The organism is Caulobacter sp. 05L422 (genome assembly GCF_056397765.1).
The window spans coordinates 111,138-152,588 of record NZ_JBFTOB010000015.1 but is presented as its reverse complement, the minus strand read 5'-3'; the positions used below and the strand labels follow the sequence as shown (position 1 = coordinate 152,588).

At 68.5% G+C, this 41,451-nt stretch carries 47 protein-coding genes (1 of these 47 cut by a window edge); 27 read left to right on the top strand and 20 right to left on the bottom strand.

Features of this window, described 5'->3' with window-relative positions; genetic code table 11:
• Window positions 1-523: 523 nt before the first annotated feature.
• From AC1DMQ_RS15815 to AC1DMQ_RS15790, 6 genes are all read left to right on the top strand, one after another.
• Window positions 524-1,996, top strand: coding sequence for a sensor histidine kinase (locus AC1DMQ_RS15815; protein WP_477034508.1), 1,473 nt, complete (start codon window positions 524-526; stop codon window positions 1,994-1,996).
• Window positions 1,997-2,170: 174 nt separating this feature from the next.
• The gene (locus AC1DMQ_RS15810; protein WP_477034507.1) at window positions 2,171-2,815 is read left to right on the top strand and encodes a phosphoribosylanthranilate isomerase; all 645 of its coding nucleotides are present in this window, start codon (window positions 2,171-2,173) and stop codon (window positions 2,813-2,815) included.
• 28 nt (window positions 2,816-2,843) lie between these two features.
• Window positions 2,844-4,064, top strand: coding sequence for a tryptophan synthase subunit beta (gene trpB / locus AC1DMQ_RS15805; protein WP_477034506.1), 1,221 nt, complete (start codon window positions 2,844-2,846; stop codon window positions 4,062-4,064).
• Window positions 4,065-4,904 carry a tryptophan synthase subunit alpha gene (gene trpA / locus AC1DMQ_RS15800; protein WP_477034505.1) on the top strand — a complete coding sequence of 280 codons (840 nt, stop codon included), beginning with the start codon at window positions 4,065-4,067 and terminating at the stop codon, window positions 4,902-4,904. It abuts the gene before it with no gap.
• An 11-nt stretch (window positions 4,905-4,915) separates the two neighbouring features.
• On the top strand, window positions 4,916-5,842 hold the full coding sequence (accD, locus tag AC1DMQ_RS15795) for an acetyl-CoA carboxylase, carboxyltransferase subunit beta (protein WP_477034504.1): 927 nt from the start codon (window positions 4,916-4,918) through the stop codon (window positions 5,840-5,842).
• Window positions 5,843-5,851: 9 nt separating this feature from the next.
• Window positions 5,852-7,165, top strand: a complete 1,314-nt coding sequence (locus AC1DMQ_RS15790) for a bifunctional folylpolyglutamate synthase/dihydrofolate synthase (RefSeq protein ID WP_477034503.1) — start codon at window positions 5,852-5,854, stop codon at window positions 7,163-7,165.
• Window positions 7,166-7,171: 6 nt separating this feature from the next.
• Here the strand turns inward: AC1DMQ_RS15790 and AC1DMQ_RS15785 are convergent, their stop codons facing one another.
• Complete coding sequence (locus tag AC1DMQ_RS15785) at window positions 7,172-7,447, bottom strand: hypothetical protein (RefSeq protein WP_477034502.1); 276 nt, start codon at window positions 7,445-7,447, stop codon at window positions 7,172-7,174.
• Window positions 7,448-7,673: 226 nt separating this feature from the next.
• Here AC1DMQ_RS15785 and AC1DMQ_RS15780 point away from each other — a divergent pair, with 226 nt between their 5' ends.
• On the top strand, window positions 7,674-8,048 hold the full coding sequence (locus AC1DMQ_RS15780) for a glycine zipper 2TM domain-containing protein (RefSeq protein ID WP_477034501.1): 375 nt from the start codon (window positions 7,674-7,676) through the stop codon (window positions 8,046-8,048).
• Between the two features lie 65 nt (window positions 8,049-8,113).
• On the opposite strand, the gene AC1DMQ_RS15775 is transcribed toward AC1DMQ_RS15780, so the two are convergent.
• From AC1DMQ_RS15775 to AC1DMQ_RS15760, 4 genes are read right to left on the bottom strand one after another with little or no spacing between them, the layout of a single operon-like run.
• Window positions 8,114-8,626 carry a DsbE family thiol:disulfide interchange protein gene (locus tag AC1DMQ_RS15775; protein ID WP_477034500.1) on the bottom strand — a complete coding sequence of 171 codons (513 nt, stop codon included), beginning with the start codon at window positions 8,624-8,626 and terminating at the stop codon, window positions 8,114-8,116.
• Window positions 8,623-8,790 (bottom strand): heme exporter protein CcmD, encoded by a 168-nt coding sequence (gene ccmD, locus AC1DMQ_RS15770; RefSeq protein ID WP_477034499.1) that lies wholly within the window; start codon window positions 8,788-8,790, stop codon window positions 8,623-8,625. Before ccmD ends, AC1DMQ_RS15775 begins: the two co-directional genes overlap by 4 nt.
• 3 nt (window positions 8,791-8,793) lie before the next feature.
• Entirely contained in the window at window positions 8,794-9,540 is a 747-nt protein-coding gene (ccmC, locus tag AC1DMQ_RS15765; RefSeq protein WP_477034498.1) for a heme ABC transporter permease CcmC, read from the bottom strand.
• A gap of 48 nt (window positions 9,541-9,588) precedes the next feature.
• Complete coding sequence (locus AC1DMQ_RS15760; RefSeq protein ID WP_477034497.1) at window positions 9,589-10,134, bottom strand: Spy/CpxP family protein refolding chaperone; 546 nt, start codon at window positions 10,132-10,134, stop codon at window positions 9,589-9,591.
• 160 nt (window positions 10,135-10,294) lie between these two features.
• Here AC1DMQ_RS15760 and AC1DMQ_RS15755 point away from each other — a divergent pair, with 160 nt between their 5' ends.
• Together AC1DMQ_RS15755 and AC1DMQ_RS15750 are read left to right on the top strand one after the other, a co-directional pair.
• On the top strand, window positions 10,295-10,645 hold the full coding sequence (locus AC1DMQ_RS15755; protein WP_477034496.1) for a DUF3147 family protein: 351 nt from the start codon (window positions 10,295-10,297) through the stop codon (window positions 10,643-10,645).
• A 39-nt stretch (window positions 10,646-10,684) separates the two neighbouring features.
• Complete coding sequence (locus AC1DMQ_RS15750) at window positions 10,685-11,572, top strand: DMT family transporter (RefSeq protein WP_477034495.1); 888 nt, start codon at window positions 10,685-10,687, stop codon at window positions 11,570-11,572.
• Here AC1DMQ_RS15750 and ccmB read toward each other — a convergent pair.
• Window positions 11,569-12,234, bottom strand: a complete 666-nt coding sequence (gene ccmB, locus AC1DMQ_RS15745) for a heme exporter protein CcmB (RefSeq protein WP_056443292.1) — start codon at window positions 12,232-12,234, stop codon at window positions 11,569-11,571. The genes AC1DMQ_RS15750 and ccmB overlap by 4 nt on opposite strands.
• The gene (ccmA, locus tag AC1DMQ_RS15740; protein ID WP_477034494.1) at window positions 12,231-12,845 is read right to left on the bottom strand and encodes a heme ABC exporter ATP-binding protein CcmA; all 615 of its coding nucleotides are present in this window, start codon (window positions 12,843-12,845) and stop codon (window positions 12,231-12,233) included. Before ccmA ends, ccmB begins: the two co-directional genes overlap by 4 nt.
• Before the next feature lie 193 nt (window positions 12,846-13,038).
• On the opposite strand from ccmA, the gene acnA reads away from it, so the two are divergent.
• The 4 genes from acnA (at window position 13,039) to AC1DMQ_RS15720 (ending at window position 18,308) form a co-directional block, all read left to right on the top strand.
• Entirely contained in the window at window positions 13,039-15,726 is a 2,688-nt protein-coding gene (gene acnA, locus AC1DMQ_RS15735) for an aconitate hydratase AcnA (protein WP_477034493.1), read from the top strand.
• A 182-nt stretch (window positions 15,727-15,908) separates the two neighbouring features.
• Entirely contained in the window at window positions 15,909-16,625 is a 717-nt protein-coding gene (locus tag AC1DMQ_RS15730) for a DUF1223 domain-containing protein (protein WP_477034492.1), read from the top strand.
• A gap of 697 nt (window positions 16,626-17,322) precedes the next feature.
• The gene (locus AC1DMQ_RS15725; protein WP_477034491.1) at window positions 17,323-17,661 is read left to right on the top strand and encodes a DUF2794 domain-containing protein; all 339 of its coding nucleotides are present in this window, start codon (window positions 17,323-17,325) and stop codon (window positions 17,659-17,661) included.
• A gap of 86 nt (window positions 17,662-17,747) precedes the next feature.
• Window positions 17,748-18,308, top strand: a complete 561-nt coding sequence (locus AC1DMQ_RS15720; protein ID WP_477034490.1) for an HdeD family acid-resistance protein — start codon at window positions 17,748-17,750, stop codon at window positions 18,306-18,308.
• Between the two features lie 64 nt (window positions 18,309-18,372).
• Here the strand turns inward: AC1DMQ_RS15720 and AC1DMQ_RS15715 are convergent, their stop codons facing one another.
• The gene (locus tag AC1DMQ_RS15715) at window positions 18,373-19,125 is read right to left on the bottom strand and encodes a Bax inhibitor-1/YccA family protein (RefSeq protein WP_477034489.1); all 753 of its coding nucleotides are present in this window, start codon (window positions 19,123-19,125) and stop codon (window positions 18,373-18,375) included.
• Between the two features lie 146 nt (window positions 19,126-19,271).
• On the opposite strand from AC1DMQ_RS15715, the gene AC1DMQ_RS15710 reads away from it, so the two are divergent.
• On the top strand, window positions 19,272-20,324 hold the full coding sequence (locus tag AC1DMQ_RS15710; protein ID WP_477034488.1) for an aldo/keto reductase: 1,053 nt from the start codon (window positions 19,272-19,274) through the stop codon (window positions 20,322-20,324).
• 7 nt (window positions 20,325-20,331) lie between these two features.
• Here the strand turns inward: AC1DMQ_RS15710 and AC1DMQ_RS15705 are convergent, their stop codons facing one another.
• Window positions 20,332-21,084: a TonB family protein gene (locus tag AC1DMQ_RS15705; protein WP_477034487.1), complete on the bottom strand. Its 753-nt coding sequence runs from the start codon at window positions 21,082-21,084 to the stop codon at window positions 20,332-20,334.
• A 139-nt stretch (window positions 21,085-21,223) separates the two neighbouring features.
• Here AC1DMQ_RS15705 and thpR point away from each other — a divergent pair, with 139 nt between their 5' ends.
• The 3 genes from thpR (at window position 21,224) to AC1DMQ_RS15690 (ending at window position 23,710) form a co-directional block, all read left to right on the top strand.
• Window positions 21,224-21,760, top strand: a complete 537-nt coding sequence (gene thpR / locus AC1DMQ_RS15700; protein ID WP_477034486.1) for an RNA 2',3'-cyclic phosphodiesterase — start codon at window positions 21,224-21,226, stop codon at window positions 21,758-21,760.
• 102 nt (window positions 21,761-21,862) lie between these two features.
• Entirely contained in the window at window positions 21,863-22,324 is a 462-nt protein-coding gene (locus AC1DMQ_RS15695; RefSeq protein ID WP_477034485.1) for a DUF4126 domain-containing protein, read from the top strand.
• Window positions 22,325-22,327: 3 nt separating this feature from the next.
• Complete coding sequence (locus AC1DMQ_RS15690) at window positions 22,328-23,710, top strand: FAD-containing oxidoreductase (RefSeq protein ID WP_477034484.1); 1,383 nt, start codon at window positions 22,328-22,330, stop codon at window positions 23,708-23,710.
• 44 nt (window positions 23,711-23,754) lie between these two features.
• On the opposite strand, the gene AC1DMQ_RS15685 is transcribed toward AC1DMQ_RS15690, so the two are convergent.
• Complete coding sequence (locus AC1DMQ_RS15685) at window positions 23,755-24,135, bottom strand: DUF2237 family protein (protein ID WP_477034483.1); 381 nt, start codon at window positions 24,133-24,135, stop codon at window positions 23,755-23,757.
• Between the two features lie 128 nt (window positions 24,136-24,263).
• Between AC1DMQ_RS15685 and AC1DMQ_RS15680 the strand changes: the two genes are divergently transcribed.
• Both AC1DMQ_RS15680 and AC1DMQ_RS15675 read left to right on the top strand, forming a co-directional pair.
• Entirely contained in the window at window positions 24,264-25,142 is an 879-nt protein-coding gene (locus tag AC1DMQ_RS15680; RefSeq protein WP_477034482.1) for an HpcH/HpaI aldolase/citrate lyase family protein, read from the top strand.
• Window positions 25,143-25,154: 12 nt separating this feature from the next.
• A complete protein-coding gene (locus AC1DMQ_RS15675; RefSeq protein ID WP_477034481.1) occupies window positions 25,155-26,204 on the top strand; it encodes a hypothetical protein in 1,050 nt (349 codons plus the stop codon).
• A gap of 3 nt (window positions 26,205-26,207) precedes the next feature.
• On the opposite strand, the gene AC1DMQ_RS15670 is transcribed toward AC1DMQ_RS15675, so the two are convergent.
• From AC1DMQ_RS15670 to AC1DMQ_RS15660, 3 genes are read right to left on the bottom strand one after another with little or no spacing between them, the layout of a single operon-like run.
• Window positions 26,208-26,744 (bottom strand): hypothetical protein, encoded by a 537-nt coding sequence (locus tag AC1DMQ_RS15670; protein WP_477034480.1) that lies wholly within the window; start codon window positions 26,742-26,744, stop codon window positions 26,208-26,210.
• Window positions 26,745-26,785: 41 nt separating this feature from the next.
• Window positions 26,786-27,220 carry an HIT domain-containing protein gene (locus tag AC1DMQ_RS15665; protein ID WP_477034479.1) on the bottom strand — a complete coding sequence of 145 codons (435 nt, stop codon included), beginning with the start codon at window positions 27,218-27,220 and terminating at the stop codon, window positions 26,786-26,788.
• Window positions 27,213-28,262, bottom strand: coding sequence for a MaoC family dehydratase (locus AC1DMQ_RS15660; protein ID WP_477034478.1), 1,050 nt, complete (start codon window positions 28,260-28,262; stop codon window positions 27,213-27,215). Before AC1DMQ_RS15660 ends, AC1DMQ_RS15665 begins: the two co-directional genes overlap by 8 nt.
• A 134-nt stretch (window positions 28,263-28,396) precedes the next feature.
• Between AC1DMQ_RS15660 and mdh the strand changes: the two genes are divergently transcribed.
• A complete protein-coding gene (mdh, locus tag AC1DMQ_RS15655) occupies window positions 28,397-29,359 on the top strand; it encodes a malate dehydrogenase (protein ID WP_422181023.1) in 963 nt (320 codons plus the stop codon).
• Between the two features lie 199 nt (window positions 29,360-29,558).
• On the opposite strand, the gene AC1DMQ_RS15650 is transcribed toward mdh, so the two are convergent.
• Both AC1DMQ_RS15650 and AC1DMQ_RS15645 read right to left on the bottom strand, forming a co-directional pair.
• Window positions 29,559-29,999 carry a CBS domain-containing protein gene (locus AC1DMQ_RS15650; RefSeq protein ID WP_477034477.1) on the bottom strand — a complete coding sequence of 147 codons (441 nt, stop codon included), beginning with the start codon at window positions 29,997-29,999 and terminating at the stop codon, window positions 29,559-29,561.
• A gap of 91 nt (window positions 30,000-30,090) precedes the next feature.
• Entirely contained in the window at window positions 30,091-30,942 is an 852-nt protein-coding gene (locus tag AC1DMQ_RS15645; protein WP_477034476.1) for a hypothetical protein, read from the bottom strand.
• A gap of 133 nt (window positions 30,943-31,075) precedes the next feature.
• Here AC1DMQ_RS15645 and AC1DMQ_RS15640 point away from each other — a divergent pair, with 133 nt between their 5' ends.
• From AC1DMQ_RS15640 to AC1DMQ_RS15615, 6 genes are all read left to right on the top strand, one after another.
• Window positions 31,076-31,582 carry a DUF1993 domain-containing protein gene (locus AC1DMQ_RS15640; RefSeq protein WP_477034475.1) on the top strand — a complete coding sequence of 169 codons (507 nt, stop codon included), beginning with the start codon at window positions 31,076-31,078 and terminating at the stop codon, window positions 31,580-31,582.
• Between the two features lie 336 nt (window positions 31,583-31,918).
• The gene (locus tag AC1DMQ_RS15635; RefSeq protein ID WP_477034474.1) at window positions 31,919-34,339 is read left to right on the top strand and encodes an FtsK/SpoIIIE family DNA translocase; all 2,421 of its coding nucleotides are present in this window, start codon (window positions 31,919-31,921) and stop codon (window positions 34,337-34,339) included.
• Between the two features lie 188 nt (window positions 34,340-34,527).
• The gene (locus AC1DMQ_RS15630) at window positions 34,528-35,181 is read left to right on the top strand and encodes an outer-membrane lipoprotein carrier protein LolA (protein WP_477034473.1); all 654 of its coding nucleotides are present in this window, start codon (window positions 34,528-34,530) and stop codon (window positions 35,179-35,181) included.
• Between the two features lie 257 nt (window positions 35,182-35,438).
• Window positions 35,439-36,245 carry an exodeoxyribonuclease III gene (locus AC1DMQ_RS15625; RefSeq protein WP_477034472.1) on the top strand — a complete coding sequence of 269 codons (807 nt, stop codon included), beginning with the start codon at window positions 35,439-35,441 and terminating at the stop codon, window positions 36,243-36,245.
• A 114-nt stretch (window positions 36,246-36,359) separates the two neighbouring features.
• Window positions 36,360-36,710: an ArsR/SmtB family transcription factor gene (locus tag AC1DMQ_RS15620; protein WP_477034510.1), complete on the top strand. Its 351-nt coding sequence runs from the start codon at window positions 36,360-36,362 to the stop codon at window positions 36,708-36,710.
• The gene (locus AC1DMQ_RS15615; RefSeq protein WP_477034471.1) at window positions 36,703-37,176 is read left to right on the top strand and encodes an SRPBCC family protein; all 474 of its coding nucleotides are present in this window, start codon (window positions 36,703-36,705) and stop codon (window positions 37,174-37,176) included. Before AC1DMQ_RS15620 ends, AC1DMQ_RS15615 begins: the two co-directional genes overlap by 8 nt.
• Window positions 37,177-37,186: 10 nt before the next feature.
• Here AC1DMQ_RS15615 and dnaQ read toward each other — a convergent pair whose 3' ends face one another.
• The 5 genes from dnaQ to AC1DMQ_RS15590 are packed head-to-tail and all read right to left on the bottom strand — an operon-like array spanning window position 37,187 to window position 40,882.
• Entirely contained in the window at window positions 37,187-37,903 is a 717-nt protein-coding gene (gene dnaQ / locus AC1DMQ_RS15610; RefSeq protein ID WP_477034470.1) for a DNA polymerase III subunit epsilon, read from the bottom strand.
• A gap of 6 nt (window positions 37,904-37,909) precedes the next feature.
• On the bottom strand, window positions 37,910-38,533 hold the full coding sequence (gene coaE / locus AC1DMQ_RS15605) for a dephospho-CoA kinase (RefSeq protein WP_477034469.1): 624 nt from the start codon (window positions 38,531-38,533) through the stop codon (window positions 37,910-37,912).
• The gene (gene aroE / locus AC1DMQ_RS15600; protein WP_477034468.1) at window positions 38,530-39,387 is read right to left on the bottom strand and encodes a shikimate dehydrogenase; all 858 of its coding nucleotides are present in this window, start codon (window positions 39,385-39,387) and stop codon (window positions 38,530-38,532) included. Before aroE ends, coaE begins: the two co-directional genes overlap by 4 nt.
• Entirely contained in the window at window positions 39,384-39,983 is a 600-nt protein-coding gene (locus tag AC1DMQ_RS15595) for a Maf family protein (protein WP_477034467.1), read from the bottom strand. Before AC1DMQ_RS15595 ends, aroE begins: the two co-directional genes overlap by 4 nt.
• On the bottom strand, window positions 39,980-40,882 hold the full coding sequence (locus AC1DMQ_RS15590) for a pyruvate, water dikinase regulatory protein (RefSeq protein WP_477034466.1): 903 nt from the start codon (window positions 40,880-40,882) through the stop codon (window positions 39,980-39,982). The genes AC1DMQ_RS15595 and AC1DMQ_RS15590 overlap by 4 nt, the downstream gene beginning before the upstream one ends.
• 455 nt (window positions 40,883-41,337) lie before the next feature.
• On the opposite strand from AC1DMQ_RS15590, the gene hemE reads away from it, so the two are divergent.
• Window positions 41,338-41,451, top strand: the 5' portion of a protein-coding gene (gene hemE / locus AC1DMQ_RS15585; protein WP_477034465.1) for a uroporphyrinogen decarboxylase. Its footprint extends 915 nt past the window's final position; the window shows 114 of its 1,029 coding nt (coding positions 1-114); it begins with the start codon at window positions 41,338-41,340; its stop codon lies off the right edge, out of view.

Sequence of the window (41,451 nt, the reverse complement as noted above, 5' to 3'; positions counted from 1 at the left end):
GCGACCGATGCGGCGGCGGGGGGCGATCGAGCGGGACTGGGCTGGAGGGGGTTACTTCAGCGTGTCCGGGGAGCCTGGCGTTGCAGGCCCCGCCCGCCGTCGGCGTCGAACGGGGACAAAGCGCGTGTATTGCCCATTGGCCCGCGCCCTCGGCGGCYGGTCCCCTCGGAAACGACAGGGAYCGGGTCCGGCTAAGCCTCAACAGGGCTGCCCACCGGATGCTGGCGGATAACGATGGCGCGGAGCGATCGGCTTCGTCGAAACGGTAACAACACAAAGAACTCCGGACGTCGTCCGGCGCTCCGCGACCCTTTCCGTATCTCACAGCCAAAGGCGTGAGCTTGCGAAGCCGTGCCCGTGAACACTTCCCCCCACCTGGCCGCTTCGCGGCCTGTCCGCCCCCATGGGGGGCGGAGCGCTCGCCGAAAGCGTCTCGCTGTGCGGGATTGCCCCATCGACAGGCGGCGCGGGGTGGGCATGATGCGGGCGACGCCCGACGAACGAGCCGCAGCAAAGGAGCGCGATGGCCGCGCGACCGCCAACTGAGTCCGAGGCCGAGCCCGAGGCCGCATCGCTCCAGGCGACGCCGTTGACCGCCGTGTCGCCGACCTCGCCTAGCTTGGCCATCGCGCTGAAGCATGCCCCGATGGGCATCGCCATCTTCGACGACCAGATGCGCTACCTGGCCGCCTCGAGCCAGTACCTGACCGACCAGAACATGCCGGCCGACACCCCGCTGCTGGGCCGCCGCCACTACGACGTCTTTCCCGAGATCCCGCAGATGTGGCGCGACAAGCACGCCCAGGTGCTAGCCGAGGGGGTCGAGCTGCGCGACGACGAGGGCCAGCGCTATGTCGACCGCAATGGCGACGTCCATTGGGTGCGCTGGTCGATGGCCCCCTGGCGCACCGACGACGGGCGGATCGGCGGGCTGGTGCTCTATACCGAGATGGTCACGGCGGCGGTCGAGGCCAAGCACCGGCTGCAGGCGGCCGAGGCCCGCTACCGCGCGGTGTTCGACCAGGCGGCGATGGGCGTGGCCCGGGTCGACGGCCGCGGGCGGTTCCTGGAGGTCAACGACCGGTTCTGCGCCATCACCCGCCGCGACCGCGAGGCCCTGCTGGGCCTGACCTTCATGGACATCGTGCGCGGCGAGGACGAGGTCTCCACCGTGGTCGGCCAGGGCCAGGCCCTGCTGGCCGGCGAGACCGACACCTATACGACCGAGCGGCTGGTCGACGGCCGCGACGGTCCGGTCTGGGTCAATGTCACCGCTTCGCGCGTCGATCCCGGCGAGGGGCCGCCCTATCTGGTGGTGATCATCTCCAACATCACCGCCCGCAAGCAGGCCGAGGCCGAGCAGCAGCATTACCAGGGCCAGCTGCGGCTGCTGATCAACGAGCTGAACCACCGGGTGAAGAACACCCTGGCCACCGTGCAGTCGATGGCCAGCCAGACCCTGAAGACCGAGCCCGACCCGCTGGTCGCTTTCGAGAAGTTCGAGTCCCGGCTGATGGGCCTGTCGCAGGTGCACGACGTGCTGACCCGCGAGAGCTGGCACGGGGCGGGGCTGCGCGACGTGGCCGAGCGGGCCCTGGCGCCGTTCACGCCGCCCGAGGGGGCTGACCGCCTGACGATCGACGGCCCGCCGGTCTGGCTGGCGCCGGGCGGGGCCCTGACCATGGCCCTGATCTTCCACGAGCTGGCGACCAACGCGTTGAAGTACGGGGCGCTTTCCAATTCGGGGGGCAAGGTGGTCCTGGCCTGGACCTACGACGCGGCGACCCGCGACCTGGCCCTGACCTGGACCGAAACCGACGGCCCGCCGGTGGACCCGCCGACCCGCCGGGGCTTCGGCTCGCGGCTGATCGAGCGCAGTCTGCGGGGGGAGCTGAAGGGCGCGGCGAGCATGGATTACCGGCCGGAGGGGCTGGTGTGTTCGATGCGGGCGACGTTGTCGGACCCGGTGGAGGGGGCTGGGCCTTTGGGCGCTTAGGCGGCGAACACTTGCCCCCTACGGATCGCTTCGCGATCGTCTTCCCCCACAGGGGGAAGAGGCGCGCCCTCCGCCCCCTATGGGGGCGGACAGGCGGCGAAGCCGCCAGGTGTGGGCAAGTAGGTGGGCCACCGACCCCTTGCGTTGAACCTTCCCCGCACGTACCTCCCCCCCATGACCACCAAGGCCAAGATCTGCGGGCTCTCCACGCCCGAGAGCGTGACCGCCGCCGTCGCCGGCGGCGCGGCCTTCGTCGGCTTCGTGTTCTTCGCCAAGAGCCCCCGCAACCTCGACCCCGAGGCCGCCGCCCGCCTGGCCGCCCCGCTTCGCCAGGGCCCGGTCAAGACCGTGGCCGTCACCGTCGATCCCGACGACGCCCTGATCGACCGGCTGATGGCCACCCTGAAGCCCGACCTGATCCAGGTGCACGGCAAGGAGACCCCCAACCGGGTCCGCGAGATCGCCCAGCGCTCGGGGGCCGGCATGATCAAGGCCTTCTCGGTCTCGTCCTCGTCGGACGTCGACCAGGCCGCCGCCTTCGACGGCGTCGTCGAGCACCTGATGTTCGACGCCCGCCCCATGGAAGGCTCTGCCCTCCCGGGCGGCACCGGCGCAAGGTTCGACTGGAGCCTGCTGGAAGGCCGGCGATTTTCTCGCCCGCATTTCCTGGCCGGAGGGTTGGATCCGTGGAACGTGGCCGAGGCGATCAAGGCTTCGGCTGCGCCCCTGGTGGACGTTTCCTCTGGCGTCGAGCGGGGTCCCGGCCTAAAGGACCCGGCTCTGATCACGGCGTTCCTGGACGCCGTCAAACGCGCGTGATGTCTGCCCGGACGATTTGGAAGAGCTCGTGAACGTTCCGACCAAACCCAACGACTGGTCCGCCTATCCGGACGCCAAGGGCCGTTTCGGCGACTACGGCGGCCTCTACGTGGCCGAGACCCTGATGCCGCTCGTGCTCGAGCTGGACCGGGCCTACACCGAAGCCAAGAACGATCCCAGCTTCCAGAAGGAGCTGAGCGGCTACCTGACCCATTACGTGGGCCGGCCCTCGCCGCTCTATTTCGCCGAACGCCTGAGCAAGCACCTCGGCGGCGCGAAGATCTATTTCAAGCGCGAGGAGCTGAACCACACCGGCGCGCACAAGATCAACAACTGCATGGGCCAGATCCTGCTGGCCCAGCGCATGGGCAAGACCCGGATCATCGCCGAGACGGGCGCGGGCCAGCACGGCGTGGCCTCGGCCACCGTCACCGCCCGCTTCGGCCTGCCCTGCGTCGTCTACATGGGCGCCGTCGACGTGGCCCGTCAGAAGCCCAACGTCTTCCGCATGAACCTGCTGGGCGCGGAAGTGCGCCCCGTGACCTCGGGGGCCGCGACCCTCAAGGACGCCATGAACGAGGCCATGCGCGACTGGGTCACCAACGTGGCCGACACCTATTACATGATCGGCACCGCCGCCGGCCCGCACCCCTATCCGGCCATGGTCCGCGACTTCCAGGCGGTGATCGGCAACGAGACCCGCGAGCAGATCCAGGAACTCGAGGGCCGCCTTCCGGACGCGGTCGTGGCCTGCGTCGGCGGCGGTTCGAACGCCATCGGCATGTTCCACCCGTTCCTGGCCGACGAGAGCGTCAAGATCTACGGCGTCGAGGCCTCGGGCCACGGCCTGGAGACCGACAAGCACGCCGCGTCGCTGACCGGCGGCCGCCCGGGCGTCCTGCACGGCAACAAGACCTACCTGCTGCAGGATGACGACGGCCAGATCCTGGACGCCCACTCGATCTCGGCCGGCCTGGACTATCCGGGCATTGGCCCCGAGCACTCGTTCCTGCACGACGTGGGCCGGGCCCAGTACCTGACCTGCACCGACGACGAGGCCCTGAAGGCCTTCCAGCTGTGCGCCGAGCTCGAGGGCATCATCCCCGCCCTGGAAAGCGCCCACGCCATCGCCAAGCTGCCGCAGCTGGCCAAGGAGATCGGCGAGGGCGGCGTGATCGTGCTGTGCCTGTCGGGCCGGGGCGACAAGGACATCTTCACCGTGGCCGACGCCCTGGGACGGACGATCTAGATGAGCGTGACCAGCTATCGCGACGCAGGCCGCCTGGAGCGCGCCTTCAAGCGCGAAAACGACCACCGGGCGCTGTTCATCGCCTACATCATGGCCGGCGATCCGGACCTGGAGACCTCGTTCGAGCTCCTGAAGGGCCTGGCCGAGCACGCCGACGTCATCGAGCTGGGCATGCCGTTCTCGGACCCGATGGCCGAGGGCCCGACCATCCAGCTGGCCTCGCAGCGCTCGCTGGCCGCCGGCACCAAGATGCGCGACGTGCTCTCCATGGTCCGCCGGTTCCGCGAGACCAACACCACGACGCCGATCGTGCTGATGGGCTATCTGAATCCGGTGCTGTTCTACGGCTACGAGGCCTTCGCCAACGACGCGTCGGACGCCGGCGCGGACGGCGTGATCATCGTCGACTGCCCGCCGGAAGAGGCCGATCCCCTGACCGACGCGCTGGAAGCGGCCCGGATGAACCTGATCCGCCTGGCCACCCCGACGACGGACGACGCGCGCCTGGCCGTCTTGGTCAAGCGCACCTCGGGCTTCATTTATTATGTCTCGGTCGCCGGCGTGACCGGCGTCCTGGAAGCCGACGCCGACGCCGTGGCCGGTCCGGTGGGACGCATCCGCGCCGCCTCGGGCCTGCCGGTGGCGGTCGGTTTCGGCATCAAGACCCCCGAGCGCGCCGCCCAGGTGGCCCGGGTCGCCGACGGCGTCGTGGTCGGCTCGGCCCTGGTGGACGAAATCGCCGCCGCGGCCAAGGTGAACGAAAACGTGACCGAGAAGGTTCTTCTCAAGGCGTCGGAGCTGGCTAAGGCTGTGCGGTCGGCGCGACTCGAATTGGCGTGAGGCTGAAGGCTATGGCGATGGCTGAACCCCAGGGGCCCAAGAAGGGCGACAAGACCAAGGCTCCGGCCGAGCGCCGTGGCGGCTGGCTGTCGCGGATCGCGCCCGGCGTGCGCGGCGCTTTTGCAAAGCGCGAGACGCCCGAGAACCTCTGGGTCAAGTGCCCCGACACGGGCGAGATGATCTACCGCTCCGACCTGGAGGCGGCCCTGTGGGTCACCCCGGCCGGACGCCACATGCGCATCGGCCCCGAAGCGCGCTTCAAGTTCACCTTCGATGAAGCCGAATTCGAGGTCCTGCCGACCCCGGCCGTGTTCGAGGACCCGCTGAAGTTCTCGGACGGCAAGTCCTACAAGGACCGCCTGGCCGCCGCCCGCAAGGCGACCGGCGAGCAGGACGCCATGGCCATCGCCTACGGCAAGGTCGGCGGCGTTCCCGCCGTGGCCCTGGTCCAGGACTTCGCCTTCATGGGCGGTTCGCTGGGCATGGCCGCCGGCGAGGGCTTCATCGCCGCCGCCGAGGCCGCGATCGAGCGCCAGGTCCCGCTGGTGGCCTTCACCGCCGCCGGCGGCGCGCGGATGCAGGAAGGGGCCCTGTCCCTGATGCAGATGGCCCGCACGACCCTGGCTATCAACCAGATGAAGGACGCCGGCCTGCCCTACGTGGTGGTCCTCACCGACCCCACCACTGGCGGCGTCACCGCCTCCTACGCCATGCTCGGCGACGTCCACCTGGCCGAGCCGGGCGCCCTGATCGGCTTCGCCGGTCCCCGCGTCATCGAGCAGACCATCCGCGAAACCCTGCCGCCGGGCTTCCAGCGCTCGGAATACCTGGTCGAGAAGGGCATGGTCGACCGCGTGACTCCGCGCAAGGAGTTGCCGGCCGTGCTGGGCTCGATCCTGGGCACCCTGATGATGGGCCGGGCGCTGAAGGCGGCCTAGCCGCCCGAGATGACCGACCACCTTCGCGCTCATGACGCCGCGCTGGCGCGGCTGCAGGCCCTGCATCCCAAGCTGATCGACCTGTCGCTGGACCGGATGGTCCGGCTGTGCGCGGCGCTGGGCGATCCGCAGAGGAAGCTGCCGCCGGTGATCCACGTGGCCGGCACCAACGGCAAGGGCTCGACCGTCGCCTATCTGCGGGCCATGGCCGAAGCGGCCGGACTGAAGGTCCACGTCTTCACCTCGCCGCATCTGGTGCGGTTCGCCGAGCGCATCCGCCTGGCCGGGACCCTGATCACAGACGAACACCTGGCCGACGTGCTGGAGCGGGTCGAGACCGCCAACGCCGGCCTGCCGATCACCTTCTTCGAGATCACCACCGCCGCCGCCTTCCAGGCGTTTTCCGAGGTCCCGGCCGACCTGTGCCTGGTCGAGGTGGGGCTGGGCGGGATCCTGGACGCCACCAACGTGGTCATGCCCGCCGTCAGCGTCATCGCCCCGATCGACATCGACCACCGCGAATTCCTCGGCGACACCCTGGGCGCCATCGCCCAGGAGAAGGCCGGGATCATCAAGCCCAACACGCCGGTGGTCAGCGCCCGCCAGGCCGAGGAGGCCGAACGGGTCGTCGAGCGCGAGGCCGACCAGTTCGAAGCGCCCCTGACGCTGATGGGCCGCGACTTCGACGCCTGGAACGAGCGCGGGCGGCTGCTGGTGCAACTTCAGGACCGCCTGCTGGACCTGCCGGCGCCGTCCCTGCCGGGCGAGCATCAGTTCGCCAACGCCGGCCTGGCGGTGGCGGCCCTGCTGACCCTGAACGACCCGCGCATCGACGAGGCCGACATGGCCAAGGGGATCGCGGCCACGACCTGGCCCGCCCGGTTCCAGCGCCTGATGGCCGGACCGCTGGCTGAGCGCGCCAAGGCGGCGGGCGCGGACCTCTGGCTGGACGGCGGCCACAATCCGCACGCCGGGCAGGCGGTGGCGAGGGCTCTGGGCGACCTGGCGGCGCGCGACGGGCGCCCGGTGGCGCTGATCTCGGGCCTGCTGGCCAACAAGGACGCCACAGGCTTCTTCACGCCGTTTGCGGCGCTGGGGGCCAAAGTGTTTTCCGTGACCTTCGAGGGCGCGGCGGCCGCCAGCGCCGCCCAAACGGCGGCCGCGGCCGAACTGGCGGGGCTGCGGGCCCACGCCTGCGCCAGCGTCGAGGCGGCCCTGGACAAGGCGCTGGCCCTCGCGCCGACACCGCACGTGCTGATCTGCGGTTCGCTCTACCTGGCGGGCGAAGTGCTGGCGATGAGCCCGGAAACCTGGCCGATCTAGGCCGGTCTAGACCAGGATGTTCAGCAGCGAACCGGGGCGCAGGATCTTCTGCGGCTGTTCGGCCGGCTGGACGAACGGACGGGCCGGCGGCTGACGCTGCGGCTGGGCCTGGGTCTGCAGCTGGACGGCGATCGGCGGGGCCGTGGGCCGCGTCGCGGCTGCGTCGCTGACGGCCGCCTGGAAGAACGCCGCCGCGCGCGAGCCGCCAGCCGCCGACGTCCCCTGGGACGAGGCGGGTCTCTGCGGAACGGCCGGCAAGCCGGTGGGGCGGATCGTGCTCATGAACGCGACTCTATCATGGTTAACGCAAAGTCGGCGAGCATGGTCAACGCGCGGTTAATGGTCGCGGTTCGGCTGCGGAAAACTCAGGGAAAACCCTGAGAAAATGAACGCCAGATGAAAGTCGGGTCGCCGACCCCGTTCAGACAGCGGGGTCTACGGTGTCTTCAGGATCGCCGCGGATCGGGGCCGGGGCGATTGGACAAGACTCTGATGAAAGGGACACCCGATGCGTACCGCCACCAAGACCACCGTTTCGCTGCTCGCCGCCGCCACAGCGGCTCTGAGCCTGGTTTCGGTCCCGAGCCTCGCCTCGGCTCAGGACGGCCGCTACTACCATGACCATCACCGCTACGAGTCGCGCTACGACAACCGTTACGACCGTCGCCACGACAGCCGCTATGACCGTCGTTATGACAGCCGCTACGACAGCTGCCGCTCGCATCGCAAGAACGGCAAGGCGACCGGCGCCGTGATCGGCGCTCTGGCCGGCGGCCTGCTGGGCAACTCGGTGTCGAACGGCAACCGCACCCCCGGCACCCTGCTGGGCGCGGGTGTCGGGGCCTATGCCGGCAGCCAGATCGGCAAGGGTTCGCGCTGCTAACAGCCTGAACCGCTAGACTCGAACGAGGGCCCGGACCGGCGGAAGCGGTTCGGGCCTTTTTCGCGTCAGCGCAGTTTGCTCAGCATCGTCTGGACATCGGCGTCGGTCAGAGGGCCGCTGTGCTTGGCCAGGATCACGCCGTCGGCCCCGACCAGGAAGGTCTCGGGCACGCCGGTGACGCCGAATTCGATGCCGGCCCGACCGTTGCGGTCCACCAGCTTGACGGCGAACGGGTCGCCCAGCTCGGCCAGGAACGCCTGGGTGCGGGCCGGTTCGTCCTTGTAGGCGACGCCCACCACGGTGACGCCCTGGGCCTTGAGCGCCATCAGCTGCGGCGCCTCGACCCGGCAGGGGGCGCACCACGAGGCGTAGAAGTTGATCAGCCGGGGACCTTTGGGGGCGTCGCGCACGGCGACCATGGCGCCGGTGTCGAGATCGGGCAGGACCACGGCCGGAACCGGCTTGCCGACCAGGGCGTCGGGCTGGACGCGCGGATCGTGCTTCAGCGCGTAGCCCGCGAACAACACGGCCAGGCCGACCAGGACGATCAGCGGAGCGAAGCCGATCCAGCGCCTCACGACTTGCGGGCCTCTTTCAGAGTTTGCAGACGCTCGGCCTCACGCCGCCAGCGGCGAGCCGAGGCCAGGCTGTCGGCGATCATCCAGGCGAAGGCGAAGGCCGTGATGGCGAAGGCCGGCCAGACATAGACGGCGTACTTGCCGGCGTCGAAATCGAAGTGCACCGGCTAGCCCTCCGCCGCTTGCAGGGCCAGTGCCCGCGCCTTGCGCCGCCAGACCAGGGCGCGGATCCGCACCAGCCACAGCGATCCGAAGGCCGACAGATAGGCCAGGGTCATGATCAGCATCGGCCAGGCATAGACGGCCGGCAGTCGGTTTTCCGGCTTGGCGAACAGGGTGGAGCTGCCCTGGTGCAGGCTGTTCCACCATTCGACCGAGAACTTGATGATCGGCAGGTTGATCAGGCCCACCAGGGCCAGGATCGCCGCGGCGCGCGCCGCCTTCTGCTCGTCTTCCAGCGCCGAGCGCAGGGCCAGATAGCCCAGATAGAACAGCAGCAGCACCAGCACCGAGGTCAGGCGGGCGTCCCACACCCACCAGGTTCCCCACATCGGCTTGCCCCACAGCGAACCGGTGGCCAGGGCCAGGACGGTGAAGGCCGCGCCCAGCGGCGCGCAGGCCACGGCGGCGGCGTCGGCCAGGGCGTGGCGGAACACCAAGGCCAGAAAGCTGGCCACGCCCAGGCACAGATAGACGAACATGCTGATCACGGCGGCCGGCACGTGGATGAACATCATCCGCACGGTGTCGCCCTGCTGGTAGTCTTCTGGAACGGCGAAGGTCATGGCCAAGCCGATGACGGCCAGCACGGCGGCGATCGCGCCGAACATCGGCGCGGCCCAGCGCGAAAAGGCCATGAACCGCTCGGGGTTCGTCAGGAAGTCCAGCGGATGATGTTGGTCACGGGCGCCCATTCCCGAGCCTTAGAAGACCTGAAGGGCGCCCGCAATCGTGGAGGTTACCTAGTCGGCTTTCGGCTTCATCGGCATGCCGTCCGGACCGCCCTTGAAGTGGCGGAATTCGACGCGGCGCATCTTCGGGCCATGACCGCCGCCCATCGGGCCCAGGGCGTCGAAGGCCTTCTTCTGGCTGGGCGACAGGGCCGCGTAGAAGGACCGGGTGGCGTCGATGCGGGCCTTGGCGCGGGTCAGGTGCTCGGTCTCGCGGTCCAGGCGCTCGGGCGTGGTCAGCGGCTTGGGCGCGCTGTCGGACGCCTTGCGCTCCATCCGATCCTTCCGTTCCATCGGGCCGGTCGCGGCCAGATAGGCCTTCAGGGCCCCGTCCTGGTCGGCGCGCAGCTGCAGCACGTCGCGCAGGTGCTGGGCGCGGGCTTCGGGATCGATGCGGTGGTGACGTCCGCCGCCCCAGCCGCCGGGACCGCCAGGACCGTGATCCGCCATCGGCGGCGGACCGGGTGGCGGGCCGTCCTGGGCGACGGCGACCGACGCGGTGGTGAGGCTCAAGGCGGCCGCGGCCATCAAGGCCAGGCGGCTCGTTTGCAAGCGCATGGGTTAGCTCCAGTAAAAGTCCCTTGAGCCGAACCTCGATTCCCCATGTAACGCTGGAATGTCAGAATCCCCGGCGAATGTTGCAGGACTGACGGACTGGCCGCCCATAAGGCTTTGACGCCGCGACAGATTCTCGCGAGCGCCCTCAAGGAGTCCCCGAATGCTCTACCTGCTGGCCAAGGCCGCGATTTCCGGCGTGATCATCGCCCTGGTGTCCGAGATCGCCAAGCGCCAGCCGGGCTTCGCCGCCCTGGTCGCCTCGCTGCCGCTGATCTCTATCCTGGGCATGCTGTGGCTGTGGCGCGACACCCGCGACGTCGCGCGGATGGCGACCCATGTCGAGGCGACGTTCTGGTACGTGCTGCCGTCCCTGCCGATGTTCCTGATCGTGCCGGCCCTGCTGCGGCGGGGGATCGGCTTCTGGCCGGCGCTGCTGACAGGTTGCGGCGTGACGGTCGGGCTCTATCTGTTGATGACCGCCGTGGGGCCAAGGTTCGGGTTGAGGCTCTAGCGCCTATCGCCGGACCCCGAACTCCGGCAAGAGGCCCCCATGGAAAAACGCGTCGCCTTTCTCGCGCTCGCCCTGTCCGGACTCTGCTGGGGCCTGGGCTTCCCGCTCGGCAAGTTCGTGCTGACCGAGACCAGCTCCGCCCACATGGTGCTGCTGCGGTTCGCCGTGGCGGCCGTCGCGGCCCTGCCGTTCGCCCTGGCGCGGGCCGAGACCCGCGTCCTGTTCCGCTCGCCGGTGATCCTGGCCGCCGGGGCGCTCTACGGCGTGGCCTTCATGGTGCAATTCGAGGGCCTGGCCCATGTCAGCGTCACCCTGGCCGCCCTGCTGGTCGGGGCCATGCCGGCCCTGATCGCCATCAGCGCCAAGCTCCTCGGTGAAAAGGTCAGCCGGGCCTCGTGGGTCGGCGTGGCGGCCGCGACCCTGGGCGCCGCCCTGATCGCCGGCAAGCCGGACGGGGCGGGCTCGCCGTTGGGCGTGGCCCTGTCGCTGGGTTCGCTGTTCGTCTTCCTGGCCTGGCTGATCGTACTGCGCCGCGCGCCGGCTTCGCCGACGCCGATGGCCATCCCGGCGGTGACCGTGATCATCGCCGCCTTCACCGTGCTGCCGATCGCCCTCTTCATGCACGGCCCGCCCAAGCTGGATCTCAGTCCGCTGGTCTGGACCGCCATCGTCGGCCAGGGGGTGCTGGCCACCTTGCTGGCCACCGCCGCCTGGCAATTCGGGTCGGCGCGGGTCGACAGCGCCAGCGCCGGCGTGTTCATCAATATCGAGCCGCTGATGGGGGCCTGCATCGGGGTGATGCTATTTGGCGACCACCTGACCCTCGCCCTGGGCCTCGGCGGCCTGCTGATCATCGCCGGCAGCTTCATCGTCGTGCTGGGCGAGAAGCGCGCGCCGCCGGTCTGCGCCAGCGCGGGGCCGATCTAGTCCAGCGCGTTGCGGCAGGCCGCCGCCATGGCGATCGGCCCCAGGGCCACCGCCGCGGCCGAATAGGCCAGCAGCAGGAAGAGGCCGCCCGTCCACGGCAGGCCGCCGGCCAAGGCGTCCAGGGCCCCGGCCCCAAAGATCACCGGCGGCACGTAGAGCGGCAGGACGATCACCGCCACCAGCAGGCCGCCGCGCTTCGAACCCAGCGCCAGGCTGGCCCCCAGTCCGCCCAGGAACGAGAAGGCCAGCCCCCCGGCCAGGGCGCAGGGGATCAACAAGGGGATGATGTGCGGCGAGGCGCCCAGGGCCAGGGCGGCGATCGGGGCGGCCAGGGCCAGGGGCGCGCCGGCCGCCAGCCAGTGGGCCAGGCATTTCGCGACGGCTACCGCCTCAAGGGGAGCTGGACCAAGGGCCAGCAGGTCCAGCGCCCCGTCCTCGAAGTCGCGCTCGAACAGTCTTTCCAGGGAGAGCAGCGCCGCCAGGGCCAGGGCCAGCCAGGCGATGCCGGGGGCGAGGCTCGCCAGCCGCTCGGGCGCACGGCCGGCCGCCAGCGGCAGCAGGGTCACCACGCAGGCGTAGAAGGCCAGGGCCAGCAGCGGCCCGCCGCCGTTGCCCCAGGCCAGGGCCAGTTCGCGGCGCAGAAGGATCAGGAACGCCTTCACCCCCCGATCTCCACGACCCGGCAGGGCACGGGCAGCGGATCGTGCACGGCCGCCAGGACCATGCCGCCAGCCTCCAAGTGCTCGGCCATCAGGGCGCCGAAGCCTTCGCGGTGACCGGCGTCCAGCGGGGCCATCGGCTCGTCCAGCAGCCACAGCGACCGGGGGCTGGCCAGCAGCCGGGCCAGGGCCACGCGCCGGCGCTGGCCTGCCGACAGGCGGCGGATCTCCAGGTCGAGCAGGCGGTCCAGGTCCAGCTTCGAAGCGGCCGCCCGCGCCGAAGCCTCGGTCCCGCCGGTCCACCGGGTCTGGAACAGCAGCTCCTCCCAGGCCGAGCGCGTCGATTTCAGGCCGTCGTGGTGGCCGACCAGGTGCAGGGCGTCGGACCGCGCGACCTCGGCCTCCAGCGGACCGGCCTCGCCGCCGAACTCAACGACGCCCTGCGACGGACGCAGCAGTCCCGCCACGGCGCGCAAAAGACTGGTCTTGCCGGCGCCGTTGCGCCCGGTCAGCGCGACCGCCTGTCCCGCTGAAACCTCCAGGTTTAGCCCCGAGAACAGCCGCCGTTCGCCACGAACAAGACTTAAGTCCTTGATGCGAATAGTTCTCAACATAGGCCCGGAGCCCTCAAGACCCTGCCCTGTGCATGGACGTTGCCCACGACGACCGCTAAGAAGCCCTCGGCCGTCACCCTCCGCATTGGATGGGGCGTACGCGGCGCGAGGATGGACGCTGTGGGTCCGCCTCGATCGCGCGATCCCTGGAGAGGTTTTCCGGCGGCCGTGGACAGAGAAGGGATCCTTCGAAATGGCGTCTGTAGACAGCCTCAAAACCCGCCGCGAACTCGTCGTCGGCGGCAAGACCTACGTCTATTACAGCCTTCGCGCCGCTGAGGAAGCGGGTCTGAACGGCGCCGGCAAGCTGCCGGTCTCGATGAAGGTGCTGCTGGAGAACCTGCTGCGCTACGAAGACGGCGTGTCGGTCAACGAAGCCGACCTGAAGGCCGTGGCCAACTGGCTGGACAACAAGGGCAGCGTCGAACACGAAATCAGCTTCCGCCCGGCCCGCGTGCTGATGCAGGACTTCACTGGCGTTCCGGCCGTCGTCGACCTGGCCGCCATGCGCGACGCCATGGTGTCGCTGGGCGCCGACCCGGCCAAGATCAACCCGCTGAACCCCGTCGACCTGGTCATCGACCACTCGGTGATGGTCGACAATTTCGGTTCGCCCAAGGCCTATGACGAGAACGTCGCCAAGGAATATGAGCGCAACATCGAGCGCTACCGCTTCCTGCGCTGGGGTTCGTCGGCGTTCAACAACTTCCGCGTCGTGCCCCCGGGCACCGGGATTTGCCACCAGGTGAACCTGGAATACCTGGCCCAGACCGTCTGGACCAACGAAGCCGAAGGCGAGACCACCGCCTATCCCGACACCGTCGTCGGCACCGACAGCCACACCACCATGGTCAACGGCCTGTCGGTCCTGGGCTGGGGCGTGGGCGGCATCGAGGCCGAGGCGGCCATGCTGGGCCAGCCGATCCCGATGCTGATCCCCGAAGTCATCGGCTTCAAGCTGACCGGCGCCATGCCGGAAGGCGCGACGGCCACCGACCTGGTGCTGACCGTCACCCAGATGCTGCGCAAGAAGGGCGTGGTCGGCAAGTTCGTCGAGTTCTTCGGCGACGCCCTGGCCAACCTGACCCTGGAAGACCAGGCGACCATCGCCAACATGGCGCCGGAATACGGCGCCACCTGCGGCTTCTTCCCGATCTCGGCCTCGACCGTGGCCTATCTGAAGGGCACCGGCCGCGACGCCGCCCGCGTCGCCCTGGTCGAAGCCTACGCCAAGGAGCAGGGCCTGTGGTGGGAGCCCGGCGTCGCCGAGCCGACCTTCACCGACACCCTGGAGCTGGACCTGTCGTCGGTGCTGCCGTCGCTGGCCGGCCCGAAGCGTCCGCAGGACCGCGTCCTGCTGACCGAGTCCGCCGCCAAGTTCGCCGAGAGCCTGGTCGGCGAGTTCGGCAAGGCCGAGGCTCCCGACGCCCGCGTGCCGGTCGAAGGCGAGAACTTCGACGTCGGCCACGGCGACGTGGTCATCGCGGCCATCACCAGCTGCACCAACACGTCCAACCCCTCGGTCCTGATCGCCGCCGGCCTGCTGGCCAAGAACGCGGTGGCCAAGGGCCTGAAGGCCAAGCCGTGGGTGAAGACCTCGCTGGCCCCCGGCTCGCAGGTGGTCACCGACTATCTGCTGAAGGCCGGCCTGACCAAGCACCTGGACGCCCTGGGCTTCAACCTGGTCGGCTACGGCTGCACCACCTGCATCGGCAACTCGGGCCCGCTGCCCGAGAACATCAGCAAGGCCGTCAACGACGCCGACCTGGTGGCCTGCTCGGTGCTGTCGGGCAACCGCAACTTCGAAGGCCGCGTGAACCCGGACGTCCGCGCCAACTACCTGGCCTCGCCGCCGCTGGTGGTGGCCTACGCCCTGGCCGGCTCGATGAAGATCGACCTGACCACCCAGCCGCTGGGCCAGGACAAGAAGGGCAACGACGTCTACCTGAAGGATATCTGGCCTTCGAACGAGGACATCGCCGCCCTGCAGCGCAAGTCGGTCACCGAGAAGATGTTCGCCAGCCGCTACGGCGACGTCTTCAAGGGCGACAAGAACTGGCAGGGGATCAAGATCACCGGCGGCCAGACCTACGCCTGGGAAGGTGACTCGACCTACGTCCAGAACCCGCCCTACTTCCCGAACATGTCGATGACCCCGACCCCGGTCACCGACATCGTGGAAGCCCGCGTCCTGGCCGTGTTCGGCGACTCGATCACCACCGACCACATCAGCCCGGCCGGCTCGATCAAGAAGACCAGCCCCGCTGGCCAGTACCTGATCGACCACGGCGTCGACCCGCTGGACTTCAACGGCTACGGCGCCCGTCGCGGCAACCACCAGGTGATGATGCGCGGCACGTTCGCCAACATCCGCATCCGCAACAAGATCACCCCGGACATCGAAGGCGGCGTGACCAAGCACTTCCCCACGGGCGAAGTGATGTCGATCTACGACGCGGCCATGAAGTACCAGGCCGAGGGTCGTCCGGCGGTGGTGTTCGGCGGCAAGGAATACGGCACCGGCTCGTCGCGTGACTGGGCCGCCAAGGGCACCAAGCTCCTGGGCGTCCGCGCGGTGATCTGCGAAAGCTTCGAGCGCATCCACCGCTCGAACCTGGTCGGCATGGGCGTCCTGCCCCTGCAGTTCATCCAGGAAGGCTGGCAGAAGCTGGAACTGACGGGCGAGGAGATCGTCTCGATCCGCGGCCTGCAGGACCTTGCCCCGCGCAAGCAGCTGATCGTCGAGCTCTACCGCCCGACCGACGGCCGCATCGCCCGCTTCCCGGTCCGCTGCCGCATCGACACCCCGACCGAGCTTGAATACTTCAAGAACGGCGGCGTGCTGAACTACGTGCTGCGCAACCTGGCCAAGGCCGACTAAGCGACGCACATCGAGCCCCTCTCCGAGGGGCCGGAAAGACGAAGCCGGGTCTCCCTCTCATGAGGGGGCCCGGCTTTTTCTTTGGGTTTTCATCCAGGAAATTTCTTCTTTTGCGCGAGAAAGCCGCCTTCACGGCCTCGTGAACGGCCATTGGCCACGATCTTGGCTTAAGTGCCCCGCACATGCGTCAGGCCCTGCTCTTTCTCGCTCTCACCACCCTCGCGGGTTTTTCAGCCGCGCCCGCGCTCGCCGCGAAACCGCCGGTGGTCGTCGAGCTGTTCACCGCTCAAGGTTGTTCTTCCTGTGGGAAGGCCAACCAGGTCATCGCCGACATGGCCGACGACAAGGGCGTTCTGGCCCTGACCTATTCGGTCGACTACTGGGACTATCTCGGCTGGACCGACACCTTCGCCAAGCCGGCCTTCGCGACCCGCCAGCGCGCCTACGCCCAGAAGTTCTCGCTGCGCGACGTGCCGACCCCGCAGGTGGTGGTCGCCGGACGCCAGCAGGCCTCGGGCGCCAAGGCCGAAGCGGTCGAGACCCTGGTCAAGGACGCCGCCAAGGCCCCGTCCAATCCGCCGGACATGGAATTCATCGGCGACGGCGGCCGCGTCGCCGTCGGCTCGGGCCCCGCACCGCGCGGCGGGGGCGAGGTCTGGCTGGTGCGCTACGACCCGCGCGAGCAGGACATCGCCGTCAAGCGCGGCGACAACCGCGGCCAGACCCTGGTCCACCGCAACGTCGTGCGCGAGCTGGTTCGCCTGGGTCCCTGGAACGGCCGGCCCAAACTCTATCGCCTGCCCGCCGCGGCGGACGAGGCCTTCAAGACCGTGATCATCGTCCAAGGCGCCAAGGGCGGCCGGGTGATCGGCGTGCTGCAGGAAGCGGCTGAGAAGTAGAAGGCCCTCCCCCTGTGGGGGAGGCGGCCGAAGGCCGGTGTGGAGAGCTTTGGGATCGATCCGAGCCGCGCCCTCCTCCGATCACTCCCCCTCCGTCGGCTACGCCGACATCTCCCCGAACAAAGAAAAGCCCGCGCGGGGAGGGGACACCGCGCGGGCCTCTTAGGGGAGGGGAAATGTCTAGTCCGTCGGCCGACCGGCGCCCCGTATCGGGGGGCTGGGGGGCAATCAGGGTCCGGACCCGAGGCGTCCGATCAGCCGACAGTGACCTTATGGCGGGGCAAGCCGGCGCTGGAAGGGCGTGATAAAGGTCGTTTCGCGGCGGTTCGTGTCGGGGATGTGTTCGAACCCAAATGCAAGGCCCACGCGAAAACCCCGCGTGGAGAGGGGCGCCACGCGGGGTCTCGAGAATATCTTTTGAGGGTAGTCTGTCGGCCGACCGGCCCACGATCGAGGGGGCTGGGGGGGCTGTTCAGGATCCTGAACCGCAGGATGTCCGATCAGCCGACACCGTCAAATTGCTGGGGCAAGTGGGCCGTCGAAAGTCTGAATTAAGGTCATTCCGTGGCGGCCTGAGACAGGCGGGAAATTATCGAAAGACCCTGTAGCGCCACGGCAACGCTTGGGTGAAGGGGGCTCTGACGGACGGATTTCCGCTGCTCGCCTTCGGGCCTGATTTGGGTTTAGGATTCGTCCGATGGCCTTGGATTCCAGCCCCCCAATCACCGGCAAGGCCGGTGTCGTCTTCTTCGAGCGTCGCGAGATCGACCAGCTCTTGAGGCTGTATGGCCGGATGGTCGCGGCCGGCGAGTGGCGCGACTACGGCATGGGCGGCACGAGCGACCACGCGGCCTTCTCGGTGTTTCGCCACGCGGCCGAGGCCCCGCTCTACCGCATCGAGAAACACCCGGCCCTGGCCCGCAAGCAAGGCCAGTGGGTGGTGATCGGCCAGGGCGGCCTGACCCTGAAGCGCGGCCACGACCTGGCCCAGGTGCTGCGGATGTTCGACAAGGGCCGGTTCAAGGTCGTCGACTGACCGCCCTTCAAGCGGTGTTGAGCCGAACGCCGCGCGGCCGGCGTTTCTGAAGGACCGGGCGCAAGCTCGGCCTGAGGGAGCCCCACATGATCGCCGAACCCCTTTCCGTGGCCCACCTGCTGGCGCGCACCTGGTGGCTGGTGCTGCTGCGCGGCCTGGCGGCGATCCTGTTCGGGGCCCTGGCCCTGCTGTGGCCGCACCTGACCCTGGTCATCCTGGTGATCCTCTATGCCGTCTACGCCCTGAGCGACGGGGTGTTCGCCCTGGCCGAGGCGGTGCGCGGCGGCGGCCTGATCCCGCGCTGGTGGCTGGTGGTGATCGGGGTCGGCAACCTCGTGGCCGGCGCCGTCGCCCTGGCCTGGCCCGCGCTGACGGCGATCCTGCTGATCATCCTGATCGGCGCCTCGGCGGTGACGCGCGGCCTGTTCGAGATCGTCGGCGCCGTCCAGATGCGCAAGGTCATCGACAACGAATGGACGCTGATCGCCTCGGGAACGATCTCGGTGTTGTTCGGGGCGGGGGTGATCCTGGCGCCGCGCGCTGGCGCCTTGGCCCTGGCCTGGCTGATCGGCCTGTGGGCCATCGCGCTGGGCGTGCTGATCGTGGTCCTGGCCCTGCGGCTGCGCCAGGTTCGCCGTCTGCTGTAGACCAAGAAAAAGGCCCCGGCGGTTTCCCGCCGGGGCCCTTCGTCTCGATTTCCGTGTCCGGCGTCTAGCGGCGCGAGCCGAAGATGCTGAGCAGGAATTGGAACAGGTTGATGAAGTTCAGATACAGGTTCAGCGCGCCGTAGTTGGTGGCAACCGCCATCGAGTTCTGGTCGCCGCCCATTTCGTAATAGGCCATCTTCAGGCGCTGGGTGTCGTAGGCGATCAGGCCCGCGAAGATGAACACGCCCAGGATGCTGATGATGAAGCTCAGGCCCGGCAGATGCAGGAACATCTGGGCCAGCGACGCCAGGACCAGGCCGATCAGACCCATGATCAGGAAGCTGCCGAAACCGGTCAGGTCCTTCTTGGTGGTGTAGCCGAACAGGCTCAGCCCGCCGAAGGCGATCGAGGTGATCAGGAACGTCGTGAACACCGACTGGATTTGATAGACCAGCAGCCACAGGCCCAGGCCCGCGCCGATCGAGGCCACCAGCGCCCAGTAGAGCGCGCCGGACGAGCGGGCGGTCGGGTTACGCATGGCGAAGATCGACACCAGGATCATGGCCAGCGGCGCGAACCGCAGCACCGTGCCCAGGATCGTGAAGCCCGCCAGGCGGCCGTCCGGGGTCAGGACATAGAGCATGTTGGCGACCGGCGCGTAGGCGGTCGTCAGGAAGGCCAGGGCGGCGGAAAGCAGAAGACCCAACGCCACCTTGTTGTAGACGCCGAGCATGAAACTACGCAGGCCGGCGTCAACCGACATGTCGGCGCGATCCGCGGGGATCGAGCGCGCGTAGCCGCGGTTGAAGTCGTTCATCGGGATAAGGCCCTTCGAAAAAGCAGCGCGCCCGTCATGGACGCTCCCCGAATATCGGGGTCCCGCGAGTATCATGCAAGATGTTGCGCTTTCTGCGGCGCGCGCCAGCCTCTATTCAGTTTCCACGCATCTACGATGGGGATCACATGGATTACGTGGAACTCGGCCGGACCGGCATCCAGGTCTCGCGCTGCTGCCTGGGCACCATGACCTGGGGCTCGCAGAACAGCGAGGCGGAGGCCCATGAACAGATGGACTACGCCCTGGCTCAGGGCGTGACCTTCTGGGACACCGCCGAGATGTATTCCAGCCCGCCCAATCCGGAGACCCAGGGCAACACCGAGCGCCATATCGGTTCGTGGCTGAAGAAGACCGGCAAGCGTCGGGAGATCGTCCTGGCGTCCAAGGTGGCCGGTCGGGGCGCGGCGTTCGGCGGTCTTTCCTGGATGCGCCCGGACGGCGGCTCGACCCGCCAGACCAAGGCCCAGATCGACTATGCGGTGGAACAGTCGCTGAAGCGCCTGGAGACCGACTATCTGGACCTCTACCAGCTGCACTGGCCCGACCGCCCGGTTCGGGTGTTCGGCGGCCAGACCTTCAAGGACTACGAGCAGGACTTCGAGGCCTTCGGCGACATCCTCGAGGCGCTGGACGCTCATGTGAAGAAGGGCACGATCCGCTCGATCGGCGTCTCCAACGAGTTTCCGTGGGGCGTGATGCGCTTCCTGGCCGAGGCCGAGGCGAAAGGCCTGCCGCGCATAGCCTCGATCCAGAACGCCTACCACCTGGCCAACCGCACCTTCGAATACGGTCTGGCCGAGATCGCCATGCGCGAGCAGGTCGGCCTGCTGGCCTATTCGCCCCTGGCCCAGGGCGCCCTGACCGGCAAGTACCTGGACGGCAAGCTGCCCGGCGGTTCGCGCAAGGCGCTCTACAACCGCATGCAGCGCTACGAAGGTCCCGGCGCCGAGGAGGCGATCCGCGGCTATGTGGACCTGGCCGCCCAGTTCGGCGTCGACCCGGCCCAGCTGGCCCTGAAGTTCTGCGACACCCGTCAGTTCGTCACCGCCACCATCATCGGCGCGACCTCGATGGACCAGCTGAAGACCAACATCGCCGCCTTCGACCTGAGCTGGACCGACGAGATGGAAAAGGCGGTCAACGCCTTGCACGCGCTGCAGCCCAATCCCTGTCCGTAGGTGATGACTAGGGCCGGTCGTATCCCCCGGCCCACCACTCCCACTTGAATGGAATAAGAACCGTCAGTCCCGCCGTTGGAACGCCATCCTCCGTCGTGGAGGAGGCCCGCATGAGGGCGACGGCCTTTTGGGCTACCGCCACGTTGTCTGGCAGATCGTCGCCGCCGAACTCGCAGTCCTTGAGCAAACCATCGGGTGCGACAGTGCAAACAGCGCTCGTCCCACGCTCGCTCGGCGTCACCGACGCCAGGATTTGCGCCGCTGTCTTCCTGTCTGGACGCGCCAGCCAATCAAGGTAGTGCCCTTGGCATTCGCCCTCGCCGTTCGGGCAAGTGACGACCGGGGCTTCTGTCTTGGCCGGCGGCGAGTCCGGATCGAACTTGGTGAGCACAATCGCTTCGTCGCCGACGGCGGGTTTGCGCGGCGGATGAAAAACAATTGGGATCGTGATGGTCCCGCCGTCCACCGCCTGGCCGTCGACCAATTTGGGGTTCAGCCGAAACAAGCTGCTCAGTTCAACCGCCGCCCGGCCAAAGTCAAAGCCGATCGGCTTTTCGCCGGACGTTTGGCACATCGTCAGGAGGCCTTCGATCGTCACATGACAGGCAATCGAAACTTGCCCCGACACCTGCTCGCGTCGAGCGCGTTCGGGATAGAAGCCCTCCACTTCCTCGCCGGTGGGCTTTCGCAACCAGTCCGGTGGTGAGATGACCGGTTGCGGTGTGGCGTGCGCCGACGCCGCCAACACCAGAGCGATCAAGCTCGCCGACGCGACCTGCAAACCAACTCTCACAACACGACCCTCACCTAGCTTCACCTTGGGTAGCAGTCGCCACCAGCCCTCGCAATTGCGGACGCTCGCCTTGCACCGGGGCCTTGAGCCTCGCTAAATCGGCCTCATGATCCGCCTGTTCACCGCCGTCGCCATTCCCGCCGAGGTCGGCGATCACCTGCTGCCCCGCCAGCATGGGATCGAGGGCGCGCGCTGGCGGCCGCGCGAGGCGTTCCACATCACCCTGAAGTTCATCGGCGACGTGCAGGAGACCACCGCCGCCGACCTGGACGAGGAGTTGCGGGAGATCCACGCCTCGGCCTTCGATCTCGAGCTCCAGGGCGTCGGTCATTTCGGCGAAGGGGTCGAGATCCACGCCGTCTGGGCCGGGGTGGCCGAGAATCCGGACCTGCGCCACTTGGCCAAGGCCAACGAAAGCGCCGCGCGGCGGGCGGGCCTCAAGCCCGAGACCCGGGTCTACACGCCGCACGTCACCCTGGCCTATCTGAAGCGGCCCGCCGTGCCCGAGGTCGCCGCGTGGATCCAGGGCAACAACCTGCTGCACTCGCCGCCGTTCCGCGTCGACCGCTTCGGCCTCTATTCCAGCTGGCGCACCCACGAGGGTTCGGCCTACCGGCTGGAAGCGGAGTATCCGCTGGGCTGAAGCCCTCAACCAAAGCGGAAACGTCCAAGAACGGCGTTCGCCCTTGCGGTTTTATCCGGCCGCGCGCCAGATTAAGGCAGCGCTAACGAGCCGGAGACCTGCATGTCCCTCTACCTGTTCGCCCTGCTGATCGGGGTTGTCGCCGGCCTGCGCGCCATGACCGCTCCGGCCGCCGTCGCCTGGGGCGCGCATCTGGGGCTCTTTTCTCTTGAGGGCACGCCGCTGGCGTGGGTGGGCGGAACCATCGCCACCTGGGTGTTCACCGCCCTGGCCGTGCTGGAGCTGGTCGGCGACCAGCTGCCCCAGACCCCCAGCCGCAAGGTGCCCGTGCAGTTCGGGACCCGCGTCGTCAGCGGCGCCTTCTGCGGAGCGGTGATCGGCATGAGCGCCAATGCCTGGATCGGCGGCGCGGTGGCCGGGGCGATCGGCGCGGTGATCGGCACCCTGGGCGGAGCCGACGTTCGCGGCCGCCTGGCCAAGGCGTTCGGCAAGGACCTGCCGGCCGGCCTGCTGGAAGACGTCGTCGCCGTGGTCGGCGCGGCCCTGATCGTTTCGGCCCTCTGACCCATGGCCGCCCAAAGCTTCGACGCCATCGTCATCGGGGCCGGACAGGCTGGGCCGTCCCTGGCCGGCCGGCTGACCGACGCCGGCTGGACCGTCGCCCTGGTCGAACGCAAGGACTTCGGCGGCACCTGCGTCAACACCGGTTGCATGCCGACCAAGACCCTGGTGGCCAGCGCCTACGCCGCTCATCTGGCGCGGCGGTCGGCGGAATACGGCGTGGTCCTGCAGGGTGACGTCGGCGTCGACATGAAGCGCGTCCATGACCGCGCCCGGACCGTCACCCTCAACGCCCGGGGCAACCTGGAAAAGTGGCTGGGCGGCATGAAGGGCTGCACGGTCTTCCGCGGCCATGCCCGCTTCGAGAGCGCCGACACCGTTAGGGTCGGCGATGCGCTGCTGACCGCCCCGAAGATCTTCCTCAATGTCGGCGGCCGGGCCAACGCGCCCGACATGCCGGGGCTGAACGACATCTCGTACCTGACCAATGTCGGGATGATGGAGGTCGAGGCGCTGCCCAAGCATCTGGTCATCGTCGGCGGCAGCTATATCGGCCTGGAATTCGCCCAGATGTACCGGCGCTTCGGGGCCGAGGTGACCGTGGTCGAGATGGGCCCGCGCCTGATCGGCCGCGAGGACCCGGAGATCTCCGACGCGGTGCGCGAAATCCTCGAGGCCGAGGGCGTGAACATCCGCCTCAACGCCGAATGCATTTCGTTCGCGCCCTGTCCGGAAGGCGTCTGCGTCCACGTCACCTGCGAGGACGGCGCGCCGCAGGTGATCGGCTCGCACACCCTGCTGGCCATCGGCCGCAAGCCCAACACCGACGACCTGGGCCTGGACAAGGCCGGGGTCGAGTTGGACAAGCGCGGCTATGTGGTCGTCGACGACCAGCTGAAGACCAGCAATCCCGGCGTCTGGGCCATGGGCGATTGCAACGGCAAGGGCGCCTTCACCCACACCGCCTACAACGACTTCGAGATCATCGCCGCCAACCTGCTCGACAACGATCCTCGGAAGGTCAGCGACCGCATCACCTGCTACGGCCTGTTCATCGACCCGCCCCTGGGCCGCGTCGGCATGACCGAGGCCGAGGCCCGCGCCACCGGCCGCCCGCTGCTGGTCGGCAAGCGCCCGATGACCCGCGTCGGCCGGGCGACCGAGAAGGGCGAGACGCAGGGGTTCATGAAGGTGGTGGTCGACGCCGAGAGCAAACAGATCCTCGGCGCGGCGATCCTGGGCCTGAACGGCGACGAGGCCATCCACGGCATGATCGACATCATGTACGCCAAGGCGCCCTACACGACGATCCAGCGGGCGGTGCACATCCACCCGACGGTGTCGGAGCTGATCCCGACGATGCTGGGGGAATTGAAGCCGCTGGTCTGATCCTCGACCGGGGACATGCACAAGTGCGTGTCCCCGGCTCCAGCTTAAGCCACCGCGTGGTCCTTCAGCACCCCCAGCGGGACCACCGCCAGCATCTCCTCGTGGCTAGCCTCCAGCACCACGGGCGGGGCGACGCCGGCGTCCAGGGCTTCCTTCCAGCGGCCGGCGCACAGGCACCAGCGGTCGCCGGGGATCAGACCTCGGAAGGCGTATTCGGGGCGCGGGGTCGACAGGTCGTTGCCGGTGGCCGCCGAGAAGGCCAGGAACTCGGCCGTCATCACCGCGCACACCGTATGCAGGCCAAGATCGTGCGGCCCGGTCTCGCAACAGCCGTTGCGATAGAAACCGGTCACCGGGTTCAGCGAGCAGGGCTGCAGCTCCTGGCCTAGGACGTTCTTGGCGGTGTCGTCATAGCGCGTGGTCATGCGGTCAGCTTAACCCCGTTCCGGTGAATCTGGACACCGTTCTGCTGTTGTCGCGTGTGACGGCTTCCGGTGCGCCCATTCAGATGCTTAAGAGGAAGAACAAGACCAAGAATTCCAGCGGGAGCCTCATGTCCGACATCGCCCGGCCGCGCCGCAGCGCCCTCTACATGCCCGCCTCCAACGCCAAGGCGGTGGACAAGGCGCGCACTTTGGACGCCGACGTGATCATCCTGGACCTCGAGGACGCCGTCGCCCCGGACATGAAGGAAGCCGCCCGCGACGCCGCCGTGGCGGCGGTCAAGGCCGGGGGCTTTGGCCCGCGCGAGATCGTCATCCGCACCAACGGCCTGGACACCCCCTGGGGCGAGGCCGACCTGAAGGCCGCCGCCGAGGCGGGCCCGGACGCGGTGCTGGTCCCGAAGGTCAACGACGCGGCCGACGTCTACGCCTACCAGGCCGCCCTGCACGCCGCCCCGGTCCACACCAAGCTGTGGACCATGATCGAGACCGGCAAGGCCGCCTTCCACCTGTGGGAGATCGCCGCGGCCTCGCGCACCACCCGCCTGAGCGGCTGGGTGATGGGGGTCAACGACCTGGCCAAGGAGATGCGGGCCCGCCAGACCCCGGGCCGCGAAGCCTTCCTGCCGATCCTGTCGCTGTCGGTCGCCGCCGCCCGGGCCCACGGCCTGACGATCCTGGACGGGGTGCACAACGACATCGAGGACCTGGGCTCCCTGGAGGCGGTCTGCGGCCAGGCCGTCGACTTCGGCTTCGACGGCAAGACCCTGATCCATCCCAAGCACCTGGAGATCTGCAACCGCGCCTTCTCGCCGACCGAGGACGAGATCGCCTGGAGCCACGCGGTGATCGCCGCCTTCGCCGCCCCCGAAAACGCCGGCAAGGGCGCCCTGCGGGTCGAGGGCAAGATGGCCGAGCGGCTGCATCTGGTTCAGGCCGAACGGCTGGTGGCGGTGGCCGCCGCCATCGCCGAACGCTCGGCCGCCTAGGCTGACGTCCCGATGCGCGCGCTCCTGATCTCCCTGCTGGCCTTCGCCGCCGCACCCGTTCTGGCTCAAGAGGCGCCGGTCTCGACCGCGCCGGTCGCCAGCCCGCCGGCCCAGGCGGCGCCCGTCGATCCAAACGCCCCGCCCGTCGTGGCCGCCCCGCCCGCCCCGGACGCGGCGGTCTCGGCCGACCAGGCCGTCGACCCCCTGGCTGACCTGATCGCTCAAAGCGGTCCCCAGACCACGGACGAGGAAGAGCCCGCCGCCCAGGCGCCGCAGCCGCCGCACAAGCCGACCGTGCTGCCGATCCCAGCCCCCGAACCGCCGGAAGACGAGATCCCGGGCCACGCCGTGCCCCAGGGCGCCTATGTGCCGATGGCCGAGGCCTACGACCTGCGGGTCAAGGGCTCGATCCTCGCGGCCCAGGGCCTGCAGGGCCCGCTGGACGGCGGCTGGTCGATCACGGGACCGGACGGCGCGCCCCTCTATGCGCTGCAGCTGGTCGACAAGGTCGGCGGCTATGACGGGCTGGAAGGCGCCTGGCGCGACGTGCGCCGGCCCGGGACGGTGGGCTCCACCGGCCTGATCGATTTCGTCGACCGCTCCTACAACGGCTTTCTCGCCCGGTTCTCGCCGCGCCCCGGCCGGCTGGCGACCCTGGACCTGACCCCGCGCGGCGACGGATCCTGGGCCGGCAAGCTCAACGACAACGGCGTCGAGACCCTGGTCACCGCCCGCCGCGTGGCCCAGGCCACCTTGCCGGCGGGCTATGTTCCGGTCGGCCGCGGTCCGGTGATCTGGGGCGCGCCCCGCGCCGCGCCGCGCGTGGTCGCCGAAGCGCCCGCCAAGGGTCCGGCCTGTTCGACCAAGGGCAAGACCGGCAAGGCCCTGAAGGCCGCCAAGGCCAAGTGCGCCGCCGCCGTCAAGAAGGGCGGCAAGGGCAAGGCGACGACGGCCAAGGGCAAGAAGGGCGCGAAGGGCAAGGCCGTGGCGTCGAAGGGCTCGAAAGCCAAGGGCAAGACGACGGCCAAGGGCAAGGCGACGACGAAAAAGAAGAAGCGCTGAGCCCTAGCTTTTCGCCTCGGCCCCGCCCGCTGAGGGAGGTGGCGCGGGACAACCGCCGGGGGCCGCGTCCTGGAATGGGCCAAAACGGAAGTCGAAATGGAATTCGCCCTTGGGCGGGTCGTAGCCGTTCATCCAGTCGAAACGCCCGATGAATCGCGCGTCCGTCACGGCGCCGTTCACACAAGGCGGAGGCTTCGCACAGTATCGAGCGCGCACCCGGATGGGGTCGAACTGGATGCAGTCGCCTTCGCCCGTCAGGACATAGCGATCGTCCGCGATCTCCCAGAGATTCAGGCTGGCCGATCCCGTGCGCAGAGGCAGCTGGCGGCGCTCGCCATTGGCGCCGACCAGGGTGAAGGCGCGCTCGGCCGCCGGCCATTTGGTGTGCCGGTGATCTTCGCGAACCGACACCGTCGCGCCGCTGAAACCGAGTTTGTGATCGGCAACGCGAACGCCGCCGACTCCCTTTGCCCAGCCCGCGCCAGCGAGGGCGCACGTCGCCAGGGCGCTCAATAACATCAGGTTTCGCAGGGGTTTCATCGCCCAAGGTTGAGCGCAAATTCCCGAGCGGCGCAATCGGTCTAGCTGCGCTGAAGTCCAAGCCCCGCCCTAGCCGCCGCGACCGCTCGCTCGAGCATCCCAGCCTCATAAGCCAAACCCGCCGAATGCCCCCACACCGGTCCCGGCCAGGCCGGATCGTCGATCCGGCGGCCCAGGACGTGGACGTGCAGTTGCGGGGTGACGTTGCCCAGGGCGCCGACATTGAGCTTGTCGACCGGCAGGCCCAGGACATCGGCGACGGCGCGGACGACGGCTCCGGCCAGCACCGTTTCCTCCATCAGACGCGCGCGATCGGCGACGGACAGATCCTCCAGCTCGCGCGCCGCGCCGATGCGGGGGATCAGCACCACCCACGGATAGCGGGCGTCCAGCTGCAGGCGGGCGTGGCAGAGCGGCAGCTCGCCCAACTCGACGGAAGTGGCCGTGAAGGCCGGATCGAGGATGAACTCAGCCACGTTTCGGAACCGCCGCCCAATAGTCGAAGTCGAGGATGACGCCGGGAAGGTAGGCGCCGGCCTCGTCCTTGTCCGGGAAATCCGTGCAAGGTCGATCGACGGTCGCCACCAGCCGCAGGCGTAGAGCGCCGATCCCGTGACCCAGGTCGGCCTTGTCCAGCACCTCGCTCCAGGCGAACACCGTGCCGCCGGCGAAATAGGGGCTGACATGGCGCCCGCCGTTGATCGCCAGGATCAGGCCGGCGTTCTGCAGGCCGTTGAACGACAGCGCCTTGGCCGTCGAGATCACCACCCCGCCATAAACCAGCCGCCGGCCCGACGGGTCTTTCGCGCGCTCGAACTGGTTGAAGTGGACCTTGGCGGTGTTCTGCCACAGCCGCGTGGCCATCTGCGCCTCGGCCTCCTCGACGACCATGCCGTCGACGTGGTCGATCTTCTCGCCCACCGCATAGTCCTCGAACGCGTGGGGCGCGCCGGCATGGGCGAAGTCGTATTTCCTGAAGTCCAGGCCGGGCGGCGGCACGAGGTCGGCGGCGGCCACGACCGCGGCCAGCTGTGGGATCGATTGCCCCTCGACCGCCGCGGCCGGGTCGCGCTTGCGCACCATCACCCAGCGCACATAGCTGAGCACGGCCACGCCGCGCTGGTTCACCCCCGTGGTGCGCACATGGACGACGCCGGTCTTGCCGTTGGAGTTCTCCTTCAGCCCGATCACCTCGGATCTCGCCGAAAGGGTGTCGCCCGGATGCACCGGGGCCAGGAACCGGCCCTCGGCGTAGCCCAGATTGGCCACGGCGTTCAGGCTGATGTCCGGAACGGTCTTGCCGAACACCACGTGGAAGGCGACCAGCGGATCGACCGGCGCGGTCTCCAGTCCGCAATCGCGCGCGAAAACATCGGACGAGAACAGCGAAAAGCGTGGCCCGTATAGCGCCGTATACAGCGCCACGTCGCCCGCCGTGATCGTGCGAGGGGTGGCGTGGACGATCACCTGACCCAGGCCGAAGTCCTCGAAATAGTTCCCCGGATCCGTCTTGCTCATCCCCGCATCTCCTTATCGTTGTTCAGGCAGTTTTGCCGCACTGCAGCGAAACGGGAAAGAGGGCTTGAGACTAAGCCTCAGCGGGCGTAGACCGCGCCCCGACATTCATCGTCCACAGCCTTGACGGAGACCCCATGGCTCGCGCGAAGATCGCCCTCATCGGCGCCGGCATGATCGGCGGCACCCTGGCCCACATCGCGGCACGCGAAGAGCTGGGCGACATCCTGCTGTTCGACATCGCCGAAGGCACCCCGCAGGGCAAGGCCCTCGACATCGCCGAAGCCTCGGCCGTGTTCGGCAAGGACATCACGCTGAAGGGCGTCAACGACTACGCCGACATCGCCGGCGCCGACGTCTGCATCGTGACCGCCGGCGTGCCGCGCAAGCCGGGCATGAGCCGCGACGACCTGCTGGGCATCAACCTGAAGGTCATGAAGGCCGTCGGCGAGGGCATCAAGGCCCACGCCCCCAACGCCTTCGTCATCTGCATCACCAACCCGCTCGACGCGATGGTCTGGGCCCTGCAGCAGTTCTCGGGCCTGCCCAAGGAAAAGGTCATCGGCATGGCCGGCGTCCTGGACTCGGCGCGCTTCGCCTACTTCCTGGCCGAAGCCACCGGCGTGTCGGTCGAAGACATCCACGCCTGGACCCTGGGCGGCCACGGCGACGACATGGTGCCGATGGTCCGTCACTCGACGGTCGGCGGCCTGCCGCTGCCGGAACTGGTCAAGCAGGGCTGGCTGACCCAGGAAAAGCTGGACGCCATCGTCGACCGCACCCGCAAGGGCGGCGGCGAGATCGTCGCCCTGCTGAAGACGGGCTCGGCCTTCTACGCCCCGGCGGAATCGGCCATCGCCATGGCGACGTCGTACCTGAAGGACAAGAAGCGCGTCCTGCCGTGCGCCACCTTCCTGACCGGCCAATACGGCCTGGACGGCCTCTATGTCGGCGTGCCGGTCGTGATCGGCGCCGGCGGCGCGGAGAAGATCGTCGAGTTCGAAACCAACGACGCGGAAAAGGCGATGTTCGCCAAGTCCGTCGAGTCGGTGAAGGGCCTGATGGAAGCCTGCAAGGGCATCGACAGCTCGCTGGTCTAGGCGACGCTTCGAACCAGAACGACGAAGGGCGGCTCCGGAAGGAGCCGCCCTTTTTCTTTTCGTGCGGCGAACACTTGCCCCCTACGGGTCGCTTCGCGACCGTCTTCCCCCACAGGGGAAGAGGAGCCGGGTACGCGTCCTCCGCCCCCTATGGGGGCGGACAGACGGCGAAGCCGTCAGGTGGGGGCAAGTGCGTGAGCTACTGCGCGGCGACGCTCGCGTCCGCCGGCTCCGCCGAGATGTCTTCCAGCGTCTTGCCCACCTGCTTGGCGCCGTAGTCCTTGGCCACGTCGCCCAGCGACAGGATGCCGGTCAGGTTTCCGGCCTCGTTGAGCACGACCAGGCGGCGGATCTGGTGGCTGGCCATCTTGGCGGTGGCGTCGGCCAGGACGTCGTCCTCGCGCACGCTCTGCACGTCGCCCTCGCTCATCGCTTCCGAGATGGGCGAATCGAAGCTGCGCCCTTCGGCGACCACGCGCAGGACGATGTCGCGGTCGGTGACCAGGCCGACCACCTTGCCGTTCTCGACGATCGGCACGGCGCCGGTTTCGACATGGGCCATCACCTGGGCGACCTTGCGCACGGTGTCGGTGGGGGCGGCGGTGGAGACCTGGCTGGTCATCGCGTCGCTGACTTTCATGGGGAATGCTCCTGAGGGAGTGAATTGGGACCCCTGAGAAACCCCGCGAGGCGAAGCCCGTTCCGTTAAGGCGGCGCTTGTACGGTCCGAGCTAGGTCGCTTTCTCGCCCAGAGCCTCGCGCGCGGCCGCTTGTTGGGCGGGCAGATCCAGCTTGCGCGCCAGGTCCAGGGCCTCCTGCCGATGGGCGCGCGCCGCCTGGGTCTCGCCCACGGCCTGCTCGGCGTCGGCCAGTGACAGCATGGAATAGGGGACGAAAACCTGGAAGCCGATCCGTTGGCGGATCGCCAGGGACTGCGCCATCAGGTCCCGCGCCCCGACCTTGTCGCCGGCCGCGTCGCGCTCGGCGGCCTGGTGGCGCAGGACGTAGGAGACCTCCAGGTCGCAATGGCCGGCCGTGGCGATCCGCAGGGCTTCGGCCAGGGGCGGACCCGACGTGGCGATGTCGCTGCCGATCTGCGGCATCAGCCCGACGAAGAACTGGGCCTCGGCCTTGAGGCAGGGTTGGGTCAGGCGATCGGCCGCGATGCGATAGGCCGGCTGCAGGCTCATCACGTCGGAGGTTCGGTCGGTTGTCAGGCGCTCGAAATAGTCCGAGGTGGTTTCGCGCAGGCCGATCAGGCCCAGCAGGGCGGGGTCCTGGATGCGCGGCGCCAGGGCCTTGACCGCCGCCGCGACGGACGCCTCGTCCGGACTGATCTTGCCCGACAGCCGCTGGGTCTGGTGGACGCGCATCTGTTGCAGCAGCAGTTGCATGCGGTCTTCCGGGGTTTCGGTCCGCGCCAAGGCCGCGCTCAGCGGCGCGACCGCCGCGTCGAATTTCCCGGCATAGACCGCCCGTTCGGACGCCTGAAGAGCGGCCGGGATCTGGGCCGAGGCGGCGGTCGCGGCCAGCATGGCCGAGGCGGTGAGGACCAGAAGACGTAACGAGGCGACGCGGGTCATGAAGGAGCTCCCCAGGCGGCGGTTCGGAAACCGATGTTCTCCGGATCGAGCGGCACGGTGAAGGCTTTTTCTGGGCGGTCTGGCTCCGGACGACGGCGCGCGTTATGGCTCACGCCCCCGAGCCGGAGTTCCCATGACCATCACCATCCACCAGGCCAGCGTCCCCGTCTTCGTCCAGGGGCTGAAAGGCCTGAAAGGCGTGCTGGCCAAGGCCGCCGCGCACGTTGAGGCGAAGAAACTCGACCCCGACAGCCTGCTGAAGGCCCGGCTGTTCCCCGACATGTTCCCGCTGCTGCGCCAGGCGCAGATCGCCACCGACTTCGCCAAGGGCTGCACCGCGCGCCTGGCCGGTGAGGAAGTGCCGGCCTGGGACGACGTCGAGACCGATTTCGCCGGCCTGATCGCCCGCGTCGACCGCGCCGTCGCCTATGTCGAGGGCCTGGACCCGGCCAAGTTCGAGAACGCCGAGGACCGCGACATCACCCTGACCCGCCGCGGCGAGACCAGCGTGGTCAAGGGCCTGGCCTATCTGCAGACCCAGGCCCAGCCGAACTTCTTCTTCCACCTGACCACCGCCTACGCGATCCTGCGCAAGAACGGCGTCGAGATCGGCAAGAAGGATTATCTGGGCACGGCCTGAGGCCGCGCTTCCGGCGGCGGCTAAGGCCGCCGCCGGAACGCCCATACCAAAGTCGCCAGGGCGGTGAACACCGTCGCGACCGCCGACAGAATGACCGGCAACTGACTCAAAAGCTCCTTGTCCATGACCGCACCCACTGACCCGCCCACCAGCGGCGGGTTACGCGCCAGAATGACTCCCGGCCACGTCGAGTCCGGACGTATGTTCGCTTTTTGTTCTCATTCATTAGATGATGGACACGCGACCTCAAACCGCACGATCGCCCCATCAGCGTAAACGGCTCTTAACCCTCTTGGGGCACAAGTAGGCGGTTCTACGAGTGCAAGGTGACTTCTGATGGCGCGAGCGGCGCGGCGATCGAGCGTTGAACTGGTCTGGGACGCGGTGCGCTACGGCTGGGCCCAGCCGTGGTCGGCGCGGTTCAGGGGCGGCGTGATCTGCGTGGTCGGCGCGGGCCTGCTGCTGTCGGTCGCCACCTACAACGCCGCCGATCCCAGCCTGAACGCCGCCACCGGCCTGCCGGCCACCAACGCCCTGGGGGGCGCCGGCGCGGCCCTGGCCGACATCGTCATGCAGTCGATGGGCCTGGCCGGCTGGATGGCCGCCGCCCTGATGCTGGTGTTCGGCATGTCGCGCGTCACCCAGCCCGATCCGGCCGCCCACCGCCGCGACCTGCGGTTCCGCGCCCTGGTCGGCGGCCTGGGCCTGCTGGCCCTGTCCGGTCTGCTGGCCGCCCCGCCGACCCCCGCCGCCTGGAAGCTGGCCCGCGGCCTGGGCGGGTTCTGGGGCGACGGCCTGCTGAACCTGCTCGCCGGCCTGCTCGGCTTCGCCCGTCTGCCCGGCGCCCACCTGATCGCCGCCCTGCTGCTGGCGATCGGCGCCGCGGTGGCCCTGGGCTACGCCATCGGCGTCCGCCGCATCGACCCCGAGGCGATCGGCGACCTGATCCACGGCCTGATGCAGCCGCGCGAACGCGCCGCCGCGCCCGTCTCGGCCCCGCAACCCGAACCCGCCGCCCGCCCCCGCGCCCCGCGCAAGGCCGCAGCGCCGGCCATCGAGATCGAGCCCGAAGCCGCGCCCCGCAAGGCCGCCGCCAAGCCGGCCAAGGCCGCGCCGCCGCCGGTCGAGGACGACGACGCCTTCGAGCCCAGCTTCGAAGTCCGCCCCCTGGCCATCGCCCAGCCCAAGGTCCCCGGCAAGTCCAACGCACGCGAACAACGCGAACAGCAGAAGGCCTTCGACTTCGACGCCGAGGGCTTCCAGCTGCCCGAGCTGGCCATGCTGGCCAAGCCCAAGCCGCGCTCGGCCGAGTTCGACGAGGAGGCCCTGCGCCAGAACGCCCGCCTGCTGGAAAGCGTGCTGGCCGAGTTCGGCGTGCGCGGCCAGATCGACCAGATCCGCCCCGGCCCCGTGGTCACCATGTACGAGCTGGTGCCGGCCGCCGGCACCAAGACCGCCCGGGTCGTGGCCCTGGCCGACGACATCGCCCGCTCGATGAGCGTGATCTCGTGCCGCGTGGCCGTGGCCCAGGGCCGCAACGCCATCGGCATCGAGATGCCCAACTCGCGCCGCGAGACCGTCTATCTGCGCGACCTGCTGTCGTCGTCCGACTACGACAAGGCCACCCACATCCTGCCCATGGCCCTGGGCGAGACGATCGGCGGCGAGACCTACATCGCCGACCTGGCCAAGATGCCCCACCTGCTGATCGCCGGCACCACCGGCTCGGGCAAGTCGGTCGGCGTCAACGCCATGATCCTGTCGATCCTCTACAAGCTGCCGCCCGAGAAGTGCCGCTTCATCATGATCGACCCGAAGATGCTGGAGCTCAGTGTCTATGACGGCATCCCCCACCTGCTGGCCCCGGTCGTCACCGATCCCAAGAAGGCGGTCGTCGCCCTGAAGTGGACGGTGCGCGAGATGGAGGATCGCTATCGCCGGATGTCGAAGATCGGCGTGCGCAACATCGGCGGCTTCAACGAGAAGGCCAACGAGGCCCTGGAGAAGGGCGAGCACTTCGAGCGGACCGTCCAGACCGGCTTCGACGACGCCGGCCGCCCGATCTACGAGACCGAAAAGATCCGTCCCGAGCCCATGCCCTACCTGGTCGTGGTGATCGACGAGGTCGCCGACCTGATGATGGTGGCCGGCAAGGACATCGAAGGCGCCGTCCAGCGCCTGGCCCAGATGGCCCGCGCCGCCGGCATCCACCTGATCATGGCCACCCAGCGTCCGTCGGTCGACGTGATCACCGGCACCATCAAGGCCAACTTCCCGACCCGGATCAGCTTCCAGGTCACCAGCAAGATCGACGCCCGCACCATCCTGGGCGAGCAGGGCGCCGAGCAGCTGCTGGGCCAGGGCGATATGCTGTACATGGCCGGCGGCGGCCGCATCACCCGCCTGCACGGCCCGTTCGTGTCGGACGGCGAGGTCGAGGCCGTGGCCAAGTTCCTGCGCGACCAGGGCATTCCCAACTACCTGGAAGAAGTCACCGCCGGCGGCGACGAGGAACAGGAAGAGGCCGTCGAGGGCGCGTTCGCCGGCGAGGGCGGGGCCAACGACCTCTACGATCACGCCGTGGCGGTGGTCACCCGCGACCGCAAGGCCTCGACCAGCTACATCCAGCGCCGCCTGCAGATCGGCTACAACCGCGCCGCCTCGCTGATGGAGCGGATGGAGAAGGAAGGCGTCGTCGGCGCCGCCAACCACGCCGGCAAGCGCGAAATCCTGGCCCCGCCGCCGCCTCCGATGTGATCAGCTGATGGGGACATGCACATGTGCATGTCCCCGCGCCTCCGGAAACCTAGGCCGTTCGACCGCGTTTCTCCTGCCTCCAACCTCCCGAACCTGAACGACGCTTCATCGGAGCGCCGGAAAATGGTCGCGCCGTGGCCTTTCGTCCGACGCGCGGGCAGGGCAAAGGTTGGAGCCTAGGAGATCGCATGACCACCACGACCCCGACCCGTCGCCTGATCCTCGCCGCCGCCGGCTTTGGCCTGGCCGCCGCCGTGACCGGCCAAGCCCTCGCCGCCCAACCACCGGCGGCCAAGCTCTCGGCCGAGGACCAGGCCCTGGTCGACAAGGCCACCGCCTATATCCAGGCGCTGGGCTCGGCCAAGGGCCGTTTCGTCCAGACCGACGCGCGGGGAACCCAGACCCAAGGCGACTTCTATCTGCAGCGTCCGGGCAAGGCCCGCTTCGCCTATGACGGCCCCAACGGGCTGCTGGTCGTCAGCAACGGCAGCGCCGTCAATATCTTCGACCCCCGGCTGAAGACCTTCGAGAGCTATCCGCTGAGCCGCACGCCCCTGGTCCTGCTGCTGGCCCGCGAGGTGCGGCTGGATCGCGGCGTGACCATCACCGGCGTGCGCAAGCTGTCGGACGGCTTCACGATCACCGCCGTCGACGCCAAGCGCCAGACCCTGGGCCGCATCGCCCTGGACTTCAGCAACGCGCCCGCCCTGATCGGCTGGACCGTCACCGACGTGAAGGGCGGCGAGACCCGCGTGCGCCTGGTGGACTTCGAAAAGACCACGGGCCTGGACCCGAAACTTTTCGTCCTAACCGATCCGAGGCGCCGGGTCGGCAAGCCCTAGTTGTATTTAGGCCATTCGACACGGCCGAAATGCGACAATTTCACAACATGCAAGATGTTAACGCGATTGTCCTTGACTTAGATTCCTGGCGTGGCAGATTTAACACGCATGGCGAGGAGCGCCCGACCCGCTCTTCGCAACCGTGCCGGACCTATCCCCTCCCGGCGGCGGCATGAGAGACCCGACTTTCGCCCAGGCGCTGAGCGCCTGGGCGTTTTTCGTTGTGGTTTGGGGATCCCAAGCTCTAGAGGAACGGCATGCGCCTCCGTATCGCCACCTGGAACGTCAATTCCGTCCGCCTGCGCGCCGAGCAGGCCGCCCGCTTCGTCGACGAGCAGGCGCCCGACGTGCTCTGCATGCAGGAGATCAAGTGCCAGGAGGGTGAGTTCCCTCGCGAGGCCTTCGAGGCCATGGGCCTGCCGCACCTGAAGATCGCCGGTCAGAAGGGCTGGCACGGCGTCGCCATCGCCTCACGCCTGCCATTCGAGGACGTGCCGACGCTGATGAACTGCCGCGAGGGCCATGCCCGCTGCGTCGCGGTCAAGGTGGCCGGCGTCGACATCCAGAACTTCTACATCCCGGCTGGCGGCGACACGCCCGATCGCATCGGCAATCCGAAGTTCGACCACAAGCTCGACTTCTATGAGACCCTGACCGCCGCCCTGAAGAAGCGTGATCCCAAGGCGCCGCTGATCGTCACCGGCGACCTGAACATCGCGCCCGGCGAGAACGACGTCTGGAGTCACCGCCAGATGCTGAAGGTTGTCAGCCACACGCCGGCCGAGCTCGAAGCCTTCGACGCAATGATCAAGTCGATGAACCTGCTGGACCTGCCGCGCCTGGCCACGCCCGAGCCGGAAAAGCTGTTCAGTTGGTGGAGCTATCGCGCCGCCGATTTCCGCAAGTCCAACCGCGGCCTGCGCCTGGACCACATCCTGGCCAGCCCCGGCCTGCGCGACGCGGCGATCGTCGACGGCAAGGTCACCGCCAAGGTCCACGACACGGTCCGTGAATGGGAACGCCCCAGCGACCACGCGCCGGTCACGGCGGATCTGCGAGTCTAGCGCCCGCCCTCCATCCCGTTCGACCCCAGGAAGGTCCGCCTGTAGCCGGTCAGTCGGCGACCAGGCTCGGCCGCCTCTTGCATGTCGCAAATCCGCGCGCTAATACTGAACCACATGGTTCAGTATACGATAGATCGCCTCGATGCTTCGTTCGCCGCGCTCTCGGACGCCACTCGACGCGGCGTCCTGGAGCAGCTCGGACGTTCGGACGCCTCGATCACGGAGCTCGCCGACAAGTTCCACATGACCCTCACGGGCATGAAGAAGCACGTCGGCGTCCTGGAGCATGCGGGGTTCGTCACGACGCAGAAGGTCGGGCGGGTGCGCACCTGCCGGCTCGGCGTGCGCAGGCTCGAGGAAGAGGCGGCCTGGATCGAAAGCTATCGACAGCTTTGGGCCACGCGCTTCGACGCGCTGGACGGGATTGTCGAGGATTTGAAACGCAGGGAGAAAATCGATGACTAACCACACGGCGATCGACCGGAAGTCCGAGCGCGAGCTCGTGGTCACCCGCACCTTTAACGCCCCCGCCCGCATCGTGTTCGAGGCGTGGACCAGGTCCGACCTGTTCAAGCTCTGGTGGGTCCCGAAATCGTTGGGAATGAACCTGCGGTCCTGCGAGCTGGATGTTCGGGTCGGAGGCGGCTACCGCCTCGAATTCGGACACGACGCCGCGAACACCATGGCCTTTTTCGGCAAGTACATCGAAGTGACGCCGCCCTCGCGCCTCGTCTGGACCAACGACGAGAGTGAAGACGGCCCCGTGACCACGGTCACCTTCGAGGAAAAGGACGGCCAGACGTTGCTGGTCCTGCACGAACTCTATCCTTCGAAGGAGGCCCTCGACGCGTCCGCCGGAGCGGCGGATGGGCTGCCTGAGCAGTTCGAACAGCTGGACGCGCTGCTCGTCACCTTGGGCGAAAGCGCGTAACGCCGCGAGCTCAGCCCTCGGCCACGACCCCCACGCCGAACTGTAGCCAGACGGCCTTGTCCTTGAGGTTCTTCTGGATGAAGGCGGCGTGGATCTCGCGCTCTTCCTCGGTCGAGCGCGGGGCCAGGGGCCGGGGTCGGGCGCCGTACGAACCCTGGCGGGCGGCCGAGACGGCGGTGACGGCGACCACCTGGGTCAACTCCAGCGCCCGTTCCTTGCCGCCCTGCAGCTCGAGATAGACCTCGGCCAGCAGGTGGGCGTCGATCAGGGCGCCGTGCTTGTCGCGGCTGTCCAGGCTGATCTTGAAACGCTTACAGAGCGCGTCGAGCGAGTTGTACATGCCCGGGAAGCGCTTCTTGGCCATGGCCAGGGTGTCGACCCAGCGGCTTTCCGGCAGCGGGCCGCGATTGCACTTCTCCAGCTCGAAATTGACGAAGCTGCGGTCGAAGGCGGCGTTGTGGGCGATCACCGGCGAATCGCCGACGAATTCCAGGAACCGGTCGGCGATCTCGTGGAACTTCGGCTTGCCGGTCAGAAACTCGGACGACAGGCCGTGCACCTTCTGGGCCTCGGCCGGCATGTCGCGCAGCGGGTCGCAATACTCATGGAACGACTTGCCCGTGGGCATGTAGTCGACCACCTCGATGCAGCCGATTTCGACCAGCCGATCGCCGGTCTTGGGGTCGAAGCCGGTGGTTTCGGTATCGAGGATGATTTCCCGCGCCATCGGATTTCAATGACCCTGTTCGCCGCCGCCTTCAAGCGGGGCCGCGGCCCTAAGGCTGGTCAGGATGTCGCGGACCTGGCCGCGGGCGGCGTCCAGGCCCCGGCCGGTGTCGATGACGAAATCGGCCCGGGCGCGCTTTTCGGCATCCGGAGTCTGGCGGGCCAGGATGGCCTCGAACTTGGCGGGATCCATGCCCGTCCGCGCCAGAACCCGCTGGCGCTGGATCTCGGCCGGGGCGGAGACCACCACCACCTTGTCGACCTTCTTCTCGCCGCCGGTTTCGTAGAGCAGGGGGATGTCGAGCACGACGATGTCGGCGCCCTGGGCCTTGGCGTCCTCGAAGAAGCCGATCCGATGGGCGCCGACCAGCGGATGGACGATCGATTCCAGCACCGCCAAGGCCTCGGAATTGCCCATCACCGCCGCGCTGAGCCGGGTGCGGTCGATGGCCCCGTCGACCACCACGCCCGGAAAGGCTGCCTCGACCGGCGCGACCGCGGCCCCACCGGTGGCGTAGAGCGCATGGACGGCGGCGTCGGAATCGTAGACCGGCACGCCGGCCTCGACGAACATCCTGGCCGTCGTCGATTTGCCCATGCCGATGGAGCCGGTGAGGCCCAGGACGATCATTTCGCAGCGTCCCCGATCTGGGCCAGGGCCAGGGCACGGACGTCGACCTGCGCCGGCGGCGTCACGCCGAAGAAGGCCTCGAAGCTGGGAACCGCCTGGCGCAGCAGCATCTCCAGCCCGTCCACCGTGCGGCGGCCGGCGGTTTCGGCGCGGTTCAAGAACTCGGTGCGCAGCGGCTTGTAGACCATGTCGACGACCACGGCGTTTTTCGGCGTCAGCTCCAGGCGCGCGGCGGGACCCGCGCCGCCGCCCAGGCCCAACGAGGTGGCGTTGATCACCAGGCCGGCCTGGGAGAGCAGGGCGTCCAGCTCGTCCTCCGACGCGGCCTCGACCACGCCGCCGATCGAGACGGCGATGGCCTCGGCGCGGACGAAAGTGCGGTTGACGATGCTGACGCGCGGGGCGCCGGCCAGGGCCAGGGCGGCGGCCGCGCCCCGGGCCGCGCCGCCCGCGCCCAGGATCACCACCGGCGACGACGTCAGGTCGAAGCCCGGCGCCTGGATGGCGATGGCCCCGATCAGGCCGGGACCGTCGGTGTTGTCGGCCGTGATCGTGCCGTCGGTCTCGAAGATCAGCAGGTTGGCCGCGCCGGCCAGCTTGGCCAGGTCGCTGCAGCGGTCGGCGCAGGCCAGGGCCTGCTCCTTGAACGGGATGGTGACGTTGAGACCCCGGATCGCCCCGCCGCGCAGGCCCTCGACGAAGGTCTCGAAATTGTCCTCGCCCGGGGCGAACGGCACGTAGGCGGCGTTCAGCCCGGCCGCCGCGATCCAGGCGTTGTGGATCACCGGGCTCATCGAGTGGCGGATCGGCTGGCCGCAGACGCCGGCGACGATCGCGGCTCCCGTAATACTCATGCCTCGAGAGCTCCGTGAAGGCGCAGGAAATCGAACAGGCCCACCACGGGCAGGCCGAGGATGGCGAAATAGTCGCCATCGATGCGGTCGAACATCTGCACCCCCTCGCCCTCGAGGAAGTAGCAGCCGACCGAGGACAGGACGTCAGGCGCGTTGCGCTGCAGATAACCTTCCAGCCAGGCGTCGCTGAAATCGCGGACCGACAGCTTTGTGGTCTCGACCACCCGCCAGATCGGCCGGCCGTCACGGGCCACGACCACGGCCGAGTGCAGCTTGTGGACCTTGCCGCGCAGCTCCTTCAGCCGCTCGCGGGCGGCCTCGACCGTGTCGACCTTGTCGAACAGGGCGCCGTCCAGCTCCAGCGTCTGGTCCGAGCCGATCACCAGGCCAGGGCGCTTGGTCGAGACCTTGAACGCCTTCAGCTCGGCCAGGGCGTCGGCCACTTCGCGCGGCGAAGCGCCTTCGGCCAGGAGGCCGGCCTTGGCGGACTCCTCGTCGACGCCCGAACCGACCGCTTCGAAGGCGACGCCCGCGTTGCGCAGGATCGCCTGGCGCGCCGAGCTGGTGGACGCCAGGGTAATGGGGGGAGGGCTCATCCCAGCACCTCGACCTGGCCGCGGCCGCCAGACAGCAGGTTGATGATCGCCGCCGCCGTCTCCTCGACCGACCGCCGGGTGACGTCGATGATCGGCCAGCCCTGGCGCTCGAACAGCCGGCGGGCGCCGATGATCTCCTGCCGCACCGCATCGGTGTCGATATAGTCGCTCTCGCGGTTCTCCTTCAGCGACAGCAGGCGGTTGCGGCGGATCTGGATCAGCCGCTCGGGCGAGGTCATCAGCCCGACGATCAGGGTGTTCTTCAGGGTGAACAGCTCCTCGGGCGGCGGCCGGCCGGGCACCAGCGGCACGTTGGCGGCGCGCACGCCGCGGTGGGCCAGGTAGATGCAGGTCGGGGTCTTGGAGGTGCGCGACACGCCGACCAGGATCACGTCTGCCTGGGTCAGGTCCTGGCCGCCCTGGCCGTCGTCGTGGGCGATGGCGTAGTCCAGCGCCTCGATCCGATCGAAATAGTCGTTGTTCAGCGCGTGCTGGGCGCCGACCCGGGTGGAGATCCGCGCGCCCAGATAGCGCGACATGGCGCTGACCACCGGATCGAGGGCGGCGATGCACGGCATCTCCAGCCGCCGGCAGCCTTCCTCCAGGGCCGAGCGCAGGTTCGGGTCGATGATGGTGTGCATGACCACCCCCGGCGCGCCGGCGATTTCCTCCAGCGCCCGGTCGAGTTGGCGCGTGGAACGGACAAGGGCGTAGATGTGTTCAATCGGCAGGATATCGGTGAAACGGGCGCAAACGGCGCGCGCCATGGCGTTCAACGTCTCGCCCGTGGAGTCCGACACCAGGTGAATGTGGAAGTAGGTCGCGAAGCGCGGCGCGGCTCTTTCACCCTCAGGGGCGCCAGCTTCCTGTGGATCATCCGTTAACGGTTGCTTAACCACTGGCTTGGCCCCTGGGGATGAGCGGGGGTGAATCCCGGCTCGTTACGGCGCGTCGAACTGACCCTGTGTTAAACGGTCACATTGATGCCGGACAATCCCCAGTCTCGGATGACCTCCACAGCCGGTGCGTTTCCGATTCCCCCAAAGGCGGGATGAGCGAACGCTCATGGTTACGGCGCCGTTAGCCATCTTAACGTTTCATTAGGAATTACGAAGCGCTAGCGGACTATCCCCATAGTTCACAGGCTCGCGCCCACATGTGGGTCACGCTTGGATGGATTTCGGATGGTCGGGGGGCATGGTGCGCCGCACGCGGGTTTTCCCCGTTAGGCACTTGCTCACCATCTCCTACAGTCTTCCTTAAAATCTTCTTAAAGAGAGAAGGAAGAAGGGAAGAAGGCCTCCGGGGAGATACGGGCTTGAGCCCACGGGCCTGACGGGATTTAAGGCCTGACATGACCTCGCTCCAGAAGCCCAAGCTCCTTTCCGTCCTGGATGGCCAAAAGGCCGAACGTCCGCCCGTGTGGTTCATGCGGCAGGCCGGACGCTATCTGCCGGAGTATCGGGCC

Excerpts from the sequence above, each read along its gene's own strand:
- AC1DMQ_RS15785 (WP_477034502.1), bottom strand. The coding sequence starts at position 7,447 with ATGAGCACGATCCGCCCCACCGGCTTGCCGGCCGTTCCGCAGAGACCC.
- AC1DMQ_RS15710 (WP_477034488.1), top strand. The coding sequence starts at position 19,272 with ATGGATTACGTGGAACTCGGCCGGACCGGCATCCAGGTCTCGCGCTGC.
- mdh (WP_422181023.1), top strand. The coding sequence starts at position 28,397 with ATGGCTCGCGCGAAGATCGCCCTCATCGGCGCCGGCATGATCGGCGGC.
- AC1DMQ_RS15650 (WP_477034477.1), bottom strand. The coding sequence starts at position 29,999 with ATGAAAGTCAGCGACGCGATGACCAGCCAGGTCTCCACCGCCGCCCCC.
- AC1DMQ_RS15725 (WP_477034491.1), top strand. The coding sequence starts at position 17,323 with ATGGCCTTGGATTCCAGCCCCCCAATCACCGGCAAGGCCGGTGTCGTC.
- AC1DMQ_RS15625 (WP_477034472.1), top strand. The coding sequence starts at position 35,439 with ATGCGCCTCCGTATCGCCACCTGGAACGTCAATTCCGTCCGCCTGCGC.
- AC1DMQ_RS15660 (WP_477034478.1), bottom strand. The coding sequence starts at position 28,262 with ATGAGCAAGACGGATCCGGGGAACTATTTCGAGGACTTCGGCCTGGGT.
- acnA (WP_477034493.1), top strand. The coding sequence starts at position 13,039 with ATGGCGTCTGTAGACAGCCTCAAAACCCGCCGCGAACTCGTCGTCGGC.
- AC1DMQ_RS15815 (WP_477034508.1), top strand. The coding sequence starts at position 524 with ATGGCCGCGCGACCGCCAACTGAGTCCGAGGCCGAGCCCGAGGCCGCA.
- trpA (WP_477034505.1), top strand. The coding sequence starts at position 4,065 with ATGAGCGTGACCAGCTATCGCGACGCAGGCCGCCTGGAGCGCGCCTTC.
- dnaQ (WP_477034470.1), bottom strand. The coding sequence starts at position 37,903 with ATGGCGCGGGAAATCATCCTCGATACCGAAACCACCGGCTTCGACCCC.
- AC1DMQ_RS15635 (WP_477034474.1), top strand. The coding sequence starts at position 31,919 with ATGGCGCGAGCGGCGCGGCGATCGAGCGTTGAACTGGTCTGGGACGCG.
- AC1DMQ_RS15675 (WP_477034481.1), top strand. The coding sequence starts at position 25,155 with ATGCGCGCGCTCCTGATCTCCCTGCTGGCCTTCGCCGCCGCACCCGTT.
- AC1DMQ_RS15620 (WP_477034510.1), top strand. The coding sequence starts at position 36,360 with ATGGTTCAGTATACGATAGATCGCCTCGATGCTTCGTTCGCCGCGCTC.
- AC1DMQ_RS15750 (WP_477034495.1), top strand. The coding sequence starts at position 10,685 with ATGGAAAAACGCGTCGCCTTTCTCGCGCTCGCCCTGTCCGGACTCTGC.
- AC1DMQ_RS15680 (WP_477034482.1), top strand. The coding sequence starts at position 24,264 with ATGTCCGACATCGCCCGGCCGCGCCGCAGCGCCCTCTACATGCCCGCC.
- AC1DMQ_RS15685 (WP_477034483.1), bottom strand. The coding sequence starts at position 24,135 with ATGACCACGCGCTATGACGACACCGCCAAGAACGTCCTAGGCCAGGAG.
- aroE (WP_477034468.1), bottom strand. The coding sequence starts at position 39,387 with ATGAGTATTACGGGAGCCGCGATCGTCGCCGGCGTCTGCGGCCAGCCG.
- AC1DMQ_RS15615 (WP_477034471.1), top strand. The coding sequence starts at position 36,703 with ATGACTAACCACACGGCGATCGACCGGAAGTCCGAGCGCGAGCTCGTG.
- AC1DMQ_RS15670 (WP_477034480.1), bottom strand. The coding sequence starts at position 26,744 with ATGAAACCCCTGCGAAACCTGATGTTATTGAGCGCCCTGGCGACGTGC.
- AC1DMQ_RS15645 (WP_477034476.1), bottom strand. The coding sequence starts at position 30,942 with ATGACCCGCGTCGCCTCGTTACGTCTTCTGGTCCTCACCGCCTCGGCC.
- AC1DMQ_RS15715 (WP_477034489.1), bottom strand. The coding sequence starts at position 19,125 with ATGAACGACTTCAACCGCGGCTACGCGCGCTCGATCCCCGCGGATCGC.
- AC1DMQ_RS15640 (WP_477034475.1), top strand. The coding sequence starts at position 31,076 with ATGACCATCACCATCCACCAGGCCAGCGTCCCCGTCTTCGTCCAGGGG.
- ccmC (WP_477034498.1), bottom strand. The coding sequence starts at position 9,540 with ATGGGCGCCCGTGACCAACATCATCCGCTGGACTTCCTGACGAACCCC.
- AC1DMQ_RS15630 (WP_477034473.1), top strand. The coding sequence starts at position 34,528 with ATGACCACCACGACCCCGACCCGTCGCCTGATCCTCGCCGCCGCCGGC.
- ccmA (WP_477034494.1), bottom strand. The coding sequence starts at position 12,845 with ATGTTGAGAACTATTCGCATCAAGGACTTAAGTCTTGTTCGTGGCGAA.
- AC1DMQ_RS15780 (WP_477034501.1), top strand. The coding sequence starts at position 7,674 with ATGCGTACCGCCACCAAGACCACCGTTTCGCTGCTCGCCGCCGCCACA.
- AC1DMQ_RS15755 (WP_477034496.1), top strand. The coding sequence starts at position 10,295 with ATGCTCTACCTGCTGGCCAAGGCCGCGATTTCCGGCGTGATCATCGCC.
- AC1DMQ_RS15690 (WP_477034484.1), top strand. The coding sequence starts at position 22,328 with ATGGCCGCCCAAAGCTTCGACGCCATCGTCATCGGGGCCGGACAGGCT.
- AC1DMQ_RS15790 (WP_477034503.1), top strand. The coding sequence starts at position 5,852 with ATGACCGACCACCTTCGCGCTCATGACGCCGCGCTGGCGCGGCTGCAG.
- AC1DMQ_RS15720 (WP_477034490.1), top strand. The coding sequence starts at position 17,748 with ATGATCGCCGAACCCCTTTCCGTGGCCCACCTGCTGGCGCGCACCTGG.
- AC1DMQ_RS15695 (WP_477034485.1), top strand. The coding sequence starts at position 21,863 with ATGTCCCTCTACCTGTTCGCCCTGCTGATCGGGGTTGTCGCCGGCCTG.
- AC1DMQ_RS15730 (WP_477034492.1), top strand. The coding sequence starts at position 15,909 with ATGCGTCAGGCCCTGCTCTTTCTCGCTCTCACCACCCTCGCGGGTTTT.
- coaE (WP_477034469.1), bottom strand. The coding sequence starts at position 38,533 with ATGATCGTCCTGGGCCTCACCGGCTCCATCGGCATGGGCAAATCGACG.
- accD (WP_477034504.1), top strand. The coding sequence starts at position 4,916 with ATGGCGATGGCTGAACCCCAGGGGCCCAAGAAGGGCGACAAGACCAAG.
- AC1DMQ_RS15595 (WP_477034467.1), bottom strand. The coding sequence starts at position 39,983 with ATGAGCCCTCCCCCCATTACCCTGGCGTCCACCAGCTCGGCGCGCCAG.
- thpR (WP_477034486.1), top strand. The coding sequence starts at position 21,224 with ATGATCCGCCTGTTCACCGCCGTCGCCATTCCCGCCGAGGTCGGCGAT.
- AC1DMQ_RS15760 (WP_477034497.1), bottom strand. The coding sequence starts at position 10,134 with ATGCGCTTGCAAACGAGCCGCCTGGCCTTGATGGCCGCGGCCGCCTTG.
- AC1DMQ_RS15810 (WP_477034507.1), top strand. The coding sequence starts at position 2,171 with ATGACCACCAAGGCCAAGATCTGCGGGCTCTCCACGCCCGAGAGCGTG.